General features: G+C 39.9%; 43 protein-coding genes. 19 read left to right on the top strand and 24 right to left on the bottom strand.

Annotated features, from left to right (window positions below):
• Positions 1-499: 499 nt before the first annotated feature.
• The 3 genes from A33Q_RS16775 to A33Q_RS16760 all read right to left on the bottom strand — a co-directional run bounded on the left by A33Q_RS16775 (position 500) and on the right by A33Q_RS16760 (position 4,442).
• On the bottom strand, positions 500-1,084 hold the full coding sequence (locus A33Q_RS16775; protein WP_009033661.1) for a hypothetical protein: 585 nt from the start codon (positions 1,082-1,084) through the stop codon (positions 500-502).
• 757 nt (positions 1,085-1,841) lie between these two features.
• Entirely contained in the window at positions 1,842-3,290 is a 1,449-nt protein-coding gene (locus A33Q_RS16765; RefSeq protein WP_009033663.1) for an ATP-binding protein, read from the bottom strand.
• A gap of 633 nt (positions 3,291-3,923) precedes the next feature.
• Positions 3,924-4,442, bottom strand: coding sequence for a hypothetical protein (locus A33Q_RS16760; protein ID WP_009033664.1), 519 nt, complete (start codon positions 4,440-4,442; stop codon positions 3,924-3,926).
• Between the two features lie 296 nt (positions 4,443-4,738).
• Here A33Q_RS16760 and A33Q_RS22230 point away from each other — a divergent pair, with 296 nt between their 5' ends.
• Together A33Q_RS22230 and A33Q_RS16755 are read left to right on the top strand one after the other, a co-directional pair.
• Positions 4,739-4,876: a hypothetical protein gene (locus A33Q_RS22230; protein WP_016255440.1), complete on the top strand. Its 138-nt coding sequence runs from the start codon at positions 4,739-4,741 to the stop codon at positions 4,874-4,876.
• Positions 4,877-5,041: 165 nt separating this feature from the next.
• Positions 5,042-5,233, top strand: a complete 192-nt coding sequence (locus tag A33Q_RS16755) for a CsbD family protein (protein ID WP_009033665.1) — start codon at positions 5,042-5,044, stop codon at positions 5,231-5,233.
• 65 nt (positions 5,234-5,298) lie between these two features.
• On the opposite strand, the gene tamL is transcribed toward A33Q_RS16755, so the two are convergent.
• The 7 genes from tamL to A33Q_RS16720 all read right to left on the bottom strand — a co-directional run bounded on the left by tamL (position 5,299) and on the right by A33Q_RS16720 (position 20,158).
• On the bottom strand, positions 5,299-7,587 hold the full coding sequence (gene tamL / locus A33Q_RS16750; protein WP_009033666.1) for a translocation and assembly module lipoprotein TamL: 2,289 nt from the start codon (positions 7,585-7,587) through the stop codon (positions 5,299-5,301).
• Positions 7,584-12,632, bottom strand: coding sequence for a translocation/assembly module TamB domain-containing protein (locus tag A33Q_RS16745; protein WP_009033667.1), 5,049 nt, complete (start codon positions 12,630-12,632; stop codon positions 7,584-7,586). The genes tamL and A33Q_RS16745 overlap by 4 nt, the downstream gene beginning before the upstream one ends.
• A gap of 2,143 nt (positions 12,633-14,775) precedes the next feature.
• Positions 14,776-15,498, bottom strand: a complete 723-nt coding sequence (locus A33Q_RS16740) for a tetratricopeptide repeat protein (protein WP_009033668.1) — start codon at positions 15,496-15,498, stop codon at positions 14,776-14,778.
• 19 nt (positions 15,499-15,517) lie between these two features.
• Complete coding sequence (locus tag A33Q_RS16735) at positions 15,518-16,933, bottom strand: CCA tRNA nucleotidyltransferase (protein WP_009033669.1); 1,416 nt, start codon at positions 16,931-16,933, stop codon at positions 15,518-15,520.
• Positions 16,930-17,403: a hypothetical protein gene (locus A33Q_RS16730; RefSeq protein WP_009033670.1), complete on the bottom strand. Its 474-nt coding sequence runs from the start codon at positions 17,401-17,403 to the stop codon at positions 16,930-16,932. Before A33Q_RS16730 ends, A33Q_RS16735 begins: the two co-directional genes overlap by 4 nt.
• Positions 17,404-17,665: 262 nt before the next feature.
• Positions 17,666-18,550 (bottom strand): pirin family protein, encoded by an 885-nt coding sequence (locus tag A33Q_RS16725; RefSeq protein ID WP_009033671.1) that lies wholly within the window; start codon positions 18,548-18,550, stop codon positions 17,666-17,668.
• 75 nt (positions 18,551-18,625) lie between these two features.
• Positions 18,626-20,158, bottom strand: coding sequence for a Ppx/GppA phosphatase family protein (locus tag A33Q_RS16720; RefSeq protein ID WP_009033672.1), 1,533 nt, complete (start codon positions 20,156-20,158; stop codon positions 18,626-18,628).
• 218 nt (positions 20,159-20,376) lie between these two features.
• Between A33Q_RS16720 and A33Q_RS16715 the strand changes: the two genes are divergently transcribed.
• From A33Q_RS16715 to A33Q_RS16705, 3 genes are all read left to right on the top strand, one after another.
• On the top strand, positions 20,377-20,892 hold the full coding sequence (locus A33Q_RS16715) for a YfiT family bacillithiol transferase (RefSeq protein ID WP_009033673.1): 516 nt from the start codon (positions 20,377-20,379) through the stop codon (positions 20,890-20,892).
• Between the two features lie 55 nt (positions 20,893-20,947).
• Positions 20,948-21,796 (top strand): hydroxymethylglutaryl-CoA lyase, encoded by an 849-nt coding sequence (locus A33Q_RS16710; protein WP_009033674.1) that lies wholly within the window; start codon positions 20,948-20,950, stop codon positions 21,794-21,796.
• 168 nt (positions 21,797-21,964) lie between these two features.
• Positions 21,965-23,614 (top strand): Na/Pi cotransporter family protein, encoded by a 1,650-nt coding sequence (locus A33Q_RS16705; RefSeq protein ID WP_009033675.1) that lies wholly within the window; start codon positions 21,965-21,967, stop codon positions 23,612-23,614.
• 88 nt (positions 23,615-23,702) lie between these two features.
• On the opposite strand, the gene A33Q_RS16700 is transcribed toward A33Q_RS16705, so the two are convergent.
• The gene (locus tag A33Q_RS16700; protein WP_009033676.1) at positions 23,703-24,530 is read right to left on the bottom strand and encodes a universal stress protein; all 828 of its coding nucleotides are present in this window, start codon (positions 24,528-24,530) and stop codon (positions 23,703-23,705) included.
• 145 nt (positions 24,531-24,675) lie between these two features.
• On the opposite strand from A33Q_RS16700, the gene A33Q_RS16695 reads away from it, so the two are divergent.
• Together A33Q_RS16695 and A33Q_RS16690 are read left to right on the top strand one after the other, a co-directional pair.
• Positions 24,676-25,437 carry an SDR family NAD(P)-dependent oxidoreductase gene (locus A33Q_RS16695; RefSeq protein WP_009033677.1) on the top strand — a complete coding sequence of 254 codons (762 nt, stop codon included), beginning with the start codon at positions 24,676-24,678 and terminating at the stop codon, positions 25,435-25,437.
• A 113-nt stretch (positions 25,438-25,550) separates the two neighbouring features.
• Positions 25,551-26,207 (top strand): Crp/Fnr family transcriptional regulator, encoded by a 657-nt coding sequence (locus tag A33Q_RS16690; RefSeq protein WP_009033678.1) that lies wholly within the window; start codon positions 25,551-25,553, stop codon positions 26,205-26,207.
• Between the two features lie 81 nt (positions 26,208-26,288).
• Here the strand turns inward: A33Q_RS16690 and A33Q_RS16685 are convergent, their stop codons facing one another.
• Positions 26,289-27,848 carry an AbgT family transporter gene (locus A33Q_RS16685; protein ID WP_009033679.1) on the bottom strand — a complete coding sequence of 520 codons (1,560 nt, stop codon included), beginning with the start codon at positions 27,846-27,848 and terminating at the stop codon, positions 26,289-26,291.
• 81 nt (positions 27,849-27,929) lie between these two features.
• Here A33Q_RS16685 and A33Q_RS16680 point away from each other — a divergent pair, with 81 nt between their 5' ends.
• Positions 27,930-28,268, top strand: a complete 339-nt coding sequence (locus A33Q_RS16680) for an exonuclease/endonuclease/phosphatase family protein (RefSeq protein ID WP_009033680.1) — start codon at positions 27,930-27,932, stop codon at positions 28,266-28,268.
• A 142-nt stretch (positions 28,269-28,410) separates the two neighbouring features.
• Positions 28,411-29,322 carry an SMP-30/gluconolactonase/LRE family protein gene (locus A33Q_RS16675; RefSeq protein WP_009033681.1) on the top strand — a complete coding sequence of 304 codons (912 nt, stop codon included), beginning with the start codon at positions 28,411-28,413 and terminating at the stop codon, positions 29,320-29,322.
• 79 nt (positions 29,323-29,401) lie between these two features.
• Here the strand turns inward: A33Q_RS16675 and A33Q_RS16670 are convergent, their stop codons facing one another.
• Together A33Q_RS16670 and A33Q_RS16665 are read right to left on the bottom strand one after the other, a co-directional pair.
• Positions 29,402-30,115, bottom strand: a complete 714-nt coding sequence (locus A33Q_RS16670; RefSeq protein ID WP_009033682.1) for a DsbA family oxidoreductase — start codon at positions 30,113-30,115, stop codon at positions 29,402-29,404.
• A 260-nt stretch (positions 30,116-30,375) separates the two neighbouring features.
• Positions 30,376-31,446, bottom strand: a complete 1,071-nt coding sequence (locus A33Q_RS16665) for a Fic family protein (RefSeq protein ID WP_009033684.1) — start codon at positions 31,444-31,446, stop codon at positions 30,376-30,378.
• Positions 31,447-31,546: 100 nt separating this feature from the next.
• Between A33Q_RS16665 and A33Q_RS16660 the strand changes: the two genes are divergently transcribed.
• The 9 genes from A33Q_RS16660 (at position 31,547) to argH (ending at position 41,739) form a co-directional block, all read left to right on the top strand.
• Entirely contained in the window at positions 31,547-32,806 is a 1,260-nt protein-coding gene (locus tag A33Q_RS16660) for an aminotransferase class V-fold PLP-dependent enzyme (RefSeq protein ID WP_009033685.1), read from the top strand.
• A 646-nt stretch (positions 32,807-33,452) separates the two neighbouring features.
• The gene (locus A33Q_RS16655; protein ID WP_040490580.1) at positions 33,453-34,130 is read left to right on the top strand and encodes an N-acetyltransferase; all 678 of its coding nucleotides are present in this window, start codon (positions 33,453-33,455) and stop codon (positions 34,128-34,130) included.
• A gap of 32 nt (positions 34,131-34,162) precedes the next feature.
• Positions 34,163-35,359, top strand: coding sequence for an argininosuccinate synthase (gene argG / locus A33Q_RS16650; protein WP_009033687.1), 1,197 nt, complete (start codon positions 34,163-34,165; stop codon positions 35,357-35,359).
• Positions 35,346-36,314: an N-acetyl-gamma-glutamyl-phosphate reductase gene (argC, locus tag A33Q_RS16645; protein ID WP_009033688.1), complete on the top strand. Its 969-nt coding sequence runs from the start codon at positions 35,346-35,348 to the stop codon at positions 36,312-36,314. Before argG ends, argC begins: the two co-directional genes overlap by 14 nt.
• 9 nt (positions 36,315-36,323) lie before the next feature.
• Positions 36,324-37,454, top strand: a complete 1,131-nt coding sequence (locus A33Q_RS16640) for an aspartate aminotransferase family protein (protein ID WP_009033689.1) — start codon at positions 36,324-36,326, stop codon at positions 37,452-37,454.
• A gap of 35 nt (positions 37,455-37,489) precedes the next feature.
• Positions 37,490-38,434 carry a Rossmann-fold NAD(P)-binding domain-containing protein gene (locus tag A33Q_RS16635; protein ID WP_009033690.1) on the top strand — a complete coding sequence of 315 codons (945 nt, stop codon included), beginning with the start codon at positions 37,490-37,492 and terminating at the stop codon, positions 38,432-38,434.
• Positions 38,435-38,481: 47 nt separating this feature from the next.
• Positions 38,482-39,282 carry an acetylglutamate kinase gene (gene argB / locus A33Q_RS16630; RefSeq protein ID WP_009033691.1) on the top strand — a complete coding sequence of 267 codons (801 nt, stop codon included), beginning with the start codon at positions 38,482-38,484 and terminating at the stop codon, positions 39,280-39,282.
• A 22-nt stretch (positions 39,283-39,304) separates the two neighbouring features.
• On the top strand, positions 39,305-40,387 hold the full coding sequence (locus tag A33Q_RS16625; protein ID WP_009033692.1) for a M20 family metallo-hydrolase: 1,083 nt from the start codon (positions 39,305-39,307) through the stop codon (positions 40,385-40,387).
• Between the two features lie 14 nt (positions 40,388-40,401).
• Positions 40,402-41,739 (top strand): argininosuccinate lyase, encoded by a 1,338-nt coding sequence (gene argH / locus A33Q_RS16620; RefSeq protein ID WP_009033693.1) that lies wholly within the window; start codon positions 40,402-40,404, stop codon positions 41,737-41,739.
• A gap of 44 nt (positions 41,740-41,783) precedes the next feature.
• Here the strand turns inward: argH and A33Q_RS16615 are convergent, their stop codons facing one another.
• The 5 genes from A33Q_RS16615 to A33Q_RS16595 all read right to left on the bottom strand — a co-directional run bounded on the left by A33Q_RS16615 (position 41,784) and on the right by A33Q_RS16595 (position 46,886).
• Positions 41,784-42,305 (bottom strand): hypothetical protein, encoded by a 522-nt coding sequence (locus tag A33Q_RS16615; RefSeq protein WP_009033694.1) that lies wholly within the window; start codon positions 42,303-42,305, stop codon positions 41,784-41,786.
• Positions 42,306-42,320: 15 nt separating this feature from the next.
• Positions 42,321-43,616 carry a hypothetical protein gene (locus A33Q_RS16610; protein ID WP_009033695.1) on the bottom strand — a complete coding sequence of 432 codons (1,296 nt, stop codon included), beginning with the start codon at positions 43,614-43,616 and terminating at the stop codon, positions 42,321-42,323.
• A gap of 19 nt (positions 43,617-43,635) precedes the next feature.
• Positions 43,636-44,211: a YceI family protein gene (locus tag A33Q_RS16605; RefSeq protein WP_009033696.1), complete on the bottom strand. Its 576-nt coding sequence runs from the start codon at positions 44,209-44,211 to the stop codon at positions 43,636-43,638.
• A gap of 185 nt (positions 44,212-44,396) precedes the next feature.
• Complete coding sequence (locus A33Q_RS16600) at positions 44,397-46,067, bottom strand: DUF6909 family protein (protein WP_009033697.1); 1,671 nt, start codon at positions 46,065-46,067, stop codon at positions 44,397-44,399.
• Positions 46,068-46,367: 300 nt separating this feature from the next.
• Positions 46,368-46,886 carry a DinB family protein gene (locus A33Q_RS16595; RefSeq protein WP_009033698.1) on the bottom strand — a complete coding sequence of 173 codons (519 nt, stop codon included), beginning with the start codon at positions 46,884-46,886 and terminating at the stop codon, positions 46,368-46,370.
• 68 nt (positions 46,887-46,954) lie between these two features.
• Between A33Q_RS16595 and A33Q_RS16590 the strand changes: the two genes are divergently transcribed.
• Entirely contained in the window at positions 46,955-48,301 is a 1,347-nt protein-coding gene (locus A33Q_RS16590; protein WP_009033699.1) for a M20/M25/M40 family metallo-hydrolase, read from the top strand.
• A 58-nt stretch (positions 48,302-48,359) separates the two neighbouring features.
• Here A33Q_RS16590 and A33Q_RS16585 read toward each other — a convergent pair whose 3' ends face one another.
• The 5 genes from A33Q_RS16585 to A33Q_RS16565 form a co-directional block, all read right to left on the bottom strand.
• Complete coding sequence (locus A33Q_RS16585) at positions 48,360-50,099, bottom strand: sodium:solute symporter (protein WP_009033700.1); 1,740 nt, start codon at positions 50,097-50,099, stop codon at positions 48,360-48,362.
• Positions 50,100-50,186: 87 nt separating this feature from the next.
• A complete protein-coding gene (locus A33Q_RS16580; protein WP_009033701.1) occupies positions 50,187-52,649 on the bottom strand; it encodes a PIG-L family deacetylase in 2,463 nt (820 codons plus the stop codon).
• Between the two features lie 137 nt (positions 52,650-52,786).
• Positions 52,787-54,001 (bottom strand): tetratricopeptide repeat protein, encoded by a 1,215-nt coding sequence (locus tag A33Q_RS16575; RefSeq protein WP_009033702.1) that lies wholly within the window; start codon positions 53,999-54,001, stop codon positions 52,787-52,789.
• Positions 54,002-54,045: 44 nt separating this feature from the next.
• Positions 54,046-56,571, bottom strand: coding sequence for a DNA gyrase subunit A (gene gyrA / locus A33Q_RS16570; protein WP_009033703.1), 2,526 nt, complete (start codon positions 56,569-56,571; stop codon positions 54,046-54,048).
• 88 nt (positions 56,572-56,659) lie between these two features.
• Positions 56,660-57,646, bottom strand: coding sequence for a hypothetical protein (locus tag A33Q_RS16565; protein ID WP_009033704.1), 987 nt, complete (start codon positions 57,644-57,646; stop codon positions 56,660-56,662).
• Positions 57,647-57,671: the final 25 nt, after the last annotated feature.

Raw genomic sequence — 57,671 nt, 5'->3', positions numbered from 1 at the left:
GGAATTGCAAATCCCGAAGAGCGGAGATTTGGGTTCATAATGGGCCGTCCCTACAGGACGGTGGGAGACCTTGAGCGTTATTTGGCTACCAATGGGATGTGCCTATGGCACAAGGAGATTTTAGATTGTTGATTTAAGATTTTAGATTGTTGATTAAAGATTTTAGATTGAAAATCACTTATCAGCCAATTTTCCATAATGTACAAATAGGGCGGTAGCAACCGAACCAATTCATCAAACCCCTTCCGTGCTTCTCCGTGACTCCGTGGCAAAAATTGGCCCAATTCTAAGATTATTTATCCTCTGAGCATCCATCCAAAGCGAAGCTTTATCTGCGGGGAAAAGGTATAATTGTGGAATTGGTTAATTGTTGAACTGATTGGGGGAAGGTTGTTAAAAGTTAATTGTTAAACATTAACCGAATGTGATCGGTAAGGGAGGCCTGTTAGTGAAGACACTAACAGGGGCCGTGAGATCATAAGTCTCTCCACTCTTTCATTTAATTCTTCAATGCGCCACTTCTAAAACTTCCTTCTATATCAATGGTTTTGACTTCTGCTTTATCAGTAATCACTCGCAAAATTGCTTTGCCTTTAAATGTTCCTTCCACTGTAAATTTGATAGGATCATGATTCCGTAAGGTTACTTCAAAAGGCAAGGGCTCTTCATTGTAGTAGGAATAGTTTCTTTCAAACAGTTTCACATGATTTCCAGGAATAGATCCTCCAAAATAAGGGTCTCCATTCCTTCCTATACTTGAAAGCCCACGGAAAACCATAAATACACAGGCTCCTTTTCCGGATGTTTTGTCGCATCCCTGCTGAATGTCAATATCAATTGCTTCATCGTGAAAAAGAATAATATTTCTTCCTTTTCCGGGAATAAATTCTTCCAGCACCGGACTGCTTTCTGATGTTCTATAATCTTCTTTAAGATTGTAACCATATTCATAATCAACACCATCGATTTTAACTTTGACAAAGAGGTCATAATCTTTAATGATAACAGGTTCTTCAGCCTCTTTTTCCGAGCAGGAAACAAGGTAAACTAAACATAGCAATGCGAAAACTAGAGTTCTTTTCATAAGGATAAATTTTCGAAAAGTATGTTTAATTCAAATCTAAAACAATACCCTATACTGGGTATTTTTCAATGTATTTTAGTGGGAGAAATAGGGTCTAAATATTTGTTTTTTAGGTGGTTGTTTGATTGAAATTTAAGTGCTCGAGTAACTGTTTAATTGAAGACTTACCTACCGGTAAATGGATTTGGGTTCATAATGGGCCGTCCCTACAGGACGGTGGGAGACCTTGAGCGTTATTTGGCTACCAATGGGATGTGCCTATGGCACAAGGAGATTTTAGATTGTTGATTAAAGATTTTAGATTGAAAATCACTTATCAACCAATTTTCCATAATGTACAAATAGTGCGGTAGCAACCAAACCAATTCATCAAACCCCTTCCGTGCTTCTCCGTGACTCCGTGGCAAAAATTGGCCCCATTCTAAGATTATTTTTCCTCTGAGCATCCATCCAAAGCGAAGCTTTATCTGCGGGGAAAAGGTATAATTGTGGAATTGGTTAATTGTTGAACTGATTGGGGGAAGGTTGTTAAAAGTTAATTGTTAAACGTTAACCGAATGTGATCGGTAAGGGAGGCCTGTTAGTGAAGACACTAACAGGAACCGTGAAATCAGGAGCTTTTGTAAATAAAAGTCTAAGACTTTAGAAGAATTAGCAGTCTAAGACTGCGAGGGTAAGGGTCCAAGACTAAGTCTTGAACCAAAGGGCTGAACCAAAGAGGTTTAGAACTTTACAGCTGGTAATGTTTTCCTAACCTCTAGTTTTGATTTTTCATTTTCAATGTAATATCTCCAATATTGTAACTGTATATGGATGCAGGCAAAAATGACAACAATACTCCATTTATTTCTTGAATACCTAACTGGTCAATGGATGTCACCAGCGCTTTATCAATCTGATTATTTTCACAAAATTGGATTAAACTTTTTAATAAGTTTGGCTTTTCAAAATACCTGTTGCTCCATTTAATTTCTACACCCCATACAGGCTTATATTTTTTATCATCAACCAAAACCAAATCGACTTCCCCTTCTTTTCTACCCTCTTTCCAGCGGGCATAGGTTAAGTCCAGCTTTTCCCTATGCATCCATTGTGACAAAATAGCTGTTTCTACCATGTTGCCCATTTCATTGTCCGTTTCTATAATGGGTGAAAATAAGGCAGTTCGCAGTGATGAATTGGTCAAATATACTTTAAAACTGGTGACTCTTTTTAAGCGTTTTGCATTGATATCAACTTTATTCAGAACCTTGATCAGAAATGCTGCTTCAAGATACTCCAGATATTTTTTCAAAGTGTCTTTTTGAATTCCACTTTCCCTGCTCATTGTCTCATAAGAAAATTCATTGCCCGTGTTATATGCTATGTAAGTGAAAAACCTGTTCAACTCCTGTACATCTTTGATCCCATAAAGACTCGGCAAATCCCTCAACAAAACTTTATCAACGATATCGTTTTTCACATACCTTCCCATGTCACTTTGTATCCTTTCGTTCAAAACCACTTCCGGGTAACCTCCAAAATTCAGATAATGAACAAATTCTTTGTTTAAAATCTTCATATCATGGGTGAGACAATACGGAATTTCATTTTTACCATAAACAACACTTCCATTGTAAATAAGATGGTCCAAGCCTTTGAGATGGATATATTCCTGAAATGTAAGAGGGGGAAGCATAAAATCTGTAAACCTACCGGCACCACTTTCTGTGCTATGCCATTTTAAAGCCGCTGCGGCTGAACCTGACACTATAAACTTGGTTTCCGGATATGAATCAACAAGTACTTTTAGATGCCTTTCCCAATCCTTGAGGTATTGTATTTCATCAAAAAAAACAAAGCATCCTTTTAGGTCTTCTTCACGTAATGATTCTTTGCACAGATCCAAAATATCCTCCAAACCTAAATGGACATATATAGGGTTATCAATACCGATAAAGAATATTTTTTGGTGATTTACACGGTCGGCCAATAACTGTTGAATGCTATGAAATAACATGACAGTTTTTCCAACACGCCTCGGCCCCATAAGCACCAAAGCCCTACGCACACTTTTTTCTATTACAAAAGGATAAAACAAACTAAAATAAAGACGTCTCGCCATTGAACTATACATCTCCGGAATTTGCTTACTGACCCACCAGGGGTTTTCGTATTGCAAACGCTCTACAATTTTTGCTGTAGGAATAAGATTTTTATTTGACATAAATAATTTATTTCAACAAAAATAGTAATAATAAGAATACTGCAAACATCTTATTTTTACAAAAATATAAGAATTAAAGGTGATTTTTATTTTTAATAGATCTATTTGATTTACAGAATATTTTAAGAATTGCAAATCCCGAAGAGCGGAGATTTGGGTTCATAATGGGCCGTCCCTACAGGACGGTGGGAGATCCTGGGCATTATTTGGCTACCAATGGGATGTGCCTATGGCACAAGGAGATTTTAGATTGTTGATTAAAGATTTTAGATTGTTGATTAAAGATTTTAGATTGTTGATTAAAGATTTTAGATTGAAAAGCACTTATCAACCAATTTTCCATAATGTACAAATAGTGCGGTAGCAACCGAACCAATTCATCAAACCCCTTCCGTGCTTCTCCGTGACTCCGTGGCAAAAATTCGCCCAATTCTAAGATTATTTATCCTCTGACCATTCATCCTAAGCGAAGCTTTATCTGCGGGGAAATGAAAAAAATCCTCGAGGATAGAAATACCTCAAGGGTTGGGGTATCATCCAAAAAAAGAAGGTTGCCCCCTCTAATGGCAACCTCCTCTGAAAAAATACTCTTAACTTATTTAAAAAATCACCCAATCCTACTTTTAATGATGATTAACCTTCAAGATCTTCTTTGATTTTCTTGTACCGATCTTTGATGTCATCGCCCAATTTTTCAGCATTTTTCTCAAGCCACTCCCAGCTTTCTTTGGCTCCTTCTTCTATATCATCGGCGGTATTCTTAGCACCTTTTTCGGCTTTGGCGGAATTTCTTTCCCACCAAGATTCCAAATTGGACATGTGCTTCTCCGCATCCTCTTCCATTTTCTCTGCTTTCTTCCTTGCTTCAACCTTGGCTTCCTCGTACCTTTCTTCCAAGTCCTCCCATTCCTCTCGGGCCTCTGCTCTAGTATTGGCATAGGAAGTTTCCACATCATTGACCAATTGGTTATATCTCCTATCTATTACAGCCCAATTGTGGTTGGCTTCCCGATTGACAGCAGTTTCTACACTGTCTACAAAGTTTTCAAGTCTATCTACACTTTCTTTCTGTTGTTCCGTATTTCCCTTTTGATCACAGGAAACTACCATAAACAGTCCCATTCCTATTAAAATTGCGCTAGTACGTTGCATGATCTTTTTGATTTTTGTTAAACAAAAGTTGATTTAAAGTAAATTATTCAAATGTGATTCCTTATAAGGCGTATTCTGAAAATCTATAAAAACAATCTTTTAACAAATTGATTTACAGTATTTTGTGAAAAATTTTTAAATTCAATATGTAATTAGAACATAATATTATTGCCGTGAATTAATTCCACAATCATTGGCATTTTTACCCCATTTTTGGAAAATCACACTGCATGATTTATACACGTATAGTGTTAAATCACCAATAAACAAACAACGGCTGTAAATCAAGAGCAAGTATGGATGCAACGGTTCCGGAAAGATTCAGAATAGACAAGGTCAGAGCATGGTGGAAAGTGGTAAAACTACTTGACTTGACTTATTCAGCCAGCTCAAACGCCTATTACCACCTATTCAATTCCCCATATCATGACTGAAATTCCCCAAAATTATGAGCTGAATTAGTTCCTTTGGAAAGCAAAAAAAGCTAAAAGGCTTTTTAGGAGTATCATAACACACATTTCAAAGGAAACTCTGGACAGGGCATAGTTTTAGCACTTCATGAAGTAAATATTATTATTAACCTTTAAAAATTATACAAAATGAATTCGACTAAAGATAAATTAAAAGGAAACTGGAACGAGATAAAAGGTAAGTTAAAGCAAAAATATGGTGAACTTACAGAAGATGAGCTGACTTATACCGAAGGTCAGGAAGACGAACTTCTTGGAAAGATCCAGAAGAAAACAGGAAAGACAAAAGATGAAGTCAAAAGCTTTATCGATAGCCTGTAAGATATTTTTTTTGAGACCCGGCCAAGTGCCGGGTTTTTTTATGTCCAAAATTTTATTTTCTGAATTTAGAAAGGGTATCCAATCGCAAAATTCAGGACCATATTCTCCCTTCTCCAGCTACTGCTTCCAAAATCTATTCTGTCCTGCCACCTTCTCTCCGGCTCCAACCAGGGCCTGTGGACAGGAACTGCCAAATCAAACCTTAACACAAAGAGCTGTATATCTACTCTCAAACCAAACCCTGCTCCTATTCCAAGCTGTTCCAGCCAATTGTCAGTAAACCTACCACCTGGAAGGGCCTCGTTTTCATTGTACAGCCAGACATTTCCTGCATCAGCAAAAAATGCTCCCTTAAGAAATCTATTGAATGGAAATCTGTATTCCAGGTTTCCCTCAATTCTCACATCGCCGGCCTGGTCAAAAAAGCCTCCTGCTCCTATACTTTGCGGAACAAAAGTTCCCGGTCCAAGAGATCTGATCCTAAAAGCCCGGACACTTCTAGGTCCTCCTGAAAAGAACTGCTTGACAAAGGGCAATGAGGAAGAATTTCCAAGAGGAACTCCAAGGCCTCCAAAAGCCCTTGCCACCAAGTTATGTTCTTTGGTAAATCGGTGATAATAAACCAGGTCTATCTCCCCTTTCACATACTGTGCATAATCCAAACCAAAAATAAAGTCAGTATTGGAAGAGCCGACCAGGTTATTCAGCGCTTTTAACATATTGCCGGCCAGATCCACGCTGGCACTTACAAAAATTGGGTTTTTGCGTTCGCTGTCTACCAGTTGATTGTAATTCCAGGTATAATTCATCCCAGAAATAAATTGTTGTTCGAAACTCCTTCTCAGAAAAGGGTTGGAATTCAGAATTTCTTCAAAAGCAGGTGTGGTATTGGCCAGATCCACTATGCTCAAACTGATAGGGTTAAATTCATGGTATTGGTACCTGTTGACATTCCAAAAGTACCCGAAAGATGCTTTGTAAGAATTCAATTGATAAAGGTCTGTTCTATTCTGGTATTCATAACCCAGGGTAACCCTGGTTTTGGGAATTGAATAGTTAAACCTGTTCATAATCGGAACAGGGAAAATCACTCTAGGGAACACCAAAGATGCTGTCAAGCCTAATTCTATTGACCGCAATGCTTGTCTCTCTCCTGCTGCTATTTGCTGCTCATAGCCTACTTTCCCGGTCAGGTTAAATGTCTCTCCTCCTTGAAATATATTTCTGTTTTGATAGTTCAGAATCAATGCCGGCCCCACAAAACTGTTTGACTTGGTCACACCCTGTATTTCTGCCCTTAGCCCTCTTTTGTTGAGGGGCGAAAGCAAAATCCTGGCATCTAAGGGGTAAGTCCCATCTGCCATCCTTTCTTCTTCTTCATTGAAGGTGATATTCACATATCTGAAATTGCCTATGGAGGAAAGCCTGTTGGAAGTGGTGCGGGAAGTAGTGGGATTGAATTTCTGTCCTTCTTTGAAGAGAATATAATTTTCGAGCAAATCCGGCCTGAAAACCATATCAGACTGAATGATTTTCACCCCGTCAATATTGACCGTATCTGCATCATCCTCAATTCCGCTCAATGTATAATTCGGATATACCCGGATTTGTCTGATGGAATAGGGGTAAATTGATTTCTCCGGTGTCTCATTTTTCAAACGAAGGTATAGGTCATACTTCCTGCCTTCATGCTGATTGGTATCTGCTTCAAAAATCAATAAGTCTGGATTGAAATTGTAGTAGCCTTTTGCTTTGAGCGCTCTATCAATCCGCTCTCGTTCAGATTTGAAATCATCCAAATCAAATCGAGCTCCCTTTTTCAACAAGGTTTCATCCAAATCCTTTTGGATTTCCTGAATAACTTCCAGGCTGTCCCCTAATAAGTTAAAAGATTCAAGTTTGTAGCCTTCAGAAAAACTCACATTGTATTCAATAGAGGCAAATTTTTCTTTTTCATTCCACTCATAGTTATTGCTGTAAAAGAAATACCCCTTGTTTTCCATTCTATTTCCTAATATATCCAAGGTTCTTTCCGGCTGAACTTCAGATACATAAACCGGTGATTCTCCAAATTTATTTTTCAAAAACCGATTGATAAAACCAGGTTTCTCTTTGCTTCCTTTGTAATGTGCCCATAAACCGAACCTCACTCCAAGCACTTTACTGTTTGGTTGCGGCCTAAGCAGACGCTCCAGCTCATTTTCCAAAGCCTCCCTTTCCTTCTTGGATACCTCAGACTCAAGGTTCAGCTCAGCACCTTTGTACAACTTTTCTCCTTCAGGAATAAACCGCTTGACACCGCAGGAAGAGAGCAAAAAAAGTAAAAGGGCCGCTATGTAAACACTGTTTCTCATTGATTATCCATTTCTTCTAAATCCTCCAAATTTTCCAATTCATTTGGATCCAACTCTTCTTCCTCTTCTCTCTTTTTCCAAAGCTCTCTAAAAGCATTGAATTCCCTGTTGAAAATAAAGGAAATTCCGGTCACAATCAGTTGACCATCAATGACTGATTCAAACTGGTTTCTTCTGTAAGCCTTGGCTCTCCATTGTCCATTTTTATCCAAGAGGTATTCCAAACTTACATCGCCAAATAAAGCATCTCCCTGCCCCATCTCCTCTCTACTGCCTCCTTCTACATTCATCTGTCCACCTACTGAGATGATCAGCCTTTCATCAAAAAGGCTTTGTCGGGCAGCCACATTGAGCTGGGTACGGTCTTCTGGCCCACCGTTCTGGTAATCGGTAAAGGAGTCCAAGTCTACATCCAGGCTAAAGCCGGACTCTCCAAACAGCCTGTCCGACAAGGCATTCAACTGAGTGGATAGCACCTGGGACACACTGGACCTTGCAATATTCACTGAACCACCAGTGGAACCGTCATTGCCCATGGTGGGAAAAAACTGATTGAGAACAAGTAGCGCAAAAACCTGCTTGGTCACCTCATCTTCGTTTTCATTGATTTGCTGCACCATGCTGTACACAGCTCCCCCAAATGCTCCCCTATCCTGCTCCACAATATCCAGGTCAAAACTGATTTCAGGCTGCATCAGTTCGCCTCCGATGTTCAGGAAAACCTGAAATCTCAAGACCTGACGGAACTGGCCTCTTGTTTGGGCATCGGAGCCACTCAATTGGGCCTGCATCAATTCCGCCGCTGAGGTTCTCACGTTATAGATAGCTCTTAAATTCAGGTTGGCGTCCAGAGGATCACCATTCCAAACAATGGAACTACCTTGGGCCAATTCAAATCGCCTATTGACCAAATTGTACAAGTTCAGCTCATAATGCCCACTATTGACCTCATATCTTCCCGAAAGTGAAATGTCTCCATTGGGATTCATGATCATATTCAGGTCGGCCTCACCCTGAAGCCTCAGGTTATCTCCTGTCCTTTCATCTACGATCACATTGAAAGTAGCCTGTGGGTCTATTTGCAGGTTGGCTTTTACATTATAGCCTTGAATACCCCGTGTACTGATTTCTGTTTCCCGCTTATTGAGAACATCATAAGGATCTGCATGATTGACAAAAATGACAACCCCGCTTTTTTCCACCAATTCCAGTTGGCTTTCCGGAATGATCAATGTGAAATTGGTTGCCCTGTTTATCCGGAGTTTTACATCAATTTCAGGCAAATCAGTTGTTCCTTTGACATCCATATCCAGGTCAACATTGGCCCTTCCAAAAAAGAGATCATTATCTTCTCTGGTAGAATTGAGAACCTGGAAATCATCAGATCTTAATTTTAGGTCTAGTCCTATAGCGCTAAAATCCTCCGTGTCGATTTTTCCATCAATACTGAATTTGTGCCCTGATTCATCTGCTATTTCAAAAGTGGAAAAATATAAACCCGAATTATCAATTTTTAGGGTCTCATCACTGACAGAAAATTTATTGTTCAATTGGGAAACGACCAAAGAAGTATTGTTAAAATTTAGTTCTCCTTCATATTGAGGTTCCTGGAAGCTTCCTCCTAAGCGGATATTTCCACTTATGTACCCATCCGTATTCCTAATCTCCTCTCCTGCCAGTTTTTCCAGCATGGCCATTTGCAATTGATTAAGGCTAAGTTCAAGATCCAGGTTGCTACTTTCTTCATTGGCCTGTATCTCGCCTACTAAATCAAGATCTATCATCCCTTCTTTGAGTGTCAAGTTGAAATCATAATCTCTAAGTGTCTTCGCTTGTGCATCCAAATTCAGGTTCCCTAGGGCAATTTCAAAAACTTCCAATTCAGAAACTTTCATGTCAGCGATTACACCTAAGGCTTCGAAAGGATTGACTACTACCATTTCCCCATTCGCAAAGCCTTTGACAAGAGGTTCTTCCGGATTAAGGAAACTGGTCAGTGTACTCAGATTGAATTCTTTCAATACCACTCCCAAGTGTTCCTCCTCAATGGAAAGTATATCATTGCTCAGCCTCAGTTCCTGGTTATTTCTTGTGAAAACAAAATCTTCAAACTGCAGGTAATTTTCAGCATAATGGACAGCATTGTTTTCCTTCACATTCCAAGCTCTGGAATTGATGATCAGATTTTCGGGATCCACATGATAGCTCAGCGTATCCCCACTTAGCTGAAGTACTGAAGCAATATTGATAATGGGCTCTTCGTCTACCAAAGAGCGGAACAGGATTTTGATATCATTCTCCTGAAAAGTCCCCGAGAGGCTTGTTTTCCCCATATCCAAAGGACCATAGATCAGCTCATCATAGCCTGTTTCCAGACTAAGACGCTGTGCATCTCCATCCATTTCCAATGTAAAAGATTTGATAGTGGCACCGGTATATTCAAGACTGGGCAGATATAGCTGTGCCTGAAGACGGGAAGCCTCAGAATCAAACTCAAAATCCAGGTTCATGGTGTCCAGTTCCTCAATTCCTGCCAGCAGCAATTGGTCAATAAAAGGAGTGGGTATAAACCGGAAATTTGCTTTCGCTTTGATGGATTCCACTGCCACAGAATCCAGTTCACCGGTCACCAACTCTTCAAAATACTGCTGCATGGCAAGCGTTAGTAGCTCCACTGAACCATCTGCTTCTGCTTCCCCTTTGAGGAAATCCGATTGAAGCTTCAATGAAGTAATGGTATCAGCCAGCCTGGCCTCCAGATCAATTTCACCAATTGGATATGCCTGTCTCTCATAATACAAAAAGCCATCTTCGAAGTTGATCTTAGCCCTGAGGTCATCCATGCTTCCGGACACCTCTCCTTGCATTTTTATCCGGGCAGTGATATCCTGGGCCGTCAATCCCAGGGCCATAGTCTCCATATTCCTGAGATCTAGCTTGAACCTCAACTCTGGCTGAAGCGTATCCAATTTGGCAAAGGCTTCCAGGGAAACGTCAAGAATTTCCTTGTCTACAGCCAAGATCAGATTTGCAGTAGTGTCTTTTGCCTCAATCTGAAAAACCAAGTCTGAGAGGTCGTAAGTGCCCCATTCCAAATGTGAAATCTCTGTATCCAACTTGCCCTCAAGGTCATAAAGATCCTTGCCTTCTCCTGATGCAGAGACAATCAAACTAATGGGCTTAAGTTCTGGCATCCGCAGTATTTTACCCAAGTCCAGCTCATCCAGTGTCAGTTTGGAATCCAAAGAAATCCGCTCCGTATCTTTAAAATCAACATTCAGGTACATATTACCATCTGTGGTTTCCAAAACTACATCTGCCACCATCTGATTGATATTTCCTTTGGCTTTGCTTTCCAGGCTGATATGTTCGGGAATATCATAATCCAGCTCAAAAGCTTTAAGCCAAGGATTGAGCTTGCTTTGAGTGGAAGAGAAGCGAAGTTTTTCAAGGTTGAAATCCAAATTGTCAACATCCATAAAATCCGCCATTCTCAAGCGCTCCACAATGAGTCGGGTAGAATCTCCATAGTTCAGGACGAAATTTGGAAGCTCAAGCCTCTCCATCGTCCCCCTTAGTCTCCCATTCGCTTTAAGCCCATTTTTATTCAATTCACTGAAGTAAAACTCATCTTTCAGCTCAGGAGAGAAAAATAAAGCTTCGGAGGCGTCAGTTTGCAATTCAAATATATTCAGGTCTATGCTACTCAGTTCGGGTTGACCGATCAACGCATCTATGGATGGGTAATTCAGGCTAAGGTTGGCCTGTAACATTGAAGCGTTTGTTTTTACTGAAAAGTCAGCTATGGTCAACTGTTCTTTTTCTATCAAAAAATCGAAATGGAATTCCTGAAGAGCTAGTCCACTCTGCTCGGTGAATGTAAACTTATCCAGAATTAAACCTGCTTTTTGATCTTTTAGAAAGATACTGTGTGCTTTTAGGTCCAGTTCCCCTAAAGCAATATTGTCTGCATTGAAAACTCCCCTTTGGGCCTTAGCATCACCGCTTTGATAGCTTAAACTGTTATTTTCAAAATCCAGGTCTCCCAATTCCACCATCCAATCAGGCCATTCAAAACCTGTGCTTTGATTTTCGGGAGTATCAGTAGGATTTGATCCTGGGGACTGGGCTTCCAATTTCAAAGCAATCACAGATTTATGAAGGCCTATTGATTTCAAAAGTATCTTTTGGGATTCCAGATCAGCTTCTGGGATTTCTACCCAGAAATCTCCGATTTTCAAATCTGCCTCAAGCCCATCAGGGATAGAATGGTAATTCCAAGAGGCATTTTGAATACTGAGCTTTTCCAATACCAATAAGGGCAAGGGCATGTCTGAGGATGTTTCTTCCTCTTCAGCAGGGGGAAAAGGTTTAAACTGTTTGTAATCAATAGCTGATCCCAAAACAGCTATTTCTGGGACATCAAAGTTCATCTTATTGAGATCCAACTGCTCAACCCTGAATCTGATTGCCTTCCAAGAGGCATTCAGGTCAATCCCCAAGACTTCATCGTAATACTTAAGCCTAAAATCCTCCAGGTCGATAGGGCCAAGGGAGATATTGGGAAATTCACTTGCTTCAGATTGAGCTTCCTCAATTTCAGGACTGCTCAATTCATCATCAGTAGCTACAAAGGCATTGATCAAAAAGTCAAAGTTGAATTCTCCTGATGTAGAGTCTCTGCTCACATTGGCTACCAGGCCCTCCCATTCCAACTTGGTTACTTTTATATCTCCGCTGCTTATCAATGGTCTAATGGCCAAACCTGTTTCAAGGTTTTTGGAATAAAGCAGGGTATCTCCTTTTTGGTCATCCAGAAACAAACCTTCCAGGTAAAGGTTGCCAGAAAATGTTATGAACAGCCTTTCGATTTCAACTTTGGTCTGCGTCTTCTCGCTGACATAGGAAGTGGCTTTTCCCACGATGATATCCTGGCCCCAAGGACTTCTGACAAAGAGTATAACAGCCACTATTAAAAGCAAGATTACTCCCAGGATGATGCCCAGTATTTTGAAAAATTTTGAAATAATTCTCTTGATATTCAATCAGGTTCTATTCTAATGCTAGGTTCAAAGATAAGTTTTATTCAACCTTATTCCTTAATTTTCATTAAGACTTAAGGTTAAAAATGACCATTAGGTTAAATAAACAAAAACTGGTAAACGCAACCAATTTTACATCAGATTCTGATACTTGTCATGGTCCGACCATTATTGGTATAGACTGTAAACAGGTTTTGTGGGGAATTGGTTTACATTTTTGAGCACCTCAGATCAACAATGAATCACATTATAAATTACGATTTATGATTCAATGTCGTTTAGATAAGACTACAAGTTGAATTTAAGCTTTTCCAAAGTTGGGTTAAAAGTAAAAACAAACATTATTTACAAATCTGAACTTTGGAAAAGTTACCCTAAACTAACCGACATTGATTTATGAATTACGGCCTTTTTCTCGGATCATCGATTCAACAGTTCCACAATTAAACCCTTCATTCTATCTTCCCGGTCCCTGTTTTTGGCGAGAACCTAAATCCACTATTTACCATCCCTCGGCCAAAAACTAAAATCTATTATTTCAAAAACCTAGGGTTGAAACCCTAGGCTATAATATCAATCGCCCTTACAGGGCTTGGCAATTAATGCCTTTAGGGTTGTCCATTGATAAGTCAGGGAAGACCACTCCGTGATCAGAAGCACCTTGCATGGTGTTTTCTGTTCCTCAAAAATGAACGAGCAAGTTTGAAAATTGGTCAGACCTTTTAACCCTTAACAATTAACCTTTAACAAATCCAGTTAATCAGTCCTACCTACGGCAGGCGAGTAAACAATTAAACAATTCCACAATTAAACTAATAACTATTCACTTTTTCCTCCCTCATCCTTTTCATTTAACCCTTACCAAATCCAATTCAACAGTTCCACAATTCATCAATTAAACCCTTCATTCTATTTTCCCCTTCCCTGTTTTTGGCGAGAACCTAAATCCACTATTTACCATCCCCCGGCCAAAAACAAAAAAAATATCATTTCAAAAACCTAGGGTTGAAACCCTAGGCTATAATATCAATCGCCCTTACAGGGCTTGGAAGGGTGATTTCTTTACTCATGGCTACAAATTTTAGCCTTTATGGGGCTGTAATTCTCCATACCCCTTGTGCCATAGGCACATCCCATTGGTAGCCAAATTAAGGCCTAGATCTCCCACCGTCCTGTAGGGACGGCCCATTAGGAATCCAAATCTCCGCTCTTCATAATTTGCAATTGCGAAGCTGGATAAATAGGTTTCGTAATCCTTTCAATACCATTTACCTGAATGGAGCGGACTTCATGGAAAGAATATAGCTGCTTTTATGGGTATATTCATACCATCCATAACCGCCTTATTCATCCTTCATATTTCAGCTTTCTTCCTTTCAAACACCCTCACCCCCGGCCCCTCTCCCTGAATGGAGAGGGGAGCAGTCCAAAAATTCAAGCAGTTTTCCAATAAGGTGATAAATTTTTGCTTTATGGAATAGGCGCGAAGGGCCGCCCTGTGCCAACCTAGGTTGCAACCCTAGGATAAGGACAATTTCGAAAGATCACCTGAGGTCTGAAGGACCGATCTAGAATATTAGAAAAACCTCAAAACAGATCGGCCCTTCAGGCCTCCTGTGTACGGCTTGATCTCCTTTACCCCAGACTTCCGTGAACTCCAGTCTGGGCTATCACAGGGCAGCCTTTCAGGCTTAAATATTCCTTCAATTAATGTTTTCCCAACTTCACTAATAACTACTCACTATTCACTTTTTCATCCCTCATCCTTCATCCTTCCTTCATTAATCCCTCGGCCAAAAACTAAAATCTATTATTTCAAAAACCTAGGGTTGAAACCCTAGGCTATAATATCAATCGCCCTTACAGGGCTTGGCAATTAATGCCTTTAGGGTTGTCCATTGATAAGTCAGGGAAGACCACTCCGTGATCAGAAGCACCTTGCATGGTATTTTCTGTTCCTCAAAAATGAACGAGAAAGTTTGAAAATTGGTCAAACCTTTTAACGTTTAACAATTAACCTTTAACAAATCCAGTAAAAACCCTAGGCTATAATATCAATCGCCCTTACAGGGCTTGGCAATCCAGTTCACAAAAAAATCCTTTGACTCTCAGGAGCCAAAGGATTTTGAATGCGGAAAATACGATGTTACATCTTGTTGACCTCAGCCTTGGTTTCTTTAGCCAATTCAAAATCAGCTTGGATTTCCAATGCCTGATTGATGGCTTCCATAGCTTCTTCTTTGTTTTGCAATCCCATATAAATCATGGCTTTCAAATTCAGTCCTGCTGCTTTTAAGCTGACTTCCTGTGTTTCATTGTTCGCCATAGGAAAACCTACCTTTTCTTCACTGGACTTGTTGTTTTTGATCAACATATTCACAGAGTTCAGGGCTTCTTCGGATTTGTCCAAGGAGTATTGCATGTAAGCAGTTTTGTACAAGCTAAAAAGGTTACCTGTCAAAAGATAATGTCTTTCAAAGTTTGGAAGTGCTCTGTCCATGGCTCCCAATTGCTCCAAAGAATAGGCTGCAATTTCCAAAGCCGTCACACTCTTATCATTCATTTCCAATAGGTCCATAGCTGAAACAGCCGCAGAAGTGTACTGACCAGCATCAAAATACAGCGATGCCAAAAGTTCAGGGTACCTGGTATTGGAAGGGTTTCTTTCCATCAGTTCATACAATTTCACTCTGGCTACAGTCAGGTCATTGTACCTCATGGCTGCCTGATAAATCCTCTGATCTACCTCATTTCTTTTTCTGATAGTTTCAGTATCCAATTGTGGAGCCGGTGCATTTGCTTCCTGCGCAAATGACATATTTGCCATGCCTATCATCAGGCAAAGCAGAAGGGTAAGCTTACTTTTCATAAATCGTTTCTATTGTCTTTTACTTTTTTTTCAGTCCTTTTCGGGCGGCTAATTTATACAATAAGTCCAAAGCTTCCGATTTATTGTTCTGAATTTGTCCTTCCAATATGGCTTCCTTGATTTCTTCTTTCAGTTCACCCACAATTTTGGATGGATTTAATTCAAAAATCGACATGATTTCCTCTCCGGATACAGGCGGTTGGAAGTTCCTTACCTGATCTTTTTCTTCTACCTCCACTATCTTTTGTTCGACCTTGTCAAAGTTAGACAGGAACCGCTTTACCTTATTGTTATTTTTCGAAGTGATATCAGCCCTACAGAGTGTCATCAGGTCATTGACATCATCCCCTGCATCAAAGAGCAATCTTCTGATCGCTGAATCTGTTACTTTATCAGAAACCAGGGCAATTGGACGTAGATGAAGTCTCACAAGCTTCTGCACATATTTCATCCTTTCATCCATTGGCAGTTTCAACCTTCTGAAAATCCCAGGCACCATCCTCGCTCCTTTGTCCTCATGCCCATGAAAGGTCCAGCCTACTTTTTCATTGAAACGCTTGGTGGCAGGTTTGGCGATGTCATGCATGATCGCCGCCCAACGCAACCAAAGGTTGTCCGTATGTTGACAGATATTATCCAAAACCTGAAGGGTATGGTAAAAATTATCCTTGTGAGACTTATCCCCAACGGAATCTACCCCTTGAAGTTCAACCATTTCAGGAAAAAACTGGTGTAAGAGATTACTTACAAAAAGGAGTTTAAAACCATAAGAAGGTTTATCTGTCAGGATAATCTTATTCAATTCGTCGATTATACGCTCTGCTGAAACGATCTGCAACCTGGGTGCCTCATGCATAATTCCATCAAAGGTATCCGGCTCAATATCAAATTGTAATTGAGCGGCAAACCTGATGGCCCGCATCATGCGTAATGGGTCATCAGAAAATGTAATTAAGGGGTTGGTAGGAGTTCTGATCAACTTTCTTTTAAGATCCTTTACCCCATCAAAGGGGTCGATCAGTTCCCCATAAGTATTTTTATTCACTGAGATGGCCATGGCATTGATCGTGAAATCCCTGCGCTCCTGATCTTCTTTCAAAGTACCATCCTCCACTATGGGTTTTCTGGATTCCCTTTGATAAGACTCCTTTCTAGCCCCTACAAACTCAATCTCCCAGTCTTCAAGCCTAATATTTGCTGTCCCGAAGTTTTTAAAAACATTCAAAGGCACATGATGATCAAAGCTTTTCGCTACGGCTTCGGCCAATAAAATCCCACTACCGACGCAGACAAAATCTATATCCTTGGAAGGTCTTTTCAGGATTAAATCACGCACATATCCACCCACAACATAGGTTTCCAGCCCCATATCATCAGCTATCCTGCCCACTCTCTCAAAAATCTCTATTTTGTCTAATGCTTCTTTGAAATTCATCCTTTGAATATTTTGATGTCCCCATCAGGGCTCAAAAACATTTCTTTGGTTCCTGCACTGAGCAGAGGAAAATAATCCGCTGTTTCGAAATCCACCTCCCCCTCAGATACATATTGCAGAATCAAAACCTGAGTGTAGCTAAAGAGTAGCTTGTTCCAAAAATCCTTTTTGATCAAAGAGAATTTGATCTGCCCATCCTTGACGGGACCATTCTTCAGGAATCTTCCTTTGATTGTGTGGTAGATGGTCGGTTTGGTAGCATACTCAATAATATCCAGAGAAACATCAGCAAACTGCTCGGATATACTGCGCAACTGAAATACATCAAAGATCAGGAATATCCCGTTTTGATCGTCATTTGCTTCACTCCAATTATCCAGGGCAATAAACTCAAGGATTTTTCCTGAGCCTTCCCGTATCCGGACTCTTCCTTTGCTTTTAACAATTTCTACAAGATCTCTGATTTCCACGCTATGTTAATTTTTGGCCAAAAATACAGCGGATAATCGAGAGCAGGGTAATTTTTAAGAAAAATTAGCGGAAGAAGGAAGGGGAACTCTGACTTGCTAAACATTTAAGATAGTTCGTACAGGGGAAAATCAATTAAAAATTTCAACATTTCGATAAATGTTTGGTATTCTCTCAAGGAAAGTTTTTCTTGAATAAAGTTTCAACAGCCGACAATGGAAAAGTTATCATTTTTTTGGAGTGAATTGAAATCTTCTTTTAAACTTATTTTCTGGGAAATGTAGGATAAGGTACAAACTCATCCTCCTCACCTTTGATCTTATCAAACTCCTGGGCCACCCACTTTTGTTTGGCTTCCGCAATCAATGCTTTATCTGATGCAACAAAATTCCAATCTATAAATCGCTCCTCAGGAAAAGGTTCTCCCCCAAAAATGTACACAGTACTATTTTCCTGGATTGTAAATTCACATAGATGACTTTCTTTAGTGACCAACATCTGCTTAGGACCGTAAGTATTGTCATCACTTTCAACCCCTCCTTCCAGAATATATAATCCTGATTCCCCATAAAGATGATCTCCAAGCTTCAGTTCTTGTCGGGTTTTACTTTTGATTTCCAACATATACAGTTTGCTGTAAACAGGTACTGCGGATTTTTTGCCAAAAGCTTCTCCTGCCACCAATTTAAAATTGACTCCATTTTCCTCCCAAGAAGGCAATTCTTCTGCAGTGATATGAAAAAAGCTAGGATCCATTTCCTCCAAATCCTTGGGTAAGGCTACCCATATCTGCAATCCATGCATCAGTAGCGCTGAGTCCCTCAGGTATTCGGGTGTACGCTCGCTATGCACGATCCCCTTACCAGCTGTCATCCAATTGACAGCACCTGGGGTGATTTCCACTTCATTACCTAAAGTGTCCCTGTGCATGATATTTCCTTCAAAAAGAAAAGTAAGGGTAGAAAGGCCGATATGCGGATGAGGTAGAATATCGAAATTACTTCGTTCATTTAACTTGACAGGCCCCATATGATCTATGTAGATAAAAGGACCTACCATCCTTTTTTGCCGGAATGGAAGCAGTCTGCCTACAAGAAATTTTCCTATGTCTGCAGCCCTTTCCTCTATGATTAAATTGATATTTGACATGTAGCAATGATATTATAGCTTAAGAAATGTAATCATATTCCACTCAAGTATGTAATTTCTAAAAATTCAGAAATTTCAACCTTTTACAACTTCAACTTCCTTCTTTAAATACTTCGCTAAGGTATCCGAAAAACGCTGGGCTTCCCAAATCTCCAAATCCATATTACCTTCACCAAAAATACGGATAATCAGTTTATCATTTTCAGGAATGCAATAGACATTTTCTACCCATTGGTTTTTGGTTTTGTCCAGTGCCACTGCAATCCGTAAAATACCTGAAAGACCTTTTACAATCCTTCTGTTTTTTTTGTCCAGTATTTTAAAAGCTTTGTGCTTCTTTTTTGGCCCGGACTTTCTGTGATATCTGGCAAGGTTGGCCAAGATCAGAATTTCTGAATTGTTAAAACCCCTAAGCCCTCCCTGCATGATCAGATATTTGGAATGTTTATGATAGTCCTGAAAATTCACATAAGTACCTACATCATAAATCAAACAGGATTGGTACAATAAATCCCTGGCTTGCTCATCAAGTCTGTGTAAATCTTTGAGCTGGTCGAAAAGCTGCAAGGCCAGGCGGGCTACCTGCTTATTTTCCTCCAAATCGGTATCATAGCGCATGGCCAAAAGGAGGCTACTTCTTTCCCTTACATTCTTCCCTTCAACAAGATTGATCAGCTTTTGTCCATTTTTTTCTATATAGTCAATAATCAAACCTTCTCTCAGTGAGGCATCTGACAAAGTAAGTTCCTTGACTTCTGCTAATTGAAGTAGCTCTGTAATTAGAAGTCCTCCCAGGTGTATTGCATCTACTCTATTTTCACTGATTCCCTTGACTTCACTTCTTTTTTCGGGTGTCAATTCAAGAAGCTGTCCAGTAATTTTTTCCAAGTCTTTGAGTTTTACTCTTTCCGCATTGACAGAGTTGATGATATTTTTGCCATTCATCTGAAGGGCTGCCTCCCCAAGAGCCCGGATACTTCCAGAAGTCCCTATCACTTTTGAAAATCCAGCGGCTTTTGCCTCAGCCATTATATTAGCTGCTGTCTCACGAATATGCCCCTGTAGACTGTCCCTTTCTTCTGCCGAAAGTGGCCCTTGATGCCCTACCCTGTCCAATAGGCGCAGAACACCCAATTTCATGGAGCTTTTGAATAGCACTTTTTCCTTATTGCCCACTACAGCCTCGGTACTTCCTCCACCGATATCAATCACCATGGCTTTGTCTTTTCCCAAGTCTATGGCTTTTCGGACAGCTAAAAAAATAAGTCTGGACTCTTCTTTTCCGGAAATCATCTGAGGAGACAATCCTACTTCCTCGATCAACCTGTCTAAAAACTCCCGGCCATTTTTGGCTTCACGTGTTGCGGAGGTGGCCGCAGTAATGATGTCCTCTACTCCATACTCATCAGCCAGCTGCACATATCTTTTAATAGTTTCAATACCATTATTAAAAGCCTTCTGGCTCAGCATTTTATTGGCAAAAACACCTACTCCTAATTTGACCATTTCCTTTTCCTGTACCAGTACCTCAAAGGTATGTTTGGAAGTGACCTTCACGATAATCATGTGGATGGAATTGGTACCAATATCGATAGCCGCTAGATTCATGTTAGATTATTTTGGGTTAAAAAAGAATAGCAACTCTTAATTTAAACTTAATTTTTCTTTTAAGCGAACAGATGGAAAAGAAAAACGGATGTATAATTTCAGGCCTTGATCTGGGTTGTAAAGAATGTAAAAAAAGACCAAGTCAAATTTTCATCCCTTTTTTTTTCAATTTTAGGTAAATTGAAAATCAAAAAAAACAAACCTGTAAACCTCCCATCATGACAACAGATCTTAAGTACCCCATAGGCAAATTCCAAGCTCCTACATCATTTTCCATTGTTGAAATTCAACAGTGGATACAAGACATCAAGGCTTTTCCAGCTCAAGTCAAAGCTGAAGTTTTCAGACTTGGGGCAGCAGGTCTTGAAAAGCCTTACAGGGAAGGTGGATGGACAGGTAGGCAAGTGATTCATCATTGCGCTGATAGTCATTACAACAGTTTTATGAGATTTAAACTTGCACTGACTGAAGAGATTCCCAGCATCAAACCCTATCATGAAGACCTCTGGGCAAAACAAGTGGATTACGACATTCCAATTGATGCATCAATGGCTATCTTAGAGGGATTGCATATCCGCTGGACTACTCTTTTGGAAAGCTTGAGCTTGGAGGATATGCAAAGAACTTTTTATCATCCGGAAATGAAAAGGGAAATTCGTTTAGATCATAATATTGCACTTTACTCCTGGCATTGCAGGCATCATTTAGGTCAACTCAATTTGATCATCCCTTGATACTGGATTTAATTTTCATTTTGCAAAAACCAAATACCCCTTTTACCTTCACCAAATGATCAAACTGATAGAATGTCCTCGTGATGCCATGCAAGGCAGGCCGGATTTTATAGATACAGCAATCAAGGCTGCATACATTGACCAATTGATGCGAGTGGGATTTGACACCATAGATTTTGGAAGCTTTGTAAGCCCCAAAGCCATTCCTCAAATGCGGGATACCGCGGAGGTTCTCTCACTTTTGGATATGTTTAAATCCAAGTCCAAACTTTTGGCTATTGTAGCCAATACCAGAGGTGCCGAAGATGCATTGCATTTTGAGGAAATTGATTTTCTGGGTTTTCCGCTTTCAGTGTCAGAGACATTTCAACAAAGGAATACCAATAAGTCCATTGAGGAAGCTTTACGAGCTGTAGAAGAAATTCAAAACAAATGCGAAGTAGCCGGAAAAACGCTGGTGACTTACCTCAGTATGGGTTTTGGAAACCCCTATGGAGATCCCTATTCACCTGAATTGATTGCAGATTTTGTAGGAAAACTAGATCAACTCGATATCAAGATCATATCATTTGCCGATACTATAGGCAGTGCAAAACCTGATTTGATTAAATCCCTTTTTGAAATTAACGCCAATGCGTATCCTGAAATAGAGTTTGGGGTACATCTTCATACCCATCCAGACGACCTGGAACCCAAAATCAACGCAGCGGTGGAAGCTGGATGTATGCGCTTTGATGGTGCACTTAAAGGATTTGGGGGTTGCCCAATGGCCAAAGATGATCTGGTAGGGAATGTGGCCACTGAAAATCTCATCAAAATATTGGAAAAAAAAGGCTACGACCTGGGTTTGGATAAAAATAATCTAAATGAAGCCATGAAGTTAGCAAATGTAGTTTTTTCGTGATTTACAGCACCTTGACTTCATTGGTTTTAATTACACTTTGTATAAGTGGGTTTTATCTTTGGTACTATCCCAAGAAGTTGAAGAAAAGTAAGCTAAAGCCCCAGCCCAAAGCAGAGGCTCTTTGACATTCCTTTTTATATTTGTTTTGTAAGAAGCAAACCCCAGGCTATGGAAGAAGATTTATTTGATTTCTGGAAATTTTTGGCAGGAATAGGCATATTCCTCTGGGGCATGCATCAACTGGAGAATGCCATTAAGGAATTAGGTGGAAAGTCCTTTAGAAATCTATTACAAAAATCTACGAATACCGCTTTTAAAGGAATCCTAATAGGAGCCTTGATTACTGCTATTCTCCAAAGTAGTTCATTGGTCACTTTGATGGTTTTGGCCTTTTTAGGTGCAGGGGTAATCAATTTGAAAAATTCGATCGGCGTAATTTTAGGAGCGAACCTTGGGACAACCATTACGGCCTGGATTGTGGCCACATTGGGTTTCAAACTGAGTGTGGCAGATTTTGCAATGCCATTTTTAGGCTTAGGCAGCTTGCTTTACCTTTTTAGCTCTTCGAGACCGGTTCTGAAAAACATTGGTGCATTTGCGGTTGGGTTCGGTTTGCTTTTTTTAGGTTTAGACTTCATGAAAACAGCGATAGAAGCTGTTGCTGAGCAGATTGATCTCAGTGTTTTCCATGCATACGGGCTATGGGTTTATCTGTTGATCGGAATTGTAGTAACTGCCTTGATCCAATCCAGTTCGGCCATGGTGGTGATTATTTTATCCTCTATCAATGCAGGGGTAATTGGTCTTCTTGAAGGAGCTGTACTGATCATCGGTGCTAATATAGGCACTACTATCACAGTTGCACTTGGATCTCTAAACGGCTCAGCAGATAAGAAAAGACTTGCGCTGGCACACACGCTTTTCAATGTGATTACAGGAATCTTGATATTTATTTTTATCAAGCCCTTGATTTCCTATACCATGCATATTTTTAATATTGCTGACCCTCTAATGGAATTAGTTCTTTTAAACACCCTCATCAACCTGATGGGAATTATTCTATTTTTTCCATTTATAAATAAGCTTGAAAATTGGCTTCAACACAGATTTATGTCCTCAGAACCCATCGGTATTTCCAAATTCATAAAAAACGTAAGTCCAAAAGTTCCGGAAATAGCCATCACGGCATTGGAAAAAGATATGCAATTTGCCTTTGACAGAACCATTTCTTTTATTTCCAGTGTCTGGAAAGAGTCTGAGGAACAAAAAAAGCAAATTTCCATTTGGAGAAGAATCCTCCAGCAGCCTCAAAACTTGATGGAGCAATATGCCCAAATCAAAATATTGGAAGACGAGCTTACCAATTACCATATAGATTTGCAGGAAGAAAACTTGAGCCTGGAAGATGCCGAAAGGTTAACCTCTTTAATGCTTACGCTCAGAACGTTGGTTTATGCATCAAAAGACCTGAAAGATGTCCTGCATAACATCAAAGAAATGGAGGAAAAAGAAGATGCCTTGACCCAAAAATATTACCATCAATTAAAACAGTACAGCTTTGAATTTTTAAGGGAAATCAAAACCTTTTTAGAAACTGAAAAAATTGACGGGCTTCATCCCGATTGGATCGAAAAAAATGCTGCTCAATATAATATTTGGATCAGCAACATCTACCAAGACTATAAAACCTATACACAGAACTTCCCTATTTCAACCATGACAAATGTCCTGAAGCAGGTAGTTTCTAGTTTAGATAACTTGGGAAGTGCTTCTGTACACTTCAAAATGGAAACCAGGAAGGTAATAGATAAAGAATAAAGCTACCAAAAAAAATCCAGGTAGCTTTATCAATTATATGGGTGATCAATCAACTTATGCAATTTCATCCCGAACAGTGTGAGAAATCTCAGCTCACTTTCACACTCAAAACAGGCAGTTCTGACTTGAATAGTACAGTATCTGTCACACCGACCATATATGAGTTTTTGCCTTTCCTATTGGAAGAGGCTATTCCTATAAATCCCATTTTGTGACTTTCAGCAAATTCCACAATTCCATTTTCTGTCTCCTTGTGGTTATAGATATGCTTGTGAATTACCAAGTCTTCAAAGCCCTTGGCGTATTTATCCATTTTGGATTGAGCATCCGCTGAATTGGCAAACTCAGAGGGTGTATTTACATAGAGAAAATGAACTGATGTTTTAAAGTCTTTGAGAACAGCTTTCATTTTGGTAAAAGCCGGTCTTGAATCCTCATCAAACATGGAGGCAAATGCCACTTTTCTCAGGGCGTTTCCATCCATCGCATTTTTGACGGCCAATACAGGACAATCAGACTCTCTCAGAACTTTTTGAAGGTTAGAGCCCAAAAACTTTTCATTGGTATGTTCTTTACCATACGCGCCAATAACTATTAAGTCTGCATTGTGCATGGTCGATACATCCAAGATGACCTGAAATGGAAAACCTACTTCAACGTAAGTCTCTACAGGCACACCACCTAGCTTATGGTCCAAGACAAAAGCTTTCAATTTATCTTTAGCCTCAGCCTCAGCATCAAGTATATTTGGATGTTCTGCTTTTTTGGCCTGGCTTAGTTTTTTCCAATCCAGATGGGAAGGAACAGCATTCACACAGGTAATACTGCTGTTGGTCTTATCCGCGATTTTCAGTGCTGTCAGGAAGGCGTTCTCCGAATATTTCGAAAAATCAACCGGAACGATTATTCTTTTCATGGTCTTGTCGTTTGGTTTTACTTTATGCAAAGTTCCGTAATTCCCAGAACTTAAAACATGACTAAAATCAGTTAAACACTTGATTATTATCCCCATAACTCTAAATGGATTGAAGTAGTTTTGAATTCAATCAAATCAAACTACAATGGAATTGAAAGGAAAATATGCAATCATTACAGGAGGAGCCGGAGGAATTGGAGAGGCTACTGCTTCCAGATTTCTAAAAGAGGGAGCATCTGGAGTACTCCTGGTAGACTTGAGCAAAGAGAATCTAGATAAGGCCTCCAAAACCCTGGATGATGAACGCATTTTTACTTTTGCTGCAGATGTGAGCAAAGCAGAACAGGTGCAGGCTTATACAGATTTTGCCCTGGAAAAATTCGGGAGACTAGATGTAGTATTTCTTAATGCAGGATTTGAAGGAGTAGTAAAACCGCTGACAGAATATCCTGAAGATATTTTTGACAAAGTGCTGGCCGTAAATGTCAAAGGTATTTGGCTGGGCATGAAATACGCTTTCCCACATTTACAGGAAAAAGGCGGGGCGGTGATCATCACCTCTTCGGTAGCCGGACTGAGAGGGACAGCCCAAATGATGGCTTACACGACCAGTAAGCATGCCATTATAGGCAGCATGAAGGTGGCAGCCTTGGAAGGGGCCCCTTTCAATATCCGGGTCAATTCTATCCATCCTTCCCCAGTGGACAATAGGATGATGCGCTCTTTGGAGGAAGGCTTTGCTCCTGGAGCGGGAGAAGAAGTGAAAAAAGGTTTTGAGAAAATGATACCGTTGGGACGCTATGCCCACAATGATGATATAGCTGACCTGGCCTTGTTCCTTGCCTCAGATAGAAGCAAGTTTATCACAGGCTCGGTACATGTTATTGATGGTGGTTTTTGTATATAATTAATAGGTTTGGTGTGTAAAAAAGGGCCGGGTGTGTATCCGGTCCTTTTTCTATGTGACTTATATTACTAAATTGCTCATGAGCTACTTTTAATTTTAAACCAAAATTGCAAATGCAGGTAGAAGATTTAAGACACAAACTTCCGAATATCACCGATCCGGGCCTACTCAAGGCCCTTTCAGAATATGGAAATATCCATGAATTCAAGGCTGGAAAAGTAATCACAGAACCAGGTCAGTTCATCAAAATGGTTCCTATAGTATTGGAGGGTTCCATCAAAATATTAAGAATGGATGACGATGGGAAAGAATTGTTCCTTTACTTTTTGGAACCGGGAGAAACATGCGCCCTTTCCCTGACTTGCTGTTCAGCTTCAAAACCCAGTGAGATCAAAGCTGTTGCAGAGGAAAATACAGTTATTTTGGGTGTTCCTATTCAGAAGCATGAAGAATGGACTGATCAGTTCAAACAGTGGAAGGACTTTGTATCTATGACTTATCAGTCCAGGTTCCAGGAAATGCTGGTTGCCTTAGATGCTGTAGCTTTTAAGCGTATGGATGAAAGACTGATGCGTTATATTGTGACCAAAATGAAACAACACAAGACAAATGAACTCCATACAACTCACCAGGAAATAGCCAATGAATTGGGCACTTCAAGAGAAGTGATTTCCAGACTGCTCAAGCAATTGGAAAAGAAGAAATGGATCGAATTAGGCAGAAATGTGATTTATATCAGAGATGATTTCGAGGAATTGATCAGTAATTGATACAGTTTAATTTCAAGGCTTAAACAATATTCCTATCAGCTTATAATTGATTCCGATTTTAAAATGTTTATGACCAATAACTTATTGGGGAAAATTCATATAATATTCATAGGTAGACTGCAGTCCCAATGGAATACCCAAAGTCCAATATAGTAGTAGAAACAGTGTCCATATTACCAATAGCACCAAACTGTAAGGCAGCATAATAGATACCAAAGTCCCAATACCTGTGGATTTGACATAGCGCTGACAAAACACAACAATCAATGGAAAGTAAGGCAAAAGCGGAGTAATGATATTGGATACCGAATCCCCTACCCTATAGGCCGCCTGTGTCAAATCAGGAGAAATCTCCAATTGCATCAACATTGGTACAAAAATAGGACTGATCAATGCCCATTTGGCCGAAGCAGAACCCACTAAAAGGTTTACAAAGGCGGTCAAAACCACAATTCCCACAATGGTAATCTGTGCTGGAAGCTCCATGGCCTTAAGTATATCTGCCCCTTTCAAAGCTGTCAAAGCCCCAATGTTGGACTTACCAAAGGCATCAATAAATAAAGCACAGAAAAAAGCCATCACAATATAATAAGCCATACTTCCCATGGCCTTGCTCATGGATTGAACCATATCCTGAGCACTTTTGTAAGTACCACTGAGAAAACCATAAACTACACCTGGAATCCAGAACAATACAAATATCAAAGGAACTATAGACTTCATTAACGGAGCACCGATAGAAGTTATTTCTCCATCAGAATCCCGGAGGGCAGAGTCATTCGGGATAGCCCAAAGCACCAGCAATATCATGCAGAAAAACATGGTAACGAAAGCAAGCCAAAAAGCTTTTTTCTCCCTGGTATTCAGGGTTTCCATTTTTGGAATATCTTCAAGGTTTTCATCGACAGTCACATTTTTATTTAGTCTTGGCTCAATAACTCTATCGGTTAAGAACCATACCACGCCGACTACCACAATGCTGGAAAGACCTGTGAAAAAGATGTTGTTCAGAGGATTCAATGTAATATCCGAATCTAAAATCTGTGCTGCTGACTGCGTAAAGCTCTGGATCAATGGATCAATGCTCGACGGAATAAAATTGGCACTAAAACCACCAGAAACTCCTGCAAAAGCTGCCGCTATTCCTGCCAGAGGATGTCTTCCGGCGGCATAAAATATCACCCCTCCCAAGGGTATCACCAAGACATATCCCGCATCAGCTGCAGTATGGCTTACAATCGCCACCAATGTCAAAATAGGTGTTAAAAGCATTTTAGGGGTAATTCCTAAAAGAAACTTTAATCCTGCATTGATAAAGCCGGAATGCTCGGCTACACCGACACCCAACATAGCCAAGAGTACAACACCCAAAGGAGGGAAATTGATAAACACTCCTGTCATATTGGCCAGGAAATTGGCAAACTGAGTTCCTGTAAGCAAGTTCTGAACCCTCAATTCAGCGCCTGACCTTGGGTCAATAGCTCCAAAATCTATTGGTGAAAGAATGGCCGACATAATCCAAGTCAGCAACATCAACATTAAAAATAACATAGCAGGATCTGGAAGCTTATTACCTGCTTTTTCAATAAAATCTAAAAACCTATCCAAAAAGGATTTTTTAGTAGAAGTAGTTTCGCTCATTATGGGTTATATTCGATTGCCTCAAAAATAATCAGGCTTTCCAATAATCAAACTATCCTTCCATGCTAAACTTTTTATATCATGTCCATAGACCTTCACAATCCGCCTCAAGAAATCCTTCAAGAGTTAAAAATTCTCAAAGACGCACTTGATCATGAAATCCCACCCAAAAAACTTGACAGAAATGTCCTGATCTGCACTTGGAACATCAGAGTATTTGGAAACCTCACGATGGAATGGGAAGCTGGAGCACATCAGTCTCCAAAAAGAGATGGGCATTCCCTGCTCTGCATTGTTGAGATCCTGAGAAGATTTGACATCATTGCAGTACAGGAAATCCGTGGCAATATCAAAGCCTTGCGAGAAACCATGAAGCTTCTGGGGCCTGACTGGAGTTTTTTGATGACAATATTTGCCTAAAATATTCCAAAGGGGGTATATTTGATTTCCGGGATTTGGTACTGCTCAATAGACCTTTGACCATCAGCCAACTCTCTTTCAGAATTTCTGATCACTTTCCATTGTGGGCAGAATTCTACACGATTTAACCAATTTGACCAACATGTTGAAAAAAAGTTTATGTCTATTTGCGCTTGCCTGTATTCTATATGCTCCGGCAAGTATGGCTCAAAAGAGCACTTACAGTAAAATTGCCTCAAAGAATGCAGAACCTGTAAAACTCAGTGATGAATATAGTTTCACTGAAGGCCCTGCTGTTCATAGGAATGGTGATGTTTATTTTACAGATCAACCAAACAACCGCATCATCAGATGGTCGGCCACAAGAAATGAGCTGAGCGTCTTTATGGAGGAGGCGGGGCGTGCCAATGGGATGTATTTCGATAGAGAAAGTAACCTCATTGTCTGTGCCGATATGAAAAATCAATTATGGTCCATCAATGATAAAGGTGAAGCCAAAGTGTTGATAGAAAATTATAAAGGCAATCTACTGAATGGACCCAATGACCTGTGGATCTCACCTTATGGTGGAATTTACATTACTGACCCTCTTTATAAAAGAGATTATTGGGAGAGAGATCCTGAAATGCAACAGGACGGAGAACATCTTTACTTTTTGGGTCCTGACAAAATGCAGTTTATCCGAGTAGATGAAAACCTGGTAAAGCCAAACGGAGTGGTAGGTACGCCTGATGGAAAGAAACTTTATGTAGCAGATATAGGCGATAACAAAACCTATGTGTACGACATTACAGAAGATGGCTTTCTGATCAATAGGCAACTATTTGTAGAAATGGGTTCTGATGGAATGGCTATTGACCATAAAGGCAATGTCTATCTCACTGGAAAAGGTGTCACTGTGTTCAATTCAAGAGGAAACCAGATTGCTCATATTCCTATCGAAGAAAACTGGACTGCCAATGTAGTCTTTGGCGGTACTGATAGGAAAACTCTTTTCATTACTGCCATGGGTTCTGTTTACACGCTTCAAACAAAAGTTAGGGGAGTTTGGTAAAAATCTCCAATAAAAAACCAATGAGGGATCTAAGCTTAGACCCCTCATTGGTTTATTTTTTTTGGATTGATTTCCAGTCTCAATCGCAATTCCCATCTATATCACATGCAGTCCCTGGGTCCGATTGATCAGAAAACTGCAATACTGGATTTTTTTTGACAAAATCTTCCCAAGCTTTTTCAATTGTCTGCACGAAAGCCTCTTTGGGCTGAGCTCCGGAAATGCCATATTTTCTGTCCAATACAAAAAAAGGAACGCCTCTTACACCCAACTGTCGGGATTCATAAATATCCTCGTCCACTTTTTCTTCAAATTCACTTGTGCTGAGACAGGCCAAAGCCCTTTCTTTTTGTATACCAACTTCCTGGGCAAAAGCCAATAATGAATCCTGATCATCAATATTTGCGCCTTCAGTGAAATATGCTTTCAAAAGCCTTTCCTTCAGCTCAGAGCCTTTGCCCAAAACTTTTGCAAGCTGAAGCAATCTGTGCGCATTTCGCGCATTGGCCACTACAGTTTGTTCCATTTTGTAATGAAGCCCCTCTTCCTTTGCCATATCAGTTACCTGTTGGGTGATCTCTTTGGTTTGTTCCAAAGACCAGCCTTTTGTTTCAGAGAGATATTCCAAAGTGCTCTTATCAGGATCTGTTTTCATATCCGGATTGAGCAAAAAACTCTTCCATTCTATTTCAACCTTATCTGCAAACTCAAAATCCTTTAACGCTGATTCCAGTCTTCTTTTGCCTATGTAGCAAAAAGGGCACATGATATCAGACCAAATTTCTATTTTCATAACCTTATTGTTTACTTTAGATATAGAATGAAAAAACAAACCTCTTGGTTCAAAAAATGAAAAAGAAAGAATGCCCTTCCTGTGCCATGGAAGTCGATAAAAAAGAAGATTTCTGTCCTATATGTAACTTCGAATTTCCAAAGAGAAACCCAATTTATCAATGGGCCGCCATTTTATTAGCGATATTTTTTCTCCTGATGTTTATATTATAAAAAAAGGCAGCTTTCACAGGCCTAAGCTGTAAAAACTGCCTGTCAGAATCAGGTCAATTCCAGATGATTGCTCAAAGATTCCTTGACCACATCTGCCACAAGATGGTAAAAAACCTCAGGATTATTATCTACCTGAACCGCCTCTAAGGCTTTATAATATTTCAACCTGGAATCCAGGTCTCCTTTCAGATTGGCAAGGGTATATCCATGCTTAAGCAGGATTAGGTTCATTACAAGTCTACTGCTCCTGCCATTGCCATCAATGAAAGGATGTATACTCACCAGCCTTTCATGCATTTCTGCTGCCAAGATCACAGGGTGAAGAATTTTCTTTTGGGCATCATAATGCTGAAAATATTCTTCCATCAATTTATCAAGCAGATAAGGCTGAGGTGGCCTGTGCTCACTTCCGGAAATCATCACAGGTACAGTCCTGTATTTGCCTGCATTCACTTTATCTATTCCTTTGAGAATCAAATAATGCAGCTCAGACAAAGCCCTAGGGCTAAAGTCCAACTCATCCTGAACAAGAGCTTCCAGGTAATCGATGGCTTCTGCATGATTGACAGCCTCTAAATGCTCCCTCATGGATTTGCCGGAAATGGTAATTCCTTCATTGACTACCAAATGTGTTTCTTGGAGCGTCAGGGTATTTCCTTCTATCCTATTGCTTTCAAAAGTGTAAGCTATGTGAAAGTATTCTTTCATCTTTTGAAGCTGAGTAGCATTGAGAGGCTTTTTGGATTGCCATGCTTCTTTCAAACTATCAATCTCATGAAGCTTTAGCTTGATTTCTTCACTTAAGCCCTGCATCACCAAAGCTTGCTTGCTCTTGAGGTATTCAACTCTAGACTCTGCCAAACAAAGGACTTCCTTGGCATCATCCTCATTTTCGAGAATTCTGTAGACTTTCTCTACCAACCAAATCTTACGTAGATCCTCGAAGGAAATATGGAGAGCCTCTGCTAGTGCTTTTAGATTGTCTTCTGTAGGCAATCTTAGCCCTTTCTCAAATTTGGAAACCAAAGCAGCATCTATCCCGGAAGCCTGAGCCAGGCTTCTAACGACCATTTGCTTGGAATTCCTTGCTTCTTGAAGGATGATTGCTAATGTTTTCATTACTGTAGACTTATCTATTGTTGACAAATTTAATCAACAAAATTGGATTTTTTTCCATTTTCATTTTTTTTTACCAAATTGAAGAAAAATACCCCGGAAAATGGACAAGCGCACTTTCTTAAAAAATCTCGCCCTTACAGGAATAGCATCGACAGCTTCTTTCAAAGCACTCTCTAAAACCATTGATAGCTACAGCCACCTTTCAGCCGACCAATTGGCTTTGGATGAAGGTTTTTGGATGAAAATAAGGGAGGGATACAGGCTCAAACCGGATTACATCAATCTGGAAAACGGCTACTACTGCTTTGTCCCGCAACAAACTCTGGAAAACTACATCAAACACATCAAAGAAATTAACTATCAAGGATCATGGTATTTTAGAACTGTGCAATGGGACAATAAAGACCAAGTTGTCGCCAAGTTGGCCAAGCAATTTGGAGGTAAGCCCGAAGAAGTTGCCATCACCCGAAATGCCACAGAGTCTTTGGATATCATTATTTCGGGATTCCCATGGCAAAAAGGAGATGAGGCCATCTATGCAGCCCAGGATTATGGCAGCATCAAAAACATGTTTGAGTTAGTCGCTAGGCGTCATGGCGTAGTCAATAGGGTTGTAGACATACCCAATCACCCCAAGTCAGATGAGGAAATTGTCCAAATCTATGAAAAGGCCATAGGTTCAAATACAAAACTGATAATGGTCTCTCACATGATCAATATTACGGGGCAAATTCTCCCTGTCAAAAAAATCGTGGATATGGCCCATTCTTACGGTGTCGAAGTGATGTTGGATGGAGCACATTGCATAGCACATTTTGATTTCAAGATAGAAGAAACCGGCTGCGATTATTACGCATGTAGTCTTCACAAATGGTTGAGCGTTCCTCTTGGAGCAGGCCTATTGTATGTGAAGAAAGATAAGATTTCAAAAATATGGCCATTACTTGCCCCCTATGAGCTTGATCAGCTTACCGTAAAAAATATCAGCCACATTGGAACAGAGCCTGTTGCCACTACATTGGCTATCAATGATGCACTGGATTATTATGATATGATCGGAGCAAAGAGAAAAGAAGAGAGACTTCGTTACCTCCAGTTATATTGGACTGATCAGGTTAGAGATGTTCCTGGAATCACGGTCAATACGCCCAAGGAACCAGGGAGGTCCTGCGGCATTGCCAATGTTGGTATTGACAAACTCAAACCAGCAGAGCTGGCAAATATCTTGATGGACAAATACAGCATTTATACCGTTGCAATTGATGGATTTGGGGTACATGGTTGCAGAATAACACCAAACATCTATACCACGCCAAGGGAATTGGATAAGTTTGTAAAATCTTTAAAGGAATTGGCCTAGAATCAGTTCTTGGAAAAGAAATCGATTTTGATTTTCGGTCATCACCTACCCCGGTTTCTTTATGCCTTCTTATGGTATTTGAAAAGTTAAGCTTTTCGAAATATTGAAAAATTCAAATGAGGAATTTACGCCCACTTTGTCGGGTTAGAAAATGACAAGAAAAAATCTGCCAGGTTTCTTTTTGAAATGATAAATATAAAATCTGTTTTGGCTCATAAACCTGGCAGGTTTGACCTAACTTGCTAATTTGACAAAGTAGGGTAACTGTAATCATTTGTTGTTTTTGAGGAAATTCAATACTTTTTCTCAATTTTCTGTAAAATTCTTACCGTTTAGCGAAATTCTTTGATTTAAATGAAATGTTTGTTTGCATTTTAAATCAATCCTTGCAAGCTTTGTGTACGTTTAACAACGTAACCGATGAAAAACCATTTCAACATAGCGCCCTTTCCATTCAAAGCAGCTTCTGCTTCAGCTATGTTATTTTTGGCTCCACTCAGGAGGTTTAGGAACAGCTTTAGGGCATAGTCCCTGTATAATTTTAAGGTTCCCTATGTGGGAGGCCTGCAATAGCACATTCACAAAGATCATTTCAAACCTAACATCTGGCCTAAAGCCAAAGAATTTATTCTTCTGATTGGAAAAAATGGAAAACTATTCCTTTATCATAAAGCCTGCAACTGAAAAGCATTTAAAATATGCAGAGACCATTACCGAGGAAATGGCAGAATCTGCCAAAGCACGAGGTACAGGTATAGCAAAAAGATCACCTGAATACATCAAAACCAAGATGCAGGAGGGCAAAGCTGTGATCGCACTGACCAAAGATGGTGAGTGGGCTGGCTTCTGCTATATCGAAGCATGGGGACATGGCAAGTTTGTAGCTAATTCAGGACTTATCGTTGCACCCAAATTCAGGAAGTTTGGATTAGCAACTCAAATCAAAAGCGAAATATTCAAACTAAGTCAGACCAAATATCCGGATTCCAAAATCTTTGGACTTACAACCGGTCCAGCAGTTATGAAAATCAACTCTGAGCTTGGTTATGTTCCTGTTTCTTATGGCGACCTGACAGACGATGAGGAATTCTGGAAAGGTTGTAACAGTTGTATAAATGTAGAAATCTTAAAAAGTAAAAACCGTTCAAATTGTCTTTGTACAGCCATGCTTTACGACCCGGCCAAAAAAACCAAAAAGCAAGAGCTCGCCCTGCGCAAAGATTTCAAGAAGAATATTAAATTATTTGAAAGGTGGACAAGACTGAAAAAGTATGTGCTTTTGAATATTAAAAAAACCAAAAACAAAACCTTAAACCTATTCTAATCGGGATTCAATATTTCAAGAAAATCACACAGATGAAAAAGATAGTATTAGCATATAGCGGGGGATTAGACACTACTTTTTGTGCCCTCCATTTGTCCAAAGACCTTGGCTATGAAGTTCATGCCGTACTGATCAATACAGGAGGTTTTTCAAAAGAAGAATTGGAAGAAGTAGAAAGTAGAGCCAACAATCTTGGAATCGCTTCTTTCACCATTTTGGATGTGACCCAGACATATTACGAAGAAGTGATCAAATACTTGGTATTTGGAAATGTTTTGAAAAATCAGACCTACCCCCTATCAGTAAGTGCTGAGAGAATACTTCAGGCAAAAACCTTGGCAGAATATGCCAAAAAAATAGGCGCAAAATCAGTCGCTCACGGGAGTACCGGAGCAGGCAATGACCAGGTCAGATTTGATATGATTTTCCAAACCATAGTTCCGGATATTGAAATCATCACTCCTATCAGGGACCTTAAACTCAGCCGGGAGGAAGAAATTGAATATTTAAAAAAGCATGGGGTTTCCATGAATTTTGAAAAAGCAAAGTACTCCATCAATAAAGGAATCTGGGGAACATCAGTGGGTGGTAAGGAAACACTGACTTCAGACTTGACTTTACCTGAAGAAGCTTGGCCAACCCAGGTCAGTAAAAGCAATCCTGAAGAAATAAACATCGGTTTTGAAAAAGGGGAGGTAAAAAGTGTGAATGGGGAGTCCTATGACAATCCAGTGGATGCAATTCTTAAAATCCAGGAATTGGCAGCACCTTATGGTATTGGAAGGGATATCCATGTAGGTGATACCATTATCGGTATCAAAGGAAGAGTAGGCTTTGAAGCTGCCTCTCCCATCATCATCATCAAAGCGCATCAACTGCTGGAAAAACATACGCTGACCAAATGGCAAACCTTCTGGAAAAACCAACTGGCTGAATTTTACGGCAACCACCTGCATGAAGGTCACTACTTGGATCCTACTATGAGAAACCTTGAGGCATTTTTGGCCAGCACACAGGAATTTGTAACTGGGACTGTCAAAGTATTGCTTCAACCCTACAGATTTCAATTGATAGGCATCAACTCCAATCATGATCTGATGGCCTCCAAGTTTGGAAGCTACGGAGAAATGAATAAAGGCTATACCGCTGAAGATGTCAAAGGCTTCACCAGAATTCTAGGAAACCAAACGGCAATATTTCACCAAGTTAACAAGCATGAAGAAGATTAAAACTGCCATCATTGGAGCTGCAGGATATACAGGAGGTGAACTGCTCAGGTTATTGGTCCACCATCCCAATTGTGAATTGGTCTATGCTCACAGCAATAGCCAAAAAGGCAAAAAAGTAACTGATAGTCATCCCGATCTATTGGGAGACACTGACCTTGTTTTCACAGATGAAGTCATAACAGAAGGCATTGAAGCGGTGTTTTTAGGGCTTCCCCACGGGCAGACCAAAGGTTTTTTGGAAAAATACAGCTTTAGCCCTGAGACTGTAATTATTGACTTAAGTACAGATTTCAGAGATGAAAGCAATGGATTTACCTACGGACTTCCTGAGATAAACAAAGACAAAATCAAGCAAGCAAAGAGAATAGCAAATCCCGGTTGTTTTGCTACTGGAATCCAATTGGCTCTTGCGCCGGCAGTGGCTAAGGGCTGGGTGAAGGATAACATTCATGTTTCTGGTATTACAGGAAGTACCGGTGCGGGAAAAAGCCTCTCGGAAACAAGTCATTTCAGTTATAGATTGTCAAATATTTCTGTTTACAAGTTATTTACCCACCAACACCTCAAAGAGATCAAACAGACCTTCAACCAACTGCGGCCTGGTTTTGAAGGGGACCTGCTCTTTGTCCCCTATCGTGGAAACTTCGCCCGAGGAATATGGATCACTTCCTATTTTCCTTTTGAAGGCACTCAGGAAGAGGCATTGGAAGCCTATTTGGAATTTTACAAAGACGAACCTTTCGCCCTGGTTTCTGAAAAGGAAATTGACCTTAAGCAAGCTGTCAATACCAATAAATGCCTGATTCATGTACAGAAGCAAAATGGACAGCTTGTAGTATATTCCGCTATTGACAACCTATTGAAAGGTGCTTCAGGACAGGCTGTTCAGAACTTCAATTTAGCTTTTGCTTTTGATGAAAAAGCAGGATTGAATCTCAAAAGCATTGCGTTTTAATTTTCTGCCATGAACTTATTTGATGTATACCCATTGATTGATGTCACTCCTGAGCGGGCTGAAGGTGCTTCTATTTGGGATGACCAAGGAAATCAATACCTGGATCTTTATGGAGGGCATGCAGTGATCTCAATTGGCCACAGCCATCCACATTTCAACAAAAGGATCAAAGACCAATTGGATAAACTGGCTTTTTATTCCAACTCAGTTCAGATTCCAATTCAAAAAGAATTGGCAGCAAAACTGGGAGAACTTTCCTGCCTTCATGAATACCAATTATTCCTTTGTAATTCCGGGGCCGAAGCCAATGAAAATGCTCTGAAGCTTGCATCTTTTGCTACAGGAAAGCCAGGATTTATCAGTTTTTCAGGAGGTTTTCACGGCCGTACATCTGGGGCTGTAGTTCTTACAGATAATCCAAAGATCATTGCCCCATCCAACCAAAGGGAGGATGCCTACATATTGCCTTTTGGAGATATTGATGCTGTAGAAAAACAGTTGAAAAAGGGAGACATTGCAGGAATCATCATTGAAGGCATACAGGGTGTGGGAGGCATTCACAGCCCCAAGCCTGAATTTCTGTTAGAGCTTGCGGGCCTTTGCAAAGTCTACGGTTCAAAGCTGATTCTGGATGAAGTACAATCAGGATATGGAAGAACAGGCAGGTTTTTTGCGCATCAATGGGTAGATGGATTGATGCCGGATCTCATTACTATGGCCAAAGGTATGGGAAATGGCTTCCCTATTGGTGGTGTACTTATCCATCCTGATTTCAAAGCCTCCTATGGCCTATTAGGAACAACTTTTGGAGGAAATCACTTAGCCTGTGCAGCAGGTCTGGGTGTATTGGAGGTACTGGAAAAGGAAAACCTTATGGAGCATGCCTCAAAAATGGGAGAGTTCTTGATCCAAGAACTTTCTCAGATAAAAGGGATTAGGGAAATCCGTGGCAAAGGCCTGATGATTGGTATTGACCTAGATCAGGAAGCTGGAGCTGTACGTTCTGAATTAGTAAAAAAATACAGAATTTTTACTGGTTCTGCAGCAGGAAAGCACACAATTCGTTTGCTCCCTCCTTTAAATATTAAAATGAATGAACTATCTTCGTTTTTGGATAGTTTAAAGAAAATATTGAATTGAATCTCAAGCTAAGAGAAAAAAAGCAACTCATCCGAATGAAGCATTTCACCAAATTTGAATCCAAATCAATTGCTGATAATTTAATAGAAAAGGCATTGTTTTACAAAGCCAATCCTAGGGTGGATAAAGCCCTTGGTGAAGGCAAAAGAATAGGCTGTATTTTTCTTAACCCTTCCTTGAGGACAAGGGCCAGTACTCAGATTGCAGCCATAAACCTGGGCATGGAACCCATTGTCATGAATATGGATAAAGAAAGTTGGGCATTGGAAATGCACGAAGGCGCAATCATGAACAAAGGTACAGTAGAGCATGTCAAAGATGCAGCAGCGGTTTTAGGTAGTTATTTTGACATTTTAGCTATTCGCGCATTCCCTAGCCTAACCAACAAAAATGAGGATTTGGCCGATTTTACTTTCAATCAATTTGTCAAATATTCCGGTGTGCCTGTAATAAGTCTTGAAAGTGCCATCAGACATCCACTTCAAAGTTTGGCCGATATGGTCACCATTCAGGAAAACTGGAATGAAAAGAGAAAACCAAAAGTGGTTCTCACCTGGGCTCCTCACATCAAAGCCATTCCACATGCTGTAGCCAATTCATTTGCTGAATGGAGTATTGGATGTGATCATGAACTCACGATTACCCATCCCGAAGGATACGATTTGGATCCCAGCTTTACCATAGGAGCGAAAATAGAACTGGATCAGGAAAAAGCATTGGAAGGAGCTGATTTTGTCTATGTCAAAAATTGGTCTGCGTTCAATGATTATGGTAAAATTGTTTCTACTGATGATTCCTGGATGCTGACTGAGAAGCACTTTGAAAAAGCTCCAAATGGAAAAGTAATGCATTGCCTTCCAGTCAGAAGGAATGTGGAACTTTCAGATGAAATATTAGACGGAGACAGAAGTCTGGTCCAAGAACAGGCAAAAAACAGAATATATGCAGCCCAAGCGGTGATTTCACAAATCCTGGGCTGACACAATGAATACCAACGAAAACTCAAACCACGAAAACCTAACAAACCATGCAAGTAAGTATTATCAAGATCGGCGGAAACGTCATCGACTTTCCCGAAAAACTGGATGAGTTCCTTTACCTTTTCTCCAAATTTCCAGGAAAAAAGATCCTCGTACACGGTGGTGGCGTAATGGCATCCAAGTTTGGAGAAAGTATGGGCGTAATGCCACAGATGATTGATGGAAGGAGAATCACCGACAAAGACACACTGGAGATTGTCACCATGGTCTATGCAGGACTTATCAACAAGCAGATTGTTGCCAAACTCCAAGGTTTAAAACAAAACGCTCTTGGAATGACTGGAGCCGATGGAAACCTAATTCAATCCCGAAAAAGGCCGGTAAAATCCATTGATTACGGATTTGTAGGAGATATCCAAAGTGTAAATATTGATCTGATCCAAAATTTGCTGAATGAAGATATTATTCCTGTTGTCTGTGCCATTACCCATGACAAAAAGGGACAGCTCCTCAATACAAATGCTGACAGTATCGCTTCAGAAATGGCAACCTCCCTTTCAAAAAAAATGAAAGTAGATCTTTATTTCTGTTTCAATAAATCAGGTGTTCTGATTGATGAAAAAAATGATTCTTCCATCATTCCATTGATCAATGAAGACATTTATACAGAGCTCAGAAAAGAAAATGTCATCCATTCAGGAATGATTCCAAAACTTGACAATGCTTTTGCCGCTTTGAATAAAGGGGTCAATCATGTTTGGATAGGGAAAGCAGAAAATCTCCTACTGGCAGCCAAAGGGAAGGTTTCAGGTACAAATATTGAAACTCATAAATACGATCTTTACTGAATTCAAAAGCAGTTTATTTCTAATGGATAATCATTCAGGGGAATTCCAAAACCTTTACACGCAAGCATTAAATCTTCTTAAACAATTGATCTCTACACCATCTTTCAGTAAGGGTGAGGAAGAGACAGCAGACCTGATTGAAGCCTTCTTAGCTGATAGAGATATTGAAACCTTCAGAAAAGGGAATAACGTCTGGGCATATACCAAACTCTTTGATCCAAAAAAACCATCAATTCTTCTTAATTCCCATCATGATACTGTAAAGCCTAATGAAGGTTATACCAAGGATCCTTTTAAACCTGAAACTGAAGATGGAAAGCTTTACGGGTTGGGCAGCAATGATGCTGGAGGTTGCCTGGTTTGCCTTATAGCCACATTCATTCATTTCCACGAAGCTGATTTGCCGTTCAACCTGATCTTTGCTGCATCTGCGGAAGAAGAAATCTCTGGTAGAAATGGAATTGATAGCATAATCGATGAATTCCCGGAATTAGAACTTGCCATTGTAGGTGAACCTACATTGATGGACATGGCTGTTGCAGAAAAGGGCCTGATGGTGATAGATGCCAAAGTCAGAGGTAAAGCAGGACATGCCGCTCGGGAAGAAGGTGAAAATGCACTTTACCTAGCTTTAGATGACTTATTGAAAATCAGAGCGTTTGAATTCAAAAGAACCTCGCCTTTTCTAGGAAAATCTAAAGTGTCCGCAACAGTTATTCAAGCAGGCTCACAGCATAATGTTGTTCCTGATTCTTGTACTTTTACGCTTGATGTCCGGATTACTGACAGCTATACACTTGAAGAAGCTTTTGCTGAGCTCAAGTCCCAGATCAAAGCAGAACTCACTCCAAGGTCAATGAGACTCAACTCTTCAAGAGTACCTGAAGGCCACCTCATATTATCGGTAGCAGACATACTTGGCCTTCGTCAATATGGAAGCCCCACACTTTCAGATCAGGCTTTAATTCCCTATCCTTCTGTAAAAGTAGGCCCCGGAGATTCCGCACGTTCACATACTGCGGATGAATTCATCTATCTGGATGAACTCAAATCCGGAATTGAAGGATACATTAACCTTATTGATACATACGCCCAACACTATTAAAATTTACAATCCCTATGAAAATCTGGCAAAAAGATAAAGGATCACTGAAAGAGGTTGAAAGATTTACGATTGGAAGAGACCCTGAATTTGATCTTATCCTTGCTCCTTTTGATGTATTGGGCTCCATGGCCCATGCAATCATGCTCAAAGAAATCAACCTTTTGGACGGACAGGAACTCGAAAAGCTGCTTAGCGGACTTAGAGAAATCTATTTTGAGATAGAAAAAGGCGAGTTTCAAATAGAGGAAGGCGTAGAGGATGTTCATTCTCAGGTTGAATTTCTCTTGATCAAGCGATATGGAGAAGTTGGAAAGAAATTACACAGTGGCAGATCCAGAAACGATCAGGTTCTGGTTGACCTAAAATTATTTTACCGCTCAGCAATCAGGGATTTGGTGGAAGCTTCTCAGGATCTTTTCGATCTTTTGATTTCACTTTCTGAGAAACACAAAAACGATTTGATGCCGGGGTATACCCATACCCAATTGGCCATGCCATCTTCTTTTGGGATTTGGTTTGGATCCTTTGCAGAAAGCTTGGCAGAAGACATGGAGTTGCTGAAAGCTGCTTACAAGCTCAGCAATAAAAACCCATTAGGTTCAGCAGCCGGTTATGGTTCTTCATTTCCACTAAACAGAACCCTCACCACAGAGTTACTAGGCTTTGATGATCTACACCACAATGTAATCAACGCGCAAAACAGTCGTGGCAAAACTGAAAGAAACCTGGCTTTTGCAATCGCAGGATTGGCTGGAACATTGAATAAACTGGCTTCGGATATATGTATTTTTATGAATCAGCATTTTGGTTTCATTTCATTTCCAGATGAGTTGACCACAGGAAGCAGCATCATGCCACATAAAAAGAATCCTGATGTATTTGAGCTTATTCGTGCCAAAACTAACCAAATGCAGTCCCTACCTATTCAGGTAAACTTGTTATTGACCAATTTGACAACAGGATATCATAGAGATTTACAGCTTCTTAAAGAATCTATTTTCCCAGGAATTGACTCTTTACTAGACTGTTTGGACATGAGTGTATTTATGTTGAAAGAGATCAAGGTTAAAAATGGGATTCTGGAAGACCCTTTTTACAAGCATGTATTCAGCGTAGAGGTTGTCAACAATATGGTCCTTGAAGGAATGCCTTTCAGAGATGCTTATAAAAAAGTGGGAATTGATATTGAAAAGGATGATTTCAATCCAGATCAATCCAAAGTGAGCCATACCCATGAAGGAAGCATTGGCAATCTCTGTACAAAAGAAATACAGTCTAAAATGGAAAAATCCATTAAAGAATTTGATTTTGAAAAGACTTCAGCCAGTCTGATCAAGTTGATACAGGGTTAAGGATTGTTAACATTTCCAAAGTTTAAAACTTTGGAAATGTTTTTTTAGAACCCAAGCTGAAACTCCAGATGCAACTCTTCGTCAACTGAAATTAATCCACCGAATTTTTTTGGAGCACTAAGTTCCAATTCCTTAAATCCAAGAACCAAATCTGCTGACAATCCATTGGGGATACTATTAAGTCTCAGGTTTTTGTAATGAAGTTCTTTTCCTACTATTTGGACACTCATGTCACAAATATAATATCCATGTCGGGACTTGAGGTTTCTTACTTTGACCAAAGCACTTGGATACTGTTCTGCTTTGATGGTTTTTTTAAAGTCTTTATTCAGTAAAAAATTGCCGCAGGAAAAATCATCTACTGGCACCTTAAAAGTCAATTCTTTTACTCCTTTCTTGTAATCAAAAAAAAGCGTGTCCTTTAGTCCATTTCTACTGTAGTCGCAGCTAAAGCCTCCTATAGATGTCTGACCGGTAACTGTGATCATTTTCTTGGTGACTATCACCTCTCGCTCTTCTTTGAGAGGATTTAGCAGGATCAATATGAGGACCAAAAGGACACGCATGAATATTTTTACTTATTAGAAGCCTATTACACCTTCAATCATTAGACCGTTGAATCTTCCGCCGTTTCTGATATCTGTCTGCGCAAAACCATTATAGTTTTGATTCACATACTCCAATTTGGCAAGGATATTTTTGGTTACAAACCATCCACCACCTACTTGGATTCTATCCATGTCTACTTCAAGACCAGAACCGAATAATATTCCGCTCACTTTGTTGTACCTACCGGCGATATAGTATCTTTCATAGTTACCAAATCTGTATACTAAGTCAGTACCAATTTGAGTCCAGGTTCTGTCTGCGGCTTCTCCCCTTGCTGCTCCTGTTGATTGCTCAAAGTTGCCGAAGAATTCAAGTCCTTTGAATTTCACGAAAGGATTGAAAACAAATGCAGTAATGTTGTCTGTCTGATTTGGGTTGAACCTTCCGGAAGTAAAGTTACCTGCGGTGGTAGCTAGGGTGTTTTCCATCACCAAGTAATATCTGGAACCTGCTCTGTCACCTCCCCAAAGGGTATTTCTCTGAGAACCTGAAGTAGTGTAAACAGAACCTGTCAATCTTACTCTCAAATCATCTGTTAGGTATTTGTCGTAACCGAATTTACCTATAAAGCTGGCTTTTCTGTTGTCAGGATTGGTTACACCTCCTTGGATTTCGCCACCAGTGATCGCAGCCATTGCCAACCAACCATTGTTTTGGAAGAACAACTCCCCACCAACTTCTGTAGTAAAGGCATCCATGATGTAGTTTCCGATAAAGGGATTATACATGGCATTACCATTATCTGATCTTCTGTAATGTGCATCACCATAGTTGATTTCCATGTGACCAACTCTCAAAGTGAGGTATCTATTGAACCAGTCAATTTCACCCAATCCCAGGAAATTCAATTTGTCCACTTGGATAAAACCTCCTTTTACCCACGCTTCAGGGTGATGTCTTGAAGAAAGGTAAGTTACCAAGTTCAATCGAACACCATCGGCCAAAGCAACATCAATATTTAAATTTGCTGTGGCAAGGTTGCTACCAAAACCAATGTTAGCCAGCTGATTAAGGTTTACATTATTATCATTCATCATGGGTGATGCAGTGTTTGAATGGCTAAGGTTTTGGAATTGTTGGGCAAAATGTCCACCAACTCTTACACTCATACCTTCAAATGCTACTGTATCCTCTTTGCCTGTTTCGAAAATGTTCAGGCCTCTTTGATCATAAGGTCTCCAGAATTGCATATCTCTTTGAAGACCTTGCCCAATAGCGGAAAATGCAAATCCTAATAGGGCAATAAGGGCAATTGTAAACTTTTTCATGATTTCTATTATTTAAATTTTATTGTTTTTGAAAGGTTGTTTTGAATGAGATGCTGATCGCATCATCAGTTTTTACTGTTCCCAGCAAAGCTGTAGGTGGATCAATGGAGAAGTTTGTCAATTTGGTGTCATACTTTCCTTCAAAGGTGAAGCTGTTCCCTGACTGATTGACCTTCACTGGAAAAGAAGCTGGCTTGGTTACTCCTGCTATGGTAAAGTCACCTTTTGCAGTATAGGCTGAACCATTTTTGACAAATTCTTTTAGCTGGAATTTGATTTCGGGATTCTTCTTGGTATCAAGTGCCTTATAAGCGTTGTTGTCAAGACCTCTTGTACCACTTTTCAGGGTTTCAGCCTTCATGCTTACAGTAAGGTTTTTGATATCCTTCAATTCATTGCCTTCTGTAACAAACATGCCGTCTCCTTTGGCTTCGCTTGACTTCATTTCCCAATCGTGAAGGGTTGAGCCACCTTGAATACTTAAGGAAGGACCAGAGCCTAATACGTATTTGGACTGTGCTGATGCGGGAATAAAAACCAGTGCTGAAAACAGTACTGATAGTAGAAATATTGTTTTGATTTTGAATTGTATCATGGCCTTTTTGTTTGGTTTGATGATTCAAAATTGCACTTTGTTTGATCCCTAAAACATGACCAAAATCATAAACTGTCATGATTGAAAACACAGTGTAAATTTTAGTTAAAAAGCCAATATCTATAAATAAAAAAATCCTCGATTTCAATCGAGGATTTGGATAATCAAGTTTTTTACAAAATATTCTACTTAAATATCTTTTCAAGAATCTTATATGTTATCAAATATGTTGGTTTTACACCATCCATTCCCAAAGCTCCGGAAGCCAAAGTACTTCCTGTTTCCAAAGGATTATCAGAAGCATAATAAGCATAAAGTACTTTTACATTTTTTCGAATACTCTGTCTAATCAGGCTTTCTGACTGAATGGCCTTCTGATAATGAGCACCTTCCATTTCGAGACCGATTGCCTTCCAGGAAGATTCCATCAGGTAGCTCAGCACATCCTTATTCTGTAAGCTTGTGCCCAATACTGTAAACATGGTTCCTTGGCATACCCCAAGTCCAAAGCCTTCAAAATCCTTCTTACTCAGTTCATTCTTAAATGGATAATTGTCAGCTGTTCCTTCAAACACATGGCTATCAGGAATCATGATATCCCCCTTTTTTCCTGTAAGTATTCCAGCCTTACCCATAATTGAACAGGACAAAACATCCAAAGGATATGTTTTCCCATCTTCGGCTTCATAAGGTTTAAGCAGTTCATCAAAACATTCATAAGCCTGTTCACCGAAGGCATAATCCATTACAAGGATTACTGGCTTCTTTTTGGTTTCCTTAGGGATTTTCAAACCCTCCAGGATGGAGTCTGCTGACATTGCAGCTGTATCAATCAACTGTACATGGATATTGGTCCCTGAATCATCATTTACTTCAATGAATCCGTTGTCTCTCGCATAGTTTATGATTTCTTTGGCTTTGTTGTTTTTGGCATTGATGCTAATGTCCATAGCAACCTTTTCCACCTCTTCAAAAGACTTTAACCCCAAAAATTGATGGCCATAAATCGTGTTGATAAAGCTGTGCAAATTGGCTGAAACAATATGTATAGGCCTTTCGAGCAATCCATTTTGATGGAGAACAGCTTTGATTTTGTTTGCCCAAAGCTCTCCATAAACATGATGTCCTACCCGCATCCTCAATGTAGCAGAAAAAGAAATCTCCCTATCCATTCCTTCATTGGCTTCTCTCATGGCCAGTTTGCCCAAGTGGTAAACAATCCTGAACAAGCTATTGGCATGTGGTGAAGCTTCAAATTTCAATACCGCTTCATGTGTCTCATCAAAGGTCCTCCCGATAACATGACTGAGGTATGAACAAGCCACCTCACGGTCAATCTCTTCTCCGTTTTCCTCCTTCTCCACGATCTTTCCGAGCATTTCCCAATTCAAGCCAATTCGTCCCTTGGCATCAGCTCCGTTATTTTTGATTTTTTCGGATTCTACATAGAGAAATGTCAGGTGCGTAAGAATATCGTAAATATCAGATCTTCCCCTGGTCATTTCCACATACATCTGATCCTGATCAACACGGTAACAATTTCTTCTTCTTTTGGCAGGTACTATCACAGGAAAATTGGAATTTTCATAACCTTCCCTACTGATAAGCCTGATGTAACGACATTCTTCAATCCCTCTTGGCAATCGCTCCATTACATATAGCAATCCTTCAAGTTCGATTTTTTCATCCTGTGCCAATAATCCGTAGATTTCTGGACTCAACACCAAAAGTGAATCCACCAAGGACTCTCCTGAAACTCCCATGGGCTTGTAAGATCCTCTCATAAAGAGATGCCTCATGGTGATGTAAAGTTTCTCGATTGCCGCTCTGGATTCTTGTGCTCTAGTTCTTTTCATATGTCTATAATTGTTTTTCAGAAGTCATAACCTGTCCCGGTTTATCGGGATGCCTACCTGTCGGCAGACAGGGAATCCCTGCCTGTCCGGAAGACAGGCTCGATTTAATCTGTTTATATTTAATAATTTAAAGTCTTAATTCAAGATTTTTTGACAAGTCATCTTTTTAATACCCAATCTAATTGAGCATTCCATTTTTCAATTTTCAACTATTTTGAAATAGATAAATTCTACAAAACTAACAAATCAATCTCAGAAAGTAAGCAGAATCATTCAAAACATTGTTCAGAGCACTGATTTTCAAATATATCTTTCTTTTAAAATACCTAAATGGTGAATGGTATGACCAGCTACAATATAAATCAGCCCTCTGACTGAAACAGGGGTTTGGTTGGCATTTCCCAAATTGGGATAGGTATCATCAGGGAAATTCTTGAACATGGCTACCATGGCGTATCGCGTCATTTCAAACTCCTCCAAAATCACCGATAGGGAGGTCTCGTTGAATTTGCTGTTTTTCACATACTCATCCTGATCAAAGCCCGGCAGCTGCTGCACTTCGCCCCGTGAAATACACATTGCTCTATAAGCCATCACCCTATCTGTATCCATCATATGACCCAGCACTTCCTTGGCAGTCCATTTCCCGGGTTCATAGGTAAGATTGCTTTTCTCCTCCCCCAACTGTTCATAAATTGATCGAACTTCTTCAATTTGAGACATTAACAATTGGAAAATATTCTTATCCTTCACCATTTTTATGTATTTCTCATAATACGGTGCATATTCTCCAACCTGCGGAATCAATAATTCATTCATGTAATAAGGGTTTTAATTCAGTGTATCTACAGGTAAATTTAAAGATTCACCATAGTATTATATTAAAGATGAAAAGAATTTTACTCTTAATTACCTACTTCAGCTTTTATTTGGCAGAAGCACAAACCATAATTCATAAAAATCCTGAAATCGAAAAAATGGTTTCTGAGGTTTCAGCTGAAAATCTTGAAAAGTATGTAATGCAACTTGCAGCATTCAAGACACGCCATACGCTCAGTGCAGATAGTGAGGATAAAGGCATTTTGGCTTCTCAAAAATATGTCCTAAGCTTATTCAAATCTTTTGAATCAGAAGCTGGAGGCCGATTGAGTTCTGAAATTGACCGCTTCACTGTTGAAGCAGACGGAAGAAGAATTCCAACGGACTCACAATTGGGCAATATCATGGCCACATTAAAAGGCACAGACCCTGATGATGATAGGGTATTTTTGATTTCAGCTCACATTGATAGCCGTGCTTTGGATGTGATGAATACTGAAATTGACGCACCTGGAGCCAACGACGATGGTTCAGGAGTAGCAGCTGTCATAGAGTTGGCCAGAATCATGTCAAAACGCTCTTTCCCGTCAACAATCATCTTCGTCATTGTGTCCGGCGAAGAGCAAGGATTAAAAGGAGCTGCCTATCTGGCCGAAAAAGCAAAAAATGAAAATTGGAATTTGGTAGCAATGCTTAACAATGATATGCTTGGTAACAGTCATTCTTCAGAAACCAACATACTTGACAATACCCGCGTGAGGATTTTTTCTGAAGGAGTTCCAATGGCAGAAACAGAGCAAATGTCAGCCATCAGGAGGTATACCAATGCTGAAAATGATTCTAAATCCAGACAATTAGCCCGATATATGAAAGAATTGGGAGAAAGGTATGTTGACCAGTTGGAAGTGAAATTAATTTATAGAAATGACAGATTCCTCAGAGGTGGAGACCACACTCCTTTTGCCCGGGAAGGATTTACAGCTATCAGGGTGACGGAAATGAATGAAAATTACTATCACCAACATGAAAATGTCAGATTAGAGGATGGAATCCAATACGGTGATCTTCCTGAATTTGTAGACTATGAATACATTAGGAAAAATGCTGCAATGAACCTAGCCTCTCTGGCATCCATGGCATCAGCCCCATCAGAACCACAAATGGTCGGTATTGATGTAAGGAGATTAAGCAATACGACTACCCTTAGATGGGAAGCCCCAGCCACCGGTAAGGCAAAAGGCTATTATGTCTTGATGCGTGAAACTGATGCTTCCATGTGGGAGAAGAAATTTTACACAGAAAACATGGAATTAACTATCCCTTATTCCAAGGACAACTACTTCTTTGCAGTGCAAGCGGTAGGAGAAAAAGGACATGAAAGCATGGCTGTGTTTCCACAACCAATCACCAGATAATCTTTTTACTTAAACAAAAAAAAGCAGGTCTTGATACAACCTGCTTTTTTTATTTCGTTTATTCATATTCATCTAAAACTCTGGGCTCAGGTGATTTCCCTGGTAGAATAGGTTGAATTAATGCTGAGAACAGCATCACCGTGATACAGCCTATCGCATTGTACCATAGGTAGCCAATATCAATTTCAACACCCAACAAAGAACCTCCATTATTGAAGTGAATCAAAAGGATAATTGCTTCCGCAATAAATGCCGCAATAAAAACAGCGTGCCCCCGTACCCATTTCATGTAAAAGCCTACGATAAAAATTCCCAGAATCGTTCCATAAAAGAGTGATCCCAATAAATTCACTGCTTGAATCAGGTTTTCGAATAAGGTCGCATAAGTAGCAAAGAGAATGGCAAAAATCCCCCAAAATGCCGTGAGAACTTTGGATGATATCAAATAGTGGTATTGACTTTTTTTCTTTACCAAAGACCTTTTATAAATATCGATCAAAGAAGTAGAGCCCAAAGCATTCAGTTCTGATGCAGTAGATGACATGGCTGCACTAAATATAACAGCAAACAAAAGACCTACTATACCCTTTGGAAGGTAATCCATTACAAAGCGCATAAATACATAATCTGTGTCTCTTGTCTCAGCATCGGGGTTGTTTTTCAACATCAAAGCCTTCACCTCTGACCTGACATTTTCCTGTCTTTCAGCTTGGGCTTTGATTCTTTGCCTTGCACTTTCAATAGCAGAAGATTCTTCCTGCTCTACAGCTTGAAGCAGCCCCATAATTTCTTGGTTTTTTTCATTGAAAGAGGCTGTAAACTCTTCCTCCAAAAGCATAAAATCCTGTTTGTAGGCTGAATTTTCCAAAGCTTCGACCTGGACCTTATTGAAAACTACAGGCGGCTGAAAAAACTGGTAAAAAACAAATACCATGACCCCTATAAAAAGAATAACAAATTGCATAGGGACTTTAAGCAGCCCATTCATCATCAACCCCATTCTGCTCTGTTTGAGCGAGCTCCCTGTCAGGTATCGTTGAACTTGTGATTGATCCGTCCCGAAATAGGACAAAAACAGAAACAGCGCCGCTGTCATACCCGACCAAAAATTATAACGGTCCGAGAGATTCAATTCAAAGTTGACAATATTGAGCTTATCCATTTTGCCAGCTACATGGAGTGCATCTGTGAACTTTACAGGAAGCATTTGGATCACCAGAATACCAGCAAGAACCATCCCTCCCATCATTACAGCCATTTGCTGTTTTTGTGTAATTGACACAGCGCGGGTCCCTCCTGAAACGGTGTATATAATTACCAAAACGCCAATAAAGATATTAGTAAATGTCAGGTTCCAGCCCAATAGTGTTGAGAGGATAATGGCCGGCGCATAAATTGTAATTCCCGCTGCGAGTCCTCTTTGAACCAAAAAAAGCAATGCTGCCAATGTCCTTGTTTTTAAGTCAAACCTATTCTCCAAAAACTCATAGGCTGTATAAACTTTTAATTTGTAATAAATCGGCAAAAAAGTAACCGAAAGGATGATCATAGCTAATGGAAGACCAAAATAAAACTGGATAAATCTCATCCCGTCCTCATAAGCCTGACCAGGTGTACTTAAAAAAGTAATGGCAGATGCTTGAGTTGCCATGATAGACAAACCTATTGTCCACCAGTTCATATCCCCTTTGCCACGGATGTAACTGTCCATATCCATGGCTCCATAAGTCTTGTAAACCCCATACCCGACTATGGTGATCAAAGTTCCAAAAAGGACAATCCAATCTAATGAACTCATGAAAAGGTGGTTTGAAGCCAGTAAAACAATACTACTAGTATGCCCAGCGTGAGCATAAGGGCAATGTACCAGTTTTTCCAAGTAATGTTATTTTTCACTTGTCTGTTCGATTAGGTTGACAAAGATTTTAACAGCTCCAGGAACACCTGCGGGAAGTTGCCTAAACCAGGAAATCCCAGAATAGGTATAAGTTCCCTTTCCATATTTCGTATGGATGAGAGCACCTTGGGTAGCCTTTTCATTTGGGTCTTGCATGATCAGGGGAGTACTGTAATTTTTATCCCAGTCGCTCACAAAATAAAGTCCCCTTTCCTGTACCCAGCCATCAAAATCCTTTTCTTCAATTTGATTTGGATAACTTAATACAGAATGTGAAAAATCTGCTTTCACAGGAGATTCTTCCACTGTAACCCTATCTCTTGAAATACTGAATGGAAAAGGACCTAAATCCCGGGTCAACAAGGGAGAGGAAGTGTTGTATTGCACGATCATGTTTCCCCCTTCCCTTACAAACTCCATCAATTGGTCCACATTATTGGCCAGACTCTGATTGACATTGAATGCTCTGATTCCAATGATAACTGTCTGAAAGTCCTTAAGTCTATTGAAATTTAAATCCCCATTGTCCAATATACTGACCTGATATCCAAGACTTCTCAAAATATCCGCCATATCATCTCCTGCACCAGGTACATAAGCTAATTTTTGACCGGAAATCTTCAAATTCATTTTAACCAAATTCAGGTCTGTCTGGGTAAAATAAGTCAAATTGGGAATATGCTTGTACAGGATTCTTTTCATGTCCTGATTAAAAACCCTACCATCAGCTGCCTTAAAGCGTACCTGCACAGTTTTCTTCTCTCTATCGGAATCTTTAAACTTAAGTCTGTAAAGTATCCTTTTTCTCCGTTCGTCTAATTCCGAAGAAGTGATATCATATTGGTTATTTTCCAATCCCTGAATTTCTATCTCCCCTTCCAAAATTCTGTCCCTGAATAATACCTCAACGCTCAGCTCATCATCTGCACCAGGAATAAGGAAAAGGTTATTTTTATCCAAACTTAGAGTGACTTCTGGCACTAGCGTGAAAGGTTGATTGACTTCACCATCCACTTGGTCATTGTACTTGTACTTTAATGGTATATTGATTGAAATCTCATGCCCTTCAATGGAAAAATGAAGATACCCTGACAGATTAGGGCCATTGACGGGAGGACCTATTTTTAATTGCTCATTTATACCAAACAGACTGTTTTCAGTAGGATTTTCAAGCCAGAAAGGTTGAGAAACAGGATAGTCTTTGGGAATAAATATTTCCAATGATTTTGTGACCGGAATATTGCTTTTGGCTTCTGCATTAAGGTTCAGCGTGAATATTTCACTTTCAAATTTCTCAAGTTTGATTTGATTGGAAGAAGGATTATTGAATAAAAACTCAGCATTGATTTTTTCCCCTGGGTGGCCGATTTCCTTTTTTACAATAAATTCCGCCTTTACACCAAGTAGCTGCAAGATCAACTTATCCAAGTGCTCTTTTTTCTCTTGTAGCCATTTCTCTTCTGCGTTTTCATTTTTCAAAAGCATCTTAATCTCAAGAAGATTATTCAGGTTAGCTTCAGGACTAAGAAAATTAAACTCCCTTAATGCTTTTTGAATGGCATCTTGTACAGCTTTTCCTTGTCTAAGCTGCAGCCATCTATTGGGAATTCCTTCAAAGGGATTTTCATCGAAAGGCTCTCCATCAATCATTTCAATAAAATCACTGGCTCTGCCGGTTTGGGCTGTTGAACCAAAGCCTTGGGATTTGTGCATGGTCCTGCTGTCTGCGGCAATTTGAGAATAGGTGTTCCCCAAAAGTGGATTCAATTTGCCTACTTCAAATTCATGGTAAACTTTTCCCTCTTCCGGTTCATATTGGCCTCCCCACTGGTAGGCATTCCAAAAAATCCTTTTTGCCTGCCATGGTTTGACTTTCGTGAGCTGATCTGGAAAAACAGTTGGGTCAGCTGCTTTTGTAAATGCTTCTGTGGAAAGAATCGCAGAAGAAGTATGGTGCCCATGTGTAGTACCAGGTATGGTGTTGAACCTATTGATGATAATATCAGGCTGGTAGCTACGAATGATCCAGATGACATCAGAAAGCAATTTTTCCTTGTCCCAATTATTGAATGTTTCGTCAGGATTTTTGCTGAAGCCAAAATCCAGAGCCCTGGAAAAAAACTGTCTTCCCCCATCGGTCTCTCTTGCTTTTAATAATTCATGGGTTCTGATCATTCCCAATTCAATACCCAGCTCTTTTCCGATAAGGTTTTGGCCACCATCCCCTCTGGTCAAAGACAAGTAAGCTACCTCTGCATTTTCTGCATTGGCCAAATAGGCTATCAATCTAGTATTTTCATCATCTGGATGGGCTGCCACGTAAAGTACCCTCTTGGTTTCTTCAAACCTTAGGAGCTCATGATATAAGGCAGAAGATGGGGAATATTGGGCGTAAGCATGGGTAATAAACAAATAAATAATGCTCAAGAGTAAGCACTTGGGATTTTTCATACTTTATCAATTTGTGTAAAATGTAAAAGATGATTCGAACAAAAAAACTAATTTTTTACCAAAGGGTTTGAAGACGTATAAACATAAAAAAAGCTATCCGGATATTCCGGATAGCTTTATATAAAATTGAATGATTATTATCTCTCCATCCAATCAGGACCGAAGATCGCAGTCAATTTTTGGTTATATTTTTCAGCTTCCTCAGTGTTTTTCAATCTGGAGTGGATCTGGAACAAAAGCTCCAATGCCTCTGCAGATGCTTCTCCTTCTCTCAAATCAGCGGCTCTTGTGAAATAAGGAATAGCTTCTTCATAAAGACTATCTGCTTTCTCTCCCATTTCAGGAGCTTTTTCTTCCCACTCATCATCAGAAAGATCGTTGATTTCGGAGATAATTTTTCTCGCTTTTTCCAAAAGAATGGCACCTGCATAGAAATTACCTTCAAAGAACTCCTGATCAGCTTCTACAGATTTTTTGTATTGAGCATAAGCTCCGTCCAAATCACCTGATTGTTCCATCAAATAACCATATCTTAACAAAAGACCTGGATTTTCAGGATCTGCTTTTAATGCTTCCTGCACTGAAGCCAAAGCCTCATCCATTTTCTCCATTTGTAGCAACAACTGGATTTCGAACTCGGCTAGGGTCTTGTCTTCCGGATAGTCTTTTCTAGCCATCATCACATACTCATAAGCTGCTTCTGGGTCTTGGTCTTCACCACTGGCAATTTGGACAAGGAAATAGTACGTATTCAGTTTATTGTAGTCATCGATTTCCAACAACCTGTTGAAGTGCATTTTGGCTTCCTCAGTTTTCCCAAGATCATTTGCCAAGAAACCTGCATTGAAGTTTGAAGTGGTATCAGATGGATCAATATCAGAAACCAATGCGAACATCTCATAGGACATTGCGAAGTCGTCTTCCTCATAAGCCATAATTGCTTTGTTGAAAGCTGACATTTTAAGTGTATTGATATTCCATGGCCTTAAGTTTTCCGGTAAATCCGGAATATCGTCTTTGTAAACTTCTTTTCCTACTTTACTGGACTTGTCTCCATCTTCCATTTCCATTACTTTCTGGAAATTGTTAAAAGCATCACGTCCTAAAGAAACAGTAGAAGCTGTGATATCTTCCTCCATGTCAAACATCTTAGTCTGGCTTTTTGCTTTGGTTAGCAAAACTGAAGACTCGCCTTGGGTATCTGGGTGTTGAAGGGCTTCTTCAGCTTCAGCAATAGCTTCTTCGAGATTTCCTTTCTTGAAGTTCCTCTCTGCTGATCTCGCCACTTTCTTCTGGGCAAAAGCCATTGTCGTTAAAACCGCTAATGCCATTGTAAAGATTAACTTTTTCATTGTATTGTTTTTTGCTAATTGAATGGTTTTAATAGTTTATTTAATTATTCGCCTCCATTATCTTCTGGAGTACCGGTTGACTCATCCTGATTTTGAATATCCTGATTTTCCTCAACTTCATCTTCATCTTTTTCGATTTTTTCAACGGATGAAATCTGGTCATTTTCACTGAGTTTGATCAACCTTACTCCCTGAGTAGCTCTTCCCATTACCCTGAGATTGGCAACTGGAGTTCTGATTGTGATACCGGACTTGTTGATAATCATCAAATCATCTGAATCGACTACTTCTTTGATGGCCACAAGGCTACCGGTTTTTTCAGTGACGTTCATGGCTTTCACACCTTTTCCGCCTCTGTTGGTGATTCTGTATTCATCGAGTGGTGACCGCTTACCGTAGCCTTTTTCGGAAACTACTAGCAAGTTAGCATCTTCTCTGGATGCACATACCATGCCAACGACTTCGTCATTAACATCACTTAACTTTATAGCTTTTACACCCGTGGCAGTTCTGCCCATCGGCCTCACCGTGGACTCATGGAAGTGGATTGCTCTTCCGGATTTCGCTGCAATAATGATATGCGAATCGCCATTGGTCATATCCACCCTCAAAAGCTGGTCATCTTCGCGAATGTTCAGTGCGATAATTCCATTGGAGCGGGGTCTTGAATATTGTTCCAAAGTAGTCTTCTTGATAATCCCCTGCTTGGTGACCATCACAAGAAAATGATTATTGATATAATCCGCATCATCCAAATCAGCAACCTGAATAATGGATCTGATCTTATCTTCAGCTTCTATGTTGATCAGATTTTGGATGGGTCTTCCTTTGGAAGTTTTGGACCCTTCTGGAATAGCGTAGGTTTTCAACCAGAATAGCTTCCCATGATCCGTAAAAATCAACAGGTAATTATGAGTAGAAGCTGTAAAAAGGTATTCAGTCCAATCATCTTCTTTGGTGCTTACACCTTTTGATCCGACTCCTCCCCTTCCTTGCGTTCTATACTCAGCAAGAAGCGTTCTTTTCACATACCCTTGATGAGAAACTGTAATAATCACTTCTTCATTGGGGATCATATCCTCGTAGCTGAAGTCCTCCGCATTGTGCTCAATGACAGTTCTTCTTGCATCCGCATAACGGTCCTTTATTTCAGTCAGTTCATCTTTGATGATCTGCATTCTTCTTTCTTCACTGCCTAGAATGTCTTTCAGGTCTTCAATCAAAGCCATTATCTCTTTGTATTCAGCTTGGATTTTATCTCTTTCCATACCTGTAAGACGCTGAAGTCTCATATCAAGAATGGCTCTGGCTTGAATCTCACTCAGTTCAAATTTCTCCATCAAACCGTTCCTTGCGGTTTCAGGATCTCTTGAGCTTCTTATCAGGGAGATTACTTCATCGAGGTTGTCTAAAGCGATCAAATACCCCTCTAGGATATGAGCTCTTTTTTCAGCTTCCCTCAGTTCATATTCAGTACGCCTGATCACTACCTCATGCCTGTGATTGACATAATGGAAAATCATATCCTTGAGGTTCAGTGTTTGCGGACGGCCTTTGACCAAAGCCACATTATTCACTGAGAATGAGGTCTGAAGCTGAGTTTGCTTGTATAAATTATTTAAAATAACATTTGGAATGGCATCTCTTTTCAATTCATAAACCACTCTCATACCCTGTCTATCAGATTCATCTCTGATAGCAGAAATCCCATCTATTTTCTTTTCATTAATAAGTTGGGCTGTCTTCTCAATCATACTGGCCTTATTGACCAAATATGGGATTTCGGAAATGATGATGGCCTCTTTGCCGTTATCTTTGGTTTCTATTTCAGCCTTGCCACGGATAACTACTCTACCTCTGCCGGTTTCAAATGCTGCCTTGACTCCATTGTAACCGTAAATAATTCCGCCTGTAGGAAAATCCGGAGCGACAATGTATTCCATCAACTCCGAAATAGTAATTTCTCTGTTGTCAATAAAAGCGATGATCCCGTCTACCACTTCACCTAAGTTGTGAGGTGCCATATTGGTTGCCATACCTACTGCAATACCCGAAGCCCCATTTAGAAGAAGGGCAGGAATTTTTGCAGGCAAAACTACCGGTTCTTTGAGCGAGTCATCAAAGTTAAGCTGGAAATCAACGGTCTCTTTGTTAATATCTATGAGGAGCTCTTCCGCAATACGCTTCAATCTTGCCTCAGTATAACGCATCGCAGCGGGGTTATCCCCATCCACAGAACCAAAGTTACCCTGTCCATCCACTAATGGATAACGGAGGGACCAAGGCTGGGCCATACGTACCATTGTTTCGTAAACGGCAGAGTCACCATGAGGGTGATACTTACCTAATACTTCCCCAACGATCCTTGCTGATTTTTTATAAGGTTTGTTATGCAGTACTCCCAGTTCCTGCATTCCAAAAAGTATTCTTCTATGTACCGGCTTAAGTCCGTCTCGTACATCTGGAAGTGCTCTGGAAACAATTACCGACATCGAATAATCGATGTAGGCTCCACGCATTTCGTCCTCTATGTTAATAGGTATAATGTTCTCGTTTTCTCCTTGCGCCATATTTTATTCGTGCTCAATAAGCTGGCAAGTTAATAAAAAGAATACGGTTTTGAAATACATTATTTGGTCAATGGAACACCTTAAAAAATCAATTTCCGTACCATTGACCTACCTTACGGTTTTGAAATCTAAAGATAGAACTGCCCCTGTATTCAACCCCATCATGTAAGTGCTTCATTACCACACCACAACCCGGAACTTTGCATCTTTTGGTACCTGGCATGCTGACTGAAATCCCCACTTGTGCTACATAAAGGGTCTGACTTAAATTTTGAAATTCAGAAATATTTTCTGCCTGATAAATGAAATTTCTGAATTCTGCACCTGCTTTTACAAAAAGTCGCGCATATTCCGAAAAGTCTCTTTCTATTCTTAAGGCTACACTGTAAAAAGGTTGGTCTGCCTGTAGAAGTCTTTGATCCAAGTTTTGCCTAAGAATCAAATTTCCAAACTCCCCTTCGGCAATAAATCTCCAAGGATAATTTTGTCGGATTCTTTGGTTTTTCTCACCCTGCATATAAATATTTTGGGATGCATATTTTCTGTACCTCCAGTTGAGGAACTTAGCTCTTTTTCTGGCATCATATAAGACCAACCCGACAGTTCCATAATACCTATCGAAAGTATAGCGTTCTCTATCAAAAGGTAATTGGTAATCTTCTCCTCTTGGAAAACTTGCCTGGCCAAATTCCCTTCCATATCCGCCTCCTATAGTAATGGTATTGAAAAGATTCATCCTTATACCCAGATTTACAGGGTAGGCGTAATTGCCTGAAGTAAGTCTGACAGTATCTTCTGCAGAAAGTTCTCTGGGTAAATCCAGGTTCCTATATTGACCGATTGGATATTGGGAAGGTATTTCTGAATTGAAATTCATCAAATGGTTGTAATAAGCCCCACCACCTGAAAACTCCACTGAAAACATACTCACTACATTTCTGGTGAAATTCCCCAATTCGTTGTTGGACTTTCTGCTCGGCCTGGCCTTGGTATCAATACCAAATATATCATCCTGTGAAAAAACAAAGATTGTACTTAGAAAATACAAGGAGAATACCAGAAGAAATTTTTGCATACTTTAAGATTAACGAGTACCAAAG

Source organism: Indibacter alkaliphilus LW1 (genome assembly GCF_000295935.2).
Taxonomy (GTDB): Bacteria; Bacteroidota; Bacteroidia; order Cytophagales; family Cyclobacteriaceae; genus Indibacter; species Indibacter alkaliphilus.
The sequence above is the reverse complement of the archived record's forward strand: the minus strand, read 5'-3'. Positions and strand labels throughout refer to the sequence as shown.

What these genes read in the sequence shown, in the direction of transcription:
- A33Q_RS16775 (WP_009033661.1), bottom strand. Translation starts at nt 1,084, where the DNA reads ATGAAAAGAACTCTAGTTTTCGCATTGCTATGTTTAGTTTACCTTGTT.
- A33Q_RS16765 (WP_009033663.1), bottom strand. Translation starts at nt 3,290, where the DNA reads ATGTCAAATAAAAATCTTATTCCTACAGCAAAAATTGTAGAGCGTTTG.
- A33Q_RS16760 (WP_009033664.1), bottom strand. Translation starts at nt 4,442, where the DNA reads ATGCAACGTACTAGCGCAATTTTAATAGGAATGGGACTGTTTATGGTA.
- A33Q_RS22230 (WP_016255440.1), top strand. Translation starts at nt 4,739, where the DNA reads ATGGATGCAACGGTTCCGGAAAGATTCAGAATAGACAAGGTCAGAGCA.
- A33Q_RS16755 (WP_009033665.1), top strand. Translation starts at nt 5,042, where the DNA reads ATGAATTCGACTAAAGATAAATTAAAAGGAAACTGGAACGAGATAAAA.
- tamL (WP_009033666.1), bottom strand. Translation starts at nt 7,587, where the DNA reads ATGAGAAACAGTGTTTACATAGCGGCCCTTTTACTTTTTTTGCTCTCT.
- A33Q_RS16740 (WP_009033668.1), bottom strand. Translation starts at nt 15,498, where the DNA reads ATGAAAAGTAAGCTTACCCTTCTGCTTTGCCTGATGATAGGCATGGCA.
- A33Q_RS16735 (WP_009033669.1), bottom strand. Translation starts at nt 16,933, where the DNA reads ATGAATTTCAAAGAAGCATTAGACAAAATAGAGATTTTTGAGAGAGTG.
- A33Q_RS16725 (WP_009033671.1), bottom strand. Translation starts at nt 18,550, where the DNA reads ATGTCAAATATCAATTTAATCATAGAGGAAAGGGCTGCAGACATAGGA.
- A33Q_RS16720 (WP_009033672.1), bottom strand. Translation starts at nt 20,158, where the DNA reads ATGAATCTAGCGGCTATCGATATTGGTACCAATTCCATCCACATGATT.
- A33Q_RS16715 (WP_009033673.1), top strand. Translation starts at nt 20,377, where the DNA reads ATGACAACAGATCTTAAGTACCCCATAGGCAAATTCCAAGCTCCTACA.
- A33Q_RS16710 (WP_009033674.1), top strand. Translation starts at nt 20,948, where the DNA reads ATGATCAAACTGATAGAATGTCCTCGTGATGCCATGCAAGGCAGGCCG.
- A33Q_RS16705 (WP_009033675.1), top strand. Translation starts at nt 21,965, where the DNA reads ATGGAAGAAGATTTATTTGATTTCTGGAAATTTTTGGCAGGAATAGGC.
- A33Q_RS16700 (WP_009033676.1), bottom strand. Translation starts at nt 24,530, where the DNA reads ATGAAAAGAATAATCGTTCCGGTTGATTTTTCGAAATATTCGGAGAAC.
- A33Q_RS16695 (WP_009033677.1), top strand. Translation starts at nt 24,676, where the DNA reads ATGGAATTGAAAGGAAAATATGCAATCATTACAGGAGGAGCCGGAGGA.
- A33Q_RS16690 (WP_009033678.1), top strand. Translation starts at nt 25,551, where the DNA reads ATGCAGGTAGAAGATTTAAGACACAAACTTCCGAATATCACCGATCCG.
- A33Q_RS16685 (WP_009033679.1), bottom strand. Translation starts at nt 27,848, where the DNA reads ATGAGCGAAACTACTTCTACTAAAAAATCCTTTTTGGATAGGTTTTTA.
- A33Q_RS16680 (WP_009033680.1), top strand. Translation starts at nt 27,930, where the DNA reads ATGTCCATAGACCTTCACAATCCGCCTCAAGAAATCCTTCAAGAGTTA.
- A33Q_RS16675 (WP_009033681.1), top strand. Translation starts at nt 28,411, where the DNA reads ATGTTGAAAAAAAGTTTATGTCTATTTGCGCTTGCCTGTATTCTATAT.
- A33Q_RS16670 (WP_009033682.1), bottom strand. Translation starts at nt 30,115, where the DNA reads ATGAAAATAGAAATTTGGTCTGATATCATGTGCCCTTTTTGCTACATA.
- A33Q_RS16665 (WP_009033684.1), bottom strand. Translation starts at nt 31,446, where the DNA reads ATGAAAACATTAGCAATCATCCTTCAAGAAGCAAGGAATTCCAAGCAA.
- A33Q_RS16660 (WP_009033685.1), top strand. Translation starts at nt 31,547, where the DNA reads ATGGACAAGCGCACTTTCTTAAAAAATCTCGCCCTTACAGGAATAGCA.
- A33Q_RS16655 (WP_040490580.1), top strand. Translation starts at nt 33,453, where the DNA reads ATGGAAAACTATTCCTTTATCATAAAGCCTGCAACTGAAAAGCATTTA.
- argG (WP_009033687.1), top strand. Translation starts at nt 34,163, where the DNA reads ATGAAAAAGATAGTATTAGCATATAGCGGGGGATTAGACACTACTTTT.
- argC (WP_009033688.1), top strand. Translation starts at nt 35,346, where the DNA reads ATGAAGAAGATTAAAACTGCCATCATTGGAGCTGCAGGATATACAGGA.
- A33Q_RS16640 (WP_009033689.1), top strand. Translation starts at nt 36,324, where the DNA reads ATGAACTTATTTGATGTATACCCATTGATTGATGTCACTCCTGAGCGG.
- A33Q_RS16635 (WP_009033690.1), top strand. Translation starts at nt 37,490, where the DNA reads ATGAAGCATTTCACCAAATTTGAATCCAAATCAATTGCTGATAATTTA.
- argB (WP_009033691.1), top strand. Translation starts at nt 38,482, where the DNA reads ATGCAAGTAAGTATTATCAAGATCGGCGGAAACGTCATCGACTTTCCC.
- A33Q_RS16625 (WP_009033692.1), top strand. Translation starts at nt 39,305, where the DNA reads ATGGATAATCATTCAGGGGAATTCCAAAACCTTTACACGCAAGCATTA.
- argH (WP_009033693.1), top strand. Translation starts at nt 40,402, where the DNA reads ATGAAAATCTGGCAAAAAGATAAAGGATCACTGAAAGAGGTTGAAAGA.
- A33Q_RS16615 (WP_009033694.1), bottom strand. Translation starts at nt 42,305, where the DNA reads ATGCGTGTCCTTTTGGTCCTCATATTGATCCTGCTAAATCCTCTCAAA.
- A33Q_RS16610 (WP_009033695.1), bottom strand. Translation starts at nt 43,616, where the DNA reads ATGAAAAAGTTTACAATTGCCCTTATTGCCCTATTAGGATTTGCATTT.
- A33Q_RS16605 (WP_009033696.1), bottom strand. Translation starts at nt 44,211, where the DNA reads ATGATACAATTCAAAATCAAAACAATATTTCTACTATCAGTACTGTTT.
- A33Q_RS16600 (WP_009033697.1), bottom strand. Translation starts at nt 46,067, where the DNA reads ATGAAAAGAACTAGAGCACAAGAATCCAGAGCGGCAATCGAGAAACTT.
- A33Q_RS16595 (WP_009033698.1), bottom strand. Translation starts at nt 46,886, where the DNA reads ATGAATGAATTATTGATTCCGCAGGTTGGAGAATATGCACCGTATTAT.
- A33Q_RS16590 (WP_009033699.1), top strand. Translation starts at nt 46,955, where the DNA reads ATGAAAAGAATTTTACTCTTAATTACCTACTTCAGCTTTTATTTGGCA.
- A33Q_RS16585 (WP_009033700.1), bottom strand. Translation starts at nt 50,099, where the DNA reads ATGAGTTCATTAGATTGGATTGTCCTTTTTGGAACTTTGATCACCATA.
- A33Q_RS16580 (WP_009033701.1), bottom strand. Translation starts at nt 52,649, where the DNA reads ATGAAAAATCCCAAGTGCTTACTCTTGAGCATTATTTATTTGTTTATT.
- A33Q_RS16575 (WP_009033702.1), bottom strand. Translation starts at nt 54,001, where the DNA reads ATGAAAAAGTTAATCTTTACAATGGCATTAGCGGTTTTAACGACAATG.
- gyrA (WP_009033703.1), bottom strand. Translation starts at nt 56,571, where the DNA reads ATGGCGCAAGGAGAAAACGAGAACATTATACCTATTAACATAGAGGAC.
- A33Q_RS16565 (WP_009033704.1), bottom strand. Translation starts at nt 57,646, where the DNA reads ATGCAAAAATTTCTTCTGGTATTCTCCTTGTATTTTCTAAGTACAATC.